This is a genomic window from Microbacterium sp. 77mftsu3.1, from assembly GCF_900100525.1.
GTDB classification, from domain to species: Bacteria; Actinomycetota; Actinomycetes; order Actinomycetales; family Microbacteriaceae; genus Microbacterium; species Microbacterium aquilitoris.
The window spans coordinates 288,068-344,842 of sequence record NZ_FNCR01000004.1 but is presented as its reverse complement, the minus strand read 5'-3'; the positions used below and the strand labels follow the sequence as shown (position 1 = coordinate 344,842).

General features: G+C 68.9%; 52 protein-coding genes and 4 tRNA genes (2 of these 56 only partly in view). 20 read left to right on the top strand and 36 right to left on the bottom strand.

Features of this window, described 5'->3' with window-relative positions; genetic code table 11:
- The 3 genes in view from BLR68_RS12480 to pdxS are tightly spaced (at most 58 nt apart) and all read right to left on the bottom strand, a layout consistent with a single transcriptional unit that may run on beyond the window.
- Positions 1-223 carry the start of a YebC/PmpR family DNA-binding transcriptional regulator gene (locus BLR68_RS12480; RefSeq protein WP_018186718.1) on the bottom strand. 542 nt of this gene lie to the left of the window's left edge, so 223 of the gene's 765 nt are visible here — the first part of the coding sequence; the start codon lies at positions 221-223; its stop codon lies beyond the left edge, outside the window.
- A gap of 58 nt (positions 224-281) precedes the next feature.
- Positions 282-872 carry a pyridoxal 5'-phosphate synthase glutaminase subunit PdxT gene (gene pdxT, locus BLR68_RS12475; protein ID WP_018186717.1) on the bottom strand — a complete coding sequence of 197 codons (591 nt, stop codon included), beginning with the start codon at positions 870-872 and terminating at the stop codon, positions 282-284.
- Positions 869-1,759, bottom strand: a complete 891-nt coding sequence (gene pdxS, locus BLR68_RS12470; RefSeq protein WP_018186716.1) for a pyridoxal 5'-phosphate synthase lyase subunit PdxS — start codon at positions 1,757-1,759, stop codon at positions 869-871. The genes pdxT and pdxS overlap by 4 nt, the downstream gene beginning before the upstream one ends.
- Before the next feature lie 40 nt (positions 1,760-1,799).
- On the opposite strand from pdxS, the gene BLR68_RS12465 reads away from it, so the two are divergent.
- Complete coding sequence (locus tag BLR68_RS12465; RefSeq protein WP_018186715.1) at positions 1,800-3,152, top strand: aminotransferase class I/II-fold pyridoxal phosphate-dependent enzyme; 1,353 nt, start codon at positions 1,800-1,802, stop codon at positions 3,150-3,152.
- Positions 3,149-4,000 (top strand): pyridoxal kinase PdxY, encoded by an 852-nt coding sequence (gene pdxY, locus BLR68_RS12460; protein ID WP_018186714.1) that lies wholly within the window; start codon positions 3,149-3,151, stop codon positions 3,998-4,000. The genes BLR68_RS12465 and pdxY overlap by 4 nt, the downstream gene beginning before the upstream one ends.
- A gap of 21 nt (positions 4,001-4,021) precedes the next feature.
- On the opposite strand, the gene BLR68_RS12455 is transcribed toward pdxY, so the two are convergent.
- Complete coding sequence (locus tag BLR68_RS12455) at positions 4,022-4,573, bottom strand: HIT family protein (RefSeq protein ID WP_018186713.1); 552 nt, start codon at positions 4,571-4,573, stop codon at positions 4,022-4,024.
- A complete protein-coding gene (gene thrS / locus BLR68_RS12450) occupies positions 4,570-6,579 on the bottom strand; it encodes a threonine--tRNA ligase (RefSeq protein WP_018186712.1) in 2,010 nt (669 codons plus the stop codon). Before thrS ends, BLR68_RS12455 begins: the two co-directional genes overlap by 4 nt.
- A gap of 154 nt (positions 6,580-6,733) precedes the next feature.
- Here thrS and BLR68_RS12445 point away from each other — a divergent pair, with 154 nt between their 5' ends.
- Positions 6,734-7,900: an SLC13 family permease gene (locus tag BLR68_RS12445; protein ID WP_018186711.1), complete on the top strand. Its 1,167-nt coding sequence runs from the start codon at positions 6,734-6,736 to the stop codon at positions 7,898-7,900.
- Between the two features lie 23 nt (positions 7,901-7,923).
- Here BLR68_RS12445 and BLR68_RS12440 read toward each other — a convergent pair whose 3' ends face one another.
- Positions 7,924-8,436: a glycine cleavage system transcriptional repressor gene (locus BLR68_RS12440; RefSeq protein ID WP_018186710.1), complete on the bottom strand. Its 513-nt coding sequence runs from the start codon at positions 8,434-8,436 to the stop codon at positions 7,924-7,926.
- 76 nt (positions 8,437-8,512) lie between these two features.
- Here BLR68_RS12440 and BLR68_RS12435 point away from each other — a divergent pair, with 76 nt between their 5' ends.
- Positions 8,513-9,556 (top strand): NAD(P)-dependent alcohol dehydrogenase, encoded by a 1,044-nt coding sequence (locus tag BLR68_RS12435; RefSeq protein ID WP_018186709.1) that lies wholly within the window; start codon positions 8,513-8,515, stop codon positions 9,554-9,556.
- Positions 9,557-9,574: 18 nt separating this feature from the next.
- Here BLR68_RS12435 and BLR68_RS12430 read toward each other — a convergent pair whose 3' ends face one another.
- Positions 9,575-9,925: a YnfA family protein gene (locus tag BLR68_RS12430; protein WP_018186708.1), complete on the bottom strand. Its 351-nt coding sequence runs from the start codon at positions 9,923-9,925 to the stop codon at positions 9,575-9,577.
- Between the two features lie 135 nt (positions 9,926-10,060).
- Between BLR68_RS12430 and BLR68_RS12425 the strand changes: the two genes are divergently transcribed.
- The gene (locus BLR68_RS12425; protein WP_018186707.1) at positions 10,061-10,369 is read left to right on the top strand and encodes a DUF7882 family protein; all 309 of its coding nucleotides are present in this window, start codon (positions 10,061-10,063) and stop codon (positions 10,367-10,369) included.
- A 71-nt stretch (positions 10,370-10,440) separates the two neighbouring features.
- Here the strand turns inward: BLR68_RS12425 and BLR68_RS12420 are convergent.
- The 3 genes from BLR68_RS12420 to BLR68_RS12410 form a co-directional block, all read right to left on the bottom strand.
- Positions 10,441-10,512 (bottom strand) — tRNA-Val (locus BLR68_RS12420).
- A 24-nt stretch (positions 10,513-10,536) separates the two neighbouring features.
- A tRNA-Cys gene (locus tag BLR68_RS12415) sits at positions 10,537-10,610 on the bottom strand.
- A 55-nt stretch (positions 10,611-10,665) separates the two neighbouring features.
- Positions 10,666-10,737, bottom strand: a tRNA-Gly gene (locus tag BLR68_RS12410).
- A gap of 160 nt (positions 10,738-10,897) precedes the next feature.
- Between BLR68_RS12410 and BLR68_RS12405 the strand changes: the two genes are divergently transcribed.
- A tRNA-Val gene (locus tag BLR68_RS12405) sits at positions 10,898-10,970 on the top strand.
- A 46-nt stretch (positions 10,971-11,016) separates the two neighbouring features.
- Here BLR68_RS12405 and BLR68_RS12400 read toward each other — a convergent pair.
- The 6 genes from BLR68_RS12400 to zapE form a co-directional block, all read right to left on the bottom strand.
- Positions 11,017-11,487, bottom strand: coding sequence for a type II toxin-antitoxin system PemK/MazF family toxin (locus tag BLR68_RS12400; protein ID WP_018186706.1), 471 nt, complete (start codon positions 11,485-11,487; stop codon positions 11,017-11,019).
- A gap of 32 nt (positions 11,488-11,519) precedes the next feature.
- Positions 11,520-12,803 carry an ABC transporter substrate-binding protein gene (locus tag BLR68_RS12395; RefSeq protein ID WP_018186705.1) on the bottom strand — a complete coding sequence of 428 codons (1,284 nt, stop codon included), beginning with the start codon at positions 12,801-12,803 and terminating at the stop codon, positions 11,520-11,522.
- A 104-nt stretch (positions 12,804-12,907) separates the two neighbouring features.
- On the bottom strand, positions 12,908-13,660 hold the full coding sequence (locus tag BLR68_RS12390) for an MBL fold metallo-hydrolase (RefSeq protein ID WP_018186704.1): 753 nt from the start codon (positions 13,658-13,660) through the stop codon (positions 12,908-12,910).
- Positions 13,661-13,662: 2 nt separating this feature from the next.
- The gene (locus BLR68_RS12385; protein ID WP_018186703.1) at positions 13,663-14,112 is read right to left on the bottom strand and encodes a DUF6098 family protein; all 450 of its coding nucleotides are present in this window, start codon (positions 14,110-14,112) and stop codon (positions 13,663-13,665) included.
- Between the two features lie 137 nt (positions 14,113-14,249).
- Positions 14,250-15,518 carry an ammonium transporter gene (locus tag BLR68_RS12380; protein ID WP_018186702.1) on the bottom strand — a complete coding sequence of 423 codons (1,269 nt, stop codon included), beginning with the start codon at positions 15,516-15,518 and terminating at the stop codon, positions 14,250-14,252.
- A gap of 165 nt (positions 15,519-15,683) precedes the next feature.
- Positions 15,684-16,715, bottom strand: coding sequence for a cell division protein ZapE (gene zapE, locus BLR68_RS12375; protein WP_026302851.1), 1,032 nt, complete (start codon positions 16,713-16,715; stop codon positions 15,684-15,686).
- 54 nt (positions 16,716-16,769) lie between these two features.
- On the opposite strand from zapE, the gene BLR68_RS12370 reads away from it, so the two are divergent.
- Positions 16,770-17,474, top strand: coding sequence for a dihydrofolate reductase family protein (locus BLR68_RS12370; protein WP_256335388.1), 705 nt, complete (start codon positions 16,770-16,772; stop codon positions 17,472-17,474).
- Here the strand turns inward: BLR68_RS12370 and BLR68_RS12365 are convergent.
- Positions 17,446-18,684 (bottom strand): alpha/beta hydrolase, encoded by a 1,239-nt coding sequence (locus BLR68_RS12365; protein WP_018186699.1) that lies wholly within the window; start codon positions 18,682-18,684, stop codon positions 17,446-17,448. The genes BLR68_RS12370 and BLR68_RS12365 overlap by 29 nt on opposite strands.
- A 25-nt stretch (positions 18,685-18,709) precedes the next feature.
- Between BLR68_RS12365 and BLR68_RS12360 the strand changes: the two genes are divergently transcribed.
- From BLR68_RS12360 to BLR68_RS12345, 4 genes are all read left to right on the top strand, one after another.
- A complete protein-coding gene (locus tag BLR68_RS12360; protein WP_018186698.1) occupies positions 18,710-19,291 on the top strand; it encodes a DUF3000 domain-containing protein in 582 nt (193 codons plus the stop codon).
- The gene (locus tag BLR68_RS12355) at positions 19,284-20,480 is read left to right on the top strand and encodes a ribonuclease D (RefSeq protein ID WP_018186697.1); all 1,197 of its coding nucleotides are present in this window, start codon (positions 19,284-19,286) and stop codon (positions 20,478-20,480) included. The genes BLR68_RS12360 and BLR68_RS12355 overlap by 8 nt, the downstream gene beginning before the upstream one ends.
- A gap of 72 nt (positions 20,481-20,552) precedes the next feature.
- A complete protein-coding gene (locus tag BLR68_RS12350; protein WP_018186696.1) occupies positions 20,553-21,758 on the top strand; it encodes a thiolase family protein in 1,206 nt (401 codons plus the stop codon).
- Between the two features lie 11 nt (positions 21,759-21,769).
- Positions 21,770-23,911: a 3-hydroxyacyl-CoA dehydrogenase NAD-binding domain-containing protein gene (locus BLR68_RS12345; protein WP_018186695.1), complete on the top strand. Its 2,142-nt coding sequence runs from the start codon at positions 21,770-21,772 to the stop codon at positions 23,909-23,911.
- 55 nt (positions 23,912-23,966) lie between these two features.
- On the opposite strand, the gene pepN is transcribed toward BLR68_RS12345, so the two are convergent.
- From pepN to dut, 7 genes are all read right to left on the bottom strand, one after another.
- Positions 23,967-26,483 carry an aminopeptidase N gene (gene pepN / locus BLR68_RS12340; RefSeq protein WP_018186694.1) on the bottom strand — a complete coding sequence of 839 codons (2,517 nt, stop codon included), beginning with the start codon at positions 26,481-26,483 and terminating at the stop codon, positions 23,967-23,969.
- A 20-nt stretch (positions 26,484-26,503) separates the two neighbouring features.
- On the bottom strand, positions 26,504-28,471 hold the full coding sequence (gene dxs / locus BLR68_RS12335) for a 1-deoxy-D-xylulose-5-phosphate synthase (protein WP_018186693.1): 1,968 nt from the start codon (positions 28,469-28,471) through the stop codon (positions 26,504-26,506).
- A 73-nt stretch (positions 28,472-28,544) separates the two neighbouring features.
- Entirely contained in the window at positions 28,545-31,409 is a 2,865-nt protein-coding gene (locus BLR68_RS12330) for an aconitate hydratase (RefSeq protein ID WP_018186692.1), read from the bottom strand.
- A gap of 149 nt (positions 31,410-31,558) precedes the next feature.
- Complete coding sequence (locus BLR68_RS12325; protein ID WP_018186691.1) at positions 31,559-32,203, bottom strand: LON peptidase substrate-binding domain-containing protein; 645 nt, start codon at positions 32,201-32,203, stop codon at positions 31,559-31,561.
- A gap of 28 nt (positions 32,204-32,231) precedes the next feature.
- A complete protein-coding gene (locus BLR68_RS12320) occupies positions 32,232-33,011 on the bottom strand; it encodes a DUF3159 domain-containing protein (protein ID WP_018186690.1) in 780 nt (259 codons plus the stop codon).
- Positions 33,012-33,013: 2 nt separating this feature from the next.
- On the bottom strand, positions 33,014-33,598 hold the full coding sequence (locus BLR68_RS12315) for a DUF3710 domain-containing protein (RefSeq protein WP_018186689.1): 585 nt from the start codon (positions 33,596-33,598) through the stop codon (positions 33,014-33,016).
- Positions 33,595-34,044 carry a dUTP diphosphatase gene (dut, locus tag BLR68_RS12310; protein WP_026302850.1) on the bottom strand — a complete coding sequence of 150 codons (450 nt, stop codon included), beginning with the start codon at positions 34,042-34,044 and terminating at the stop codon, positions 33,595-33,597. The genes BLR68_RS12315 and dut overlap by 4 nt, the downstream gene beginning before the upstream one ends.
- Before the next feature lie 12 nt (positions 34,045-34,056).
- Here dut and BLR68_RS12305 point away from each other — a divergent pair, with 12 nt between their 5' ends.
- Complete coding sequence (locus BLR68_RS12305) at positions 34,057-34,527, top strand: DUF3093 domain-containing protein (protein WP_018186687.1); 471 nt, start codon at positions 34,057-34,059, stop codon at positions 34,525-34,527.
- 36 nt (positions 34,528-34,563) lie between these two features.
- Here BLR68_RS12305 and BLR68_RS12300 read toward each other — a convergent pair whose 3' ends face one another.
- A complete protein-coding gene (locus tag BLR68_RS12300; protein ID WP_018186686.1) occupies positions 34,564-34,857 on the bottom strand; it encodes a DUF4193 domain-containing protein in 294 nt (97 codons plus the stop codon).
- Positions 34,858-35,076: 219 nt separating this feature from the next.
- Here BLR68_RS12300 and sepH point away from each other — a divergent pair, with 219 nt between their 5' ends.
- Positions 35,077-36,099: a septation protein SepH gene (gene sepH, locus BLR68_RS12295; protein WP_018186685.1), complete on the top strand. Its 1,023-nt coding sequence runs from the start codon at positions 35,077-35,079 to the stop codon at positions 36,097-36,099.
- A 2-nt stretch (positions 36,100-36,101) separates the two neighbouring features.
- On the opposite strand, the gene BLR68_RS12290 is transcribed toward sepH, so the two are convergent.
- Positions 36,102-37,214 carry an alkaline phosphatase family protein gene (locus BLR68_RS12290; RefSeq protein WP_018186684.1) on the bottom strand — a complete coding sequence of 371 codons (1,113 nt, stop codon included), beginning with the start codon at positions 37,212-37,214 and terminating at the stop codon, positions 36,102-36,104.
- A gap of 94 nt (positions 37,215-37,308) precedes the next feature.
- Here BLR68_RS12290 and BLR68_RS12285 point away from each other — a divergent pair, with 94 nt between their 5' ends.
- Positions 37,309-39,762, top strand: a complete 2,454-nt coding sequence (locus BLR68_RS12285; RefSeq protein WP_018186683.1) for a DNA gyrase/topoisomerase IV subunit A — start codon at positions 37,309-37,311, stop codon at positions 39,760-39,762.
- Positions 39,763-39,769: 7 nt separating this feature from the next.
- On the opposite strand, the gene BLR68_RS12280 is transcribed toward BLR68_RS12285, so the two are convergent.
- Together BLR68_RS12280 and BLR68_RS12275 are read right to left on the bottom strand one after the other, a co-directional pair.
- Positions 39,770-40,018: a DUF4287 domain-containing protein gene (locus BLR68_RS12280; RefSeq protein WP_018186682.1), complete on the bottom strand. Its 249-nt coding sequence runs from the start codon at positions 40,016-40,018 to the stop codon at positions 39,770-39,772.
- Between the two features lie 25 nt (positions 40,019-40,043).
- Positions 40,044-42,116 carry a DNA gyrase/topoisomerase IV subunit B gene (locus tag BLR68_RS12275; protein ID WP_018186681.1) on the bottom strand — a complete coding sequence of 691 codons (2,073 nt, stop codon included), beginning with the start codon at positions 42,114-42,116 and terminating at the stop codon, positions 40,044-40,046.
- 194 nt (positions 42,117-42,310) lie between these two features.
- On the opposite strand from BLR68_RS12275, the gene BLR68_RS12270 reads away from it, so the two are divergent.
- Entirely contained in the window at positions 42,311-42,532 is a 222-nt protein-coding gene (locus BLR68_RS12270; RefSeq protein WP_018186680.1) for a DUF7455 domain-containing protein, read from the top strand.
- A 68-nt stretch (positions 42,533-42,600) separates the two neighbouring features.
- On the opposite strand, the gene BLR68_RS12265 is transcribed toward BLR68_RS12270, so the two are convergent.
- The 5 genes from BLR68_RS12265 to BLR68_RS12245 all read right to left on the bottom strand — a co-directional run bounded on the left by BLR68_RS12265 (position 42,601) and on the right by BLR68_RS12245 (position 47,851).
- Positions 42,601-43,614 carry a sugar-transfer associated ATP-grasp domain-containing protein gene (locus tag BLR68_RS12265; protein ID WP_018186679.1) on the bottom strand — a complete coding sequence of 338 codons (1,014 nt, stop codon included), beginning with the start codon at positions 43,612-43,614 and terminating at the stop codon, positions 42,601-42,603.
- A 24-nt stretch (positions 43,615-43,638) separates the two neighbouring features.
- The gene (locus BLR68_RS12260; protein ID WP_018186678.1) at positions 43,639-44,661 is read right to left on the bottom strand and encodes a sugar-transfer associated ATP-grasp domain-containing protein; all 1,023 of its coding nucleotides are present in this window, start codon (positions 44,659-44,661) and stop codon (positions 43,639-43,641) included.
- Positions 44,662-44,663: 2 nt separating this feature from the next.
- Positions 44,664-45,368 carry a coenzyme F420-0:L-glutamate ligase gene (locus tag BLR68_RS12255; RefSeq protein ID WP_018186677.1) on the bottom strand — a complete coding sequence of 235 codons (705 nt, stop codon included), beginning with the start codon at positions 45,366-45,368 and terminating at the stop codon, positions 44,664-44,666.
- A complete protein-coding gene (locus BLR68_RS12250) occupies positions 45,365-46,699 on the bottom strand; it encodes an RNA polymerase sigma factor (RefSeq protein WP_018186676.1) in 1,335 nt (444 codons plus the stop codon). The genes BLR68_RS12255 and BLR68_RS12250 overlap by 4 nt, the downstream gene beginning before the upstream one ends.
- A gap of 222 nt (positions 46,700-46,921) precedes the next feature.
- Positions 46,922-47,851, bottom strand: a complete 930-nt coding sequence (locus tag BLR68_RS12245; RefSeq protein ID WP_018186675.1) for a proteasome assembly chaperone family protein — start codon at positions 47,849-47,851, stop codon at positions 46,922-46,924.
- 86 nt (positions 47,852-47,937) lie between these two features.
- Between BLR68_RS12245 and BLR68_RS12240 the strand changes: the two genes are divergently transcribed.
- From BLR68_RS12240 to sucB, 3 genes are all read left to right on the top strand, one after another.
- Positions 47,938-49,410, top strand: a complete 1,473-nt coding sequence (locus tag BLR68_RS12240; protein WP_018186674.1) for a leucyl aminopeptidase — start codon at positions 47,938-47,940, stop codon at positions 49,408-49,410.
- Positions 49,407-50,777 carry a dihydrolipoyl dehydrogenase gene (gene lpdA / locus BLR68_RS12235; protein WP_018186673.1) on the top strand — a complete coding sequence of 457 codons (1,371 nt, stop codon included), beginning with the start codon at positions 49,407-49,409 and terminating at the stop codon, positions 50,775-50,777. The genes BLR68_RS12240 and lpdA overlap by 4 nt, the downstream gene beginning before the upstream one ends.
- A 63-nt stretch (positions 50,778-50,840) precedes the next feature.
- Entirely contained in the window at positions 50,841-52,565 is a 1,725-nt protein-coding gene (gene sucB / locus BLR68_RS12230) for a 2-oxoglutarate dehydrogenase, E2 component, dihydrolipoamide succinyltransferase (RefSeq protein ID WP_018186672.1), read from the top strand.
- Between the two features lie 20 nt (positions 52,566-52,585).
- On the opposite strand, the gene BLR68_RS18005 is transcribed toward sucB, so the two are convergent.
- Complete coding sequence (locus BLR68_RS18005) at positions 52,586-53,848, bottom strand: hypothetical protein (protein ID WP_051082779.1); 1,263 nt, start codon at positions 53,846-53,848, stop codon at positions 52,586-52,588.
- Positions 53,849-53,965: 117 nt separating this feature from the next.
- On the opposite strand from BLR68_RS18005, the gene BLR68_RS12220 reads away from it, so the two are divergent.
- Positions 53,966-54,676, top strand: a complete 711-nt coding sequence (locus tag BLR68_RS12220) for a DUF4191 domain-containing protein (RefSeq protein ID WP_018186669.1) — start codon at positions 53,966-53,968, stop codon at positions 54,674-54,676.
- A 6-nt stretch (positions 54,677-54,682) separates the two neighbouring features.
- Here the strand turns inward: BLR68_RS12220 and BLR68_RS12215 are convergent, their stop codons facing one another.
- Entirely contained in the window at positions 54,683-55,111 is a 429-nt protein-coding gene (locus BLR68_RS12215; protein WP_018186668.1) for an RDD family protein, read from the bottom strand.
- A 131-nt stretch (positions 55,112-55,242) separates the two neighbouring features.
- On the opposite strand from BLR68_RS12215, the gene glnA reads away from it, so the two are divergent.
- A complete protein-coding gene (glnA, locus tag BLR68_RS12210) occupies positions 55,243-56,667 on the top strand; it encodes a type I glutamate--ammonia ligase (RefSeq protein ID WP_018186667.1) in 1,425 nt (474 codons plus the stop codon).
- 75 nt (positions 56,668-56,742) lie between these two features.
- Here the strand turns inward: glnA and BLR68_RS12205 are convergent, their stop codons facing one another.
- Positions 56,743-56,775, bottom strand: the end of a protein-coding gene (locus tag BLR68_RS12205) for a hypothetical protein (protein WP_256335387.1). 195 nt of this gene lie beyond the right edge of the window; the window shows 33 of its 228 coding nt (coding positions 196-228); its start codon lies beyond the right edge, outside the window; the stop codon is at positions 56,743-56,745.

Below are 56,775 nucleotides of genomic sequence, written 5' to 3'. Positions count from 1 at the left end.
CTGCGCCACGCTTGATGGCGCGATCGATGTTGTCTTTGGGGACCGACGTCTTCTTGGCCTTCAGGACGGCGTCGAACAGCGTCGGGTTGCCCTGCAGATCGGCGCCGCCGAGCTTGGCGGCGACCTCGATGTTCTTGATGAGCTTCGCCCACGACTTCGCGCGACGCGAGTCGATGACGGCCTTCTTGTGCTTGGTGGTCGCCCACTTGGAATGTCCGCTCATGGGACTCCTCTCGGAAAAAGCGCAGGGTCCAGTCTAGGACCGAGGCCGAGCCCCTTCGCTACGCGTCACGCGCGGCATCCAGGAGGAGCTCGTGGAAGCGCCTCTCGCCGTCGAGCTCGGGGTGGAACGAGAGCCCCATCACGCCCCCCTGCCGGACTCCAACGACGCCGCCGTCGGGGAGACGCGCGATCACCTCGGCCGACGGACCGACCTCGCTCACGATCGGCGCACGGATGAACGTGGCCTTCACGCGCGGGTCCCCCACCGCCGGAACCTCGAGATCGGTCTCGAACGACTCGGTCTGCGAGCCGAACGCGTTGCGTCGCACGGTCACGTCGAGCCCGCCGAACGTCTGCTGGCCCACGATGCCGTCCTCGAGCCGGTCCGCGAGGAGGATGAGGCCGGCGCACGTGCCGAGGACCGGCATCCCGCCCGCGATCGCCGCACGCAGGGGCTCGCGCGTCCCGAAGGCGCGGGAGAGCTTGTCGATCACGCTCGACTCGCCACCGGGCAGGACGAGCGCGGACACCGCGGCGAGATCGCCGGGACGCCGGACCGAGACGACATCGGCACCCAGGTCCGTGAGCACCCGGGAGTGCTCACGGACATCGCCCTGGAGGGCGAGGACGCCGATGCGAGGTCTCGTCACCAGCCCCGGTCCGCCAGCCGGTGCGGAGCGGGGAGATCGGACACGTTGATACCGACCATGGCCTCGCCGAGCCCCCGGGACACGTCCGCGACGACCTTCGGGTCGTCGAAGAAGGTCGTCGCCTTCACGATCGCGGCGGCGCGCTCGGCGGGGTTGCCGCTCTTGAAGATGCCGGACCCGACGAACACCCCGTCGGCCCCGAGCTGCATCATCATCGCCGCATCCGCGGGCGTCGCGACGCCACCGGCGACGAAGAGGACGACGGGGAGCGTGCCGGTCTCGGCGATCTCGGCAACGAGCTCGTACGGCGCCTGCAGGTCCTTCGCGGCGACGTAGAGCTGATCCTTCGACAGCGCCGACAGGGCGGCGATCTCACCGCGGATCTTGCGGATGTGCTTCATGGCCTCCGACACGTCGCCCGTGCCGGCCTCCCCCTTGGAGCGGATCATTGCCGCTCCCTCGGTGATCCGCCGCAGTGCCTCGCCGAGGTTCGTCGCACCGCAAACGAAAGGCACGGTGTAGCCCCACTTGTCGATGTGGTTCACGTAGTCGGCGGGTGAGAGGACCTCGGACTCGTCGATGTAGTCGACGCCGAGCTCCTGCAGCACCTGAGCCTCGACGAAGTGTCCGATACGCGCCTTGGCCATCACGGGGATCGAGACGGACGCGATGATGTCGTCGATGAGATCGGGGTCGCTCATGCGTGCGACGCCGCCCTGGGCGCGGATGTCGGCCGGTACGCGCTCGAGCGCCATGACGGCGACGGCGCCGGCGTCCTCGGCGATCTTGGCCTGGTCGGCGGTGACGACGTCCATGATGACGCCGCCCTTGAGCATCTCGGCGAGGCCGCGCTTGACGCGCGCCGTTCCGGTCGAATTCGTTGGCATAGGCCAAAAGTTAGCATGACCCGGACATAGACTCGACGGCATGACGAACGATGTCCTGGCGATCAGCGGCGACACCGCTGCGGAGATCGCGGACAGCATCCGTTCCCTCATCGACCGCGGCGATCTCGCCCCGGGCGCTGCGCTGCCGCCGGTTCGCGCGCTCGCCGACACGATCGGCGTCAACCGGAACACGGTCGTCGCGGCGTACCGCCACCTCGCCGCCGCGGGCGCCGTCGAGACGGCCGGCCGAGCCGGAACCCGCGTGGCGCCGCGCTCGGACCCCGCCCAAGAAGGCTTCGCCGCCGACACGGTCCTCCGCGACATCGCGACGGGGAACCCCGATCCGACCCTCATCCCCGACCCTTCCCTCGCCCTGTCGAGCCTCGCCGGTCGCCCCGTCCTCTACGGAGAGCCGACGATCGACCCGGACCTCGAAGCGTGGGCCGCCCGGTGGATCGAGAACGACCTGCCGGGCCGCGACGACCTCCGGTTGACGATCACCGGCGGTGCCGTCGACGCGCTCGAGCGGCTGTTCGCCGACGCCCTCACCCGCGACGACGGAGTCGGACTCGAAGACCCTTGTTTCCTGTCGGCACTGCGGACCGTGAAGATCGGCGGCTACCGGCCCGTCGCCATCCCCGTCGACGACCACGGGATGACGGTGGTCGGCCTCCAGGCCGCGCTCGACGCGGGCGTCCGCGCCATCGTCTGCACGCCTCGGGCGCAGAACCCCACGGGCGCGAGCCTGACCGCCGAGCGGGCGGCGGAGCTCCGCGCCGTGCTGGCGCGGCATCCGTACGTCCTGGTCATCGAGGACGACCACTTCTCGATGCTCTCGCGGGAGCCGTACCACTCGATCATCGGCCCAGACCATCGTCGGTGGGCCCTGATCCGGTCGGTCTCGAAGTTCCTCGGGCCGGACATGTGCCTGGCCGTGACCGCGAGCGACCGCGACACGGCGGAGCGACTGGCTCGGCGGCTCAGCCCCGGGTCGACGTGGGTGAGCCATCTCCTGCAGCGCCTCGCCGTCACCCTGGTGTCCGACGACGAGGTCATGGCAGGGGTCGAACGCGCGGCTCAGCACTACCGATCGCGCAACGAGGCGTTCGCCGACCAACTGACGCGCCAGGGTGTCCCCACGACGGCGGGCGACGGCCTCAGCCTGTGGGTGCGCGTCCCGGCTCCCGCCCGCGCCGTCGCCGAGCAGCTGATGCGACGCGGCTGGCTCGCTCGACCCGGCGACGAATTCGTCCTCGCCGACGACGACGCCCGTCGCCGCCTGCGCCTCACCGTCCACGACCTGTCCGACACCGACCTCGCGCGGCTCGCCGCCGACGTCGCCGCCTCGGCGCGAGCGATCGCGCCCTCACCGGAAGCGAGTACCGCCCCGTGAAGATCCTCTCCATCCAGTCCGCCGTCGCGTACGGCCACGTCGGAAACTCCGCCGCCGTGTTCCCGCTGCAGCGCATCGGCGTCGAGGTCTACCCGGTCTACACCGTCAACTTCTCGAACCACACCGGGTACGGCGCCTGGCGCGGCCCGCTCATCAGCCCGCAGGACGTCGCCGACGTCATCACCGGCATCGAGGAACGCGGCGCCTTCGGCGAGATCGACGCGGTCCTCTCGGGCTACCAGGGCGGCGAGGGAATCGGCGACGTCATCCTCGACGCCGTCGCGCGCGTCAAGGCCGCCAATCCGAACGCGATCTACGCCTGCGACCCCGTCATGGGCAACGCGAAGAGCGGATGCTTCGTGGCCCCCGCCATCCCGGTCCTCCTGCGCGAGCGGGTCGTCCCCGCCGCCGACCTGATCACGCCGAACCAGTTCGAGCTCGGCTTCCTCACCGGGACCGACCCGGCCGATCTCGAGTCGACCCTCGCCTCCGTCGACGCGGCGCGTGCCCTGGGACCGTCGACCGTGCTCGTGACGAGCGTCGAGCGGCCCGAGCGCCCCGAGGGGACCATCGAGATGCTCGCCGTGACGGATGACGGCGCCTGGATCGTCCGCACCCCGCACATCCCGATGAAGGCGAACGGCTCCGGCGACGTGACCGCCGCCCTGTTCACCGCCCACTTCCGCGAGAGCGGGAACGCCGCCGACGCGCTCGCGAGGACCACCTCGAGCGTGTTCGACCTTCTGCAGAACACCTACGACGCCGGCACGCGCGAACTGCAGCTGGTCGAGTCGCAGGAGGCGTACGCGCACCCGCGGATGCAGTTCGAGGTCACACAGGTCCGGTGATCACCGCGGGCGGCGGGCTCGTCAGAGGACGGGCCAGCCGTCCGCCACCGACTGGCGGACCTCGCCGAGCAGCTGGGGCAGCGCCTTCGTCTTCGCGATGATCGGGAAGAAGTTCGCGTCCGTCGCCCAGCGGGGGACGACGTGCTGGTGCAGGTGCGCCGCGACGCCCGCACCGGCGACCTCGCCCTGGTTCATCCCGAGGTTGAAGCCGTCGCAGTTCGCGACCTTCCGCAGCACCCGCATGGCCACCTGGGTGAGCGCGCCGATCTCGGCGACCTCCTCGGGCGTCGCCTCGTCGTACGTGCCGAAGTGGCGGTACGGGCACACGAGCAGGTGACCGGAGTTGTACGGGAACAGGTTCAGCAGGACGTACGCCGTCTCGCCGCGGGCGACGATGAGCCCCTCCTCGTCCGACTTGCCGGGTGCGGCGCAGAACGGACAGTCGTACTTGAGGGGTTCCGGTCCCGCCTGGATGTAGGCCATCCGGTGCGGGGTCCAGAGTCGCTGGAACTCGTCCGGCACGCCCGCGAGAGCGGATGCCGGTTCCGCACGACCCTCGTCGGGGTCGCTCATACGAGGTCCTCGGCCGTGTTCACGAGAAGACGACCCGAGATCGCCGCGACGATCTTGTCGATCGCCTCGTCCACCGGGATGCCGTTGGTCTGCGACCCGTCGCGGAACCGGAACGAGACCGTGCCCCCGGAACGGTCCTGCTCGCCCGCGATGAGCTGCAGGGGGACCTTCTGGGTCGTGTGGGTGCGGATCTTCTTCGGCATGCGGTCGTCGGAGTGGTCGACTTCGGCGCGGACGCCCACCGCGCGCAGGCGCGCGACGATCTCGTCGAGGTACGGACCGTACTCCTCGGCGACGGGGATGCCGACGACCTGGACGGGAGCGAGCCACACCGGGAAGGCCCCGGCGTAGTGCTCGAGGAGGATCGCGAAGAAGCGCTCGATCGAGCCGAACAGCGCACGATGGATCATGACCGGACGGTGCTTCTCACCGTCGGGGCCGGTGTACTCGAGCTCGAACCGCTCGGGCTGGTTGAAGTCGAGCTGGATCGTCGACATCTGCCAGGTGCGCCCGATCGCGTCACGCGCCTGGACCGAGATCTTCGGACCGTAGAACGCCGCCCCGCCCGGGTCGGGCACGAGCTCCAGACCGGAGCCCTCGGCGACCTCGCGGAGGGTCTGCGTCGCCTCATCCCACAGGCGGTCGTCGCCGATGAACTTGGGGTTCCCCTCCTCCTTCGTCGACAGTTCGAGGTAGAAGTCGTTCAGGCCGTAGTCGCGCAGGGTCTGCAGCACGAAGGCGAGGCTGTGCTCGAGTTCGCCCTTGACCTGGTCGGCGGTCACGTAGATGTGGGTGTCGTCCTGCGTCATCCCCCGCACCCGGGTGAGTCCTGCGAGCGTGCCGCTCTTCTCATACCGGTAGACCGAGCCGAACTCGCTGAGCCGCAGCGGCAGCTCGCGGTAGCTGCGTCCGCGCGAGCGGAAGATCAGGTTGTGGAACGGGCAGTTCATGGGCTTGAGGTAGTACTCCTGGCCCTCGCGTGAGACGTGGCCGTCGGCATCCACCACCTCGTCGAGCACCATCGGGGGGTACATGCCGTCGGCGTACCACTGCAGGTGGCCGCTCGTCATGAACAGATCACCCTTGGTGATGTGGGGCGTGTTCACGACCTGGTATCCGTTGGCGAGGAGGCTCTCGCGCATGTAGCGCTCGATCTCGTACCGGATGATGCCGCCCTTGGGGTGGAAGACCGACAGGCCGGGCCCGATCTCCTCGGGGAACGAGAAGAGGTCCAGGTCTTTGCCGAGCTTGCGGTGATCGCGCTTGGCGGCCTCCTCGAGACGGTGCTGGTAGGCGCGCAGCTCGTCCTTCGTGGGCCACGCGGTGCCGTAGATGCGCTGCAGCTGCGGGTTCTTCTCGCTGCCGCGCCAGTAGGCGCCGGCGACGCGGGTGAGGTCCCAGCCGTTGCCGGCGACACGGGTGCTCGGCACGTGGGGCCCGCGGCAGAGGTCCTTCCACGCGGTCTCGCCGTCGCGGGTGACGTTGTCGTAGATGGTCAGCTCGCCGGCGCCGACCTCGACCGAGGCGCCCTCGGCGGCTTCCTGCGATCCGCCCTTGAGCCCGATGAGCTCGAGCTTGAACGGCTCGTCGGCGAGTTCGGCGCGGGCCTCGTCATCGGTCACCACACGGCGGACGAAGCGCTGCCCTTCGCGGACGATGCGCTCCATCTCCTTCTTGATGGCCTTCAGGTCTTCGGGCGTGAACGGCTCGTCGACGCCGAAGTCATAGTAGAAGCCGTCCGTGATCGGCGGACCGATCCCGAGGTTCGCCTGCGGGCGGACGCGCTGCACCGCCTGCGCGAGGATGTGGGCGGTCGAGTGGCGCAGGATGTTCAGCCCATCGGGGCTCGACACCGTCACGGGCTCGACGCCGTCCAGAGAGTCGACGACCGTCGCGAGGTCCTTCAGCTCGCCGCGGACACGGAGGGCGACGACGGAGCGGTCGGGGAACAGGGCGAAACCGTCGGCAGGAAGGTCGACATCCGCCGGGGCGATCAGATCAGACAAGGGAGGATCTCCAGGAAGTGGCTCGGATGAGAGTAGTCAGCTTCGAGCGCACGACGCGCTCCGCCCGCTCAGGCCCGCGGCGTTCGCGTACCGGCGAGGTGGGATGACCGGCCGTTCTGCATCCTGCGAGTCTACTGGGCGGCGGACAGGGGCGATGATGGATGCCGTGAAGCTCGCTCTCGCGGGACTCGTCCTGCTCCTGGGGGCGATCGCCGCCCTCGTCACCGGGGTCCTCCCCCTCGCCGACCTCGGCGACGTCGCCGAACGCGTCCTGCCGATCCTCGCGTTCGTCGTGGCGGTCACGATCGTCGCAGAGCTCGCCGCGAAGGCCGGCGTCTTCGACGTCACGGCGTCGTGGCTCGCTCGCCTGTCGCGGGGACGCACCGCGCTCCTCTGGGTGCTCGTCGTCGTGCTCGCCGTCGTGACCACGGCGTTCCTCTCCCTCGACACGACAGCCGTGCTGCTGACGCCCGTCGTCATCGCCGTCGCCCGCGCGAACGGTCTGCCCCCACTGCCGTTCGCGCTCACCACCGTCTGGCTCGCCAACACCGCCTCCCTCGTGCTCCCGGTGTCGAACCTGACGAACCTCCTCGCCCTGGCTCGGATGCCGGGGGCCGCCGACCCTGCCTCGTTCGTCCTCCTTCTGGGGCCGTCCGCCGCGGTCGCGATCCTCGTGACCGTCGGATTGCTCTGGGCGTTCCACCGCCGGTCGCTGGTCGGAACCTTCACGGTGGCGGCGCCGCCGCGGGTGAGCGACAGGGTGCAGCTGGTCGCGGCATCCATCGTCGTCCTGGCACTGCTCCCCCTGCTGGTCAGCGGTATCGAGCCATGGATCCCGGCGACGGGCGCAGCCGTCGCGCTGCTCGTCCTTTTCGCCTGGCGTTCGCCGCGGGCCCTCGGCATCCGCTTGGTGCCGTGGTCGCTGCTGGTCTTCGCCGCCGGCCTCTTCTCCGCCGTCGCGGCGCTCGAGGCGTGGGGTTCCGGCCAGCTCGCCACGGCGCTCGCCGGCTCGGGGTCGGAGCCCCTCGACCTCCTGCGCATGTCGGGAACCGCGCTCGTCACGGCGAACGGGCTCGACAACCTGCCCGCGTATCTGCTCCTCGAGACGACGGCAGACACGCCGGAACGTCTTGCGGCGCTGCTGATCGGAGTGAACGCGGGCCCCCTGATCACCCCGTGGGCCTCGCTCGCGACACTTCTGTGGCATCAACGGCTCGTCGCCGCAGACGTCCACCTGCCGTGGCGTCGGTTCGTCCTCTGGGGCCTCGTCGCCGCGCCGCTCGTCGTGGCCGCAGCCACGGTGCCGCTCCTGTTCCGCTGACCCCGCGCCGCGGGCGCCCGGGGTCAGGCGACGGTGAGGTCGACCTGGATCTCGCCCGCGAGCTCCTCGAGCGCGGTGGTCACCGGGGCGGCGTCCGCTCCAGCCGGGAGACGGAACGCGACAGTCGCCTCGAAGAGCGTCCCACCGGCCATCGGCGCGTCGAGCGTGCGGCTGCGGAACGTGTCGATGCTGAGAGTGTGAGCGGCGATCGCGGCGGTGACGTCGCGGACGATGCCGGGACGGTCATTGCCGAGGACCGTCACCTCGAGGGAGCGCTCGACGGCGTCAGCGGACGCGATGGCCCGGCCGCCGTGGACGGTGACGCGCAGCATCCCGTCGAGCCCCTCGAGAGCCGCGACCAGGTCGGCTTCGCGGTCATCGTCGATCGTGACGAGGACGATGCCGGCGAACGCGCCGGCGAGTTCGGCGAGCTCGCTGCGCTCCCAGTTGCCGCCGACGGCGGACACCTGCTCGGCGAGGGCGTTGACGAGTCCGGGACGGTCGTCGCCGACCACAGTGAGCACGAGGTGGGCCATGGCCGGATCCTATCGTCCCGGCTGCGCGGGCGCAGGGCCGTGCGCGCGGGGGATCCGCAGGCGTAGCGTGCGGAGCATGAAGGCACTCCAGTACACGCGCATCGGTTCCCACCCTGAAGTCGTCGAGATCGAGAAGCCCTCTCCCGGACCCGGTCAGGTCCTCCTGAAGGTCACCGCCGCGGGCGTCTGCCACTCGGACGAGTTCGTCATGAGTCTGAGCGAGGAGGAGTACACCGCCGCCGGGTATCCGCTCCCGCTCACCCTCGGGCATGAGGGCGCGGGCATCGTCGAGGAGCTCGGCGAGGGCGTCGAACACCTGCAGGTCGGCGACGCGGTCGCCGTATACGGGCCCTGGGGTTGCGGTCGTTGCCGCAATTGCGCTCAGGGCAAGGAGAACTACTGCACGAACGCGCAGGCCGAAGGGATCATGCCTCCGGGTCTCGGCGCGCCCGGTTCGATGGCGGAGTACATGATCGTCGACAGCGCACGTCACCTCGTGCCGCTGGGCGACCTCGATCCCGTGCAGAACGTGTCACTGACGGATGCCGGTCTGACGCCCTACCACGCGATCAAGACGTCCCTGCCGAAGCTCGGCGCCGGGACGACCGCGGTCGTCATCGGAACGGGCGGGCTGGGCCACGTCGCGATCCAGATCCTCCGTGCCGTCTCGGCGGCGACGGTGATCGCGCTGGACGTCACCGACGAGAAACTCGTGCTGGCACGGGAGGTGGGCGCGCACCACACCGTGATCAGCGACGAGAACGCGGTCGATCGGATCCGCGAACTCACCGACGGCCTGGGAGCGAACGCCGTCTTCGACTTCGTTGGCGCCGAGCCCACGATCGCGACCGCCGTCGCGGCGGCGGCGCTCGACGCGGACGTCACGATCGTCGGGATCGGCGGCGGAACAGCGCACGTCGGCTTCGGTTCCATCGCCTACGACGCGGCTCTCCGCATCCCCTACTGGGGGTCGCGCAGCGAGCTGATCGAGGTGCTCGACCTCGCTCGTTCCGGGCAGGTCGGCGTCGAGATCCAGCGGTACTCGCTCGACGACGGACCGAAGGCATACGAGGCCCTCGCCGCGGGAACGGTCCGCGGCCGCGCGGTCATCGTCCCCTGAGGCGACCCGGGGTCGCGGTCACGCCTCTCCTGCGTCGACGACGACGGGAGCCAGGATGATGATCGCGGCCCCCACGAGGGCGATCGCCGACCCGACGTAGTCCCAGAGCGTCGGACGGAACCCGTCGACGACGATCCCCCAGGCGAGTGAACCTGCGATGAAGACGCCGCCGTAGGCCGCGAGGACTCGACCGAAGTTCGCATCCGGCTGGAACGCGGCGACGAACCCATACGCCCCGAGTGCGACGATGCCCAGGAGCGCGAACCACCAGCCGCGGTTCTCGCGTACGGCCTGCCAGATCAGCCAGGCTCCGCCGATCTCGGCGAGGGCGGCGACGACGAAGAGGGTGACGATCCGGGCGGTGGTCATGGGGCCAGTCTGTCAGCGAGGGATCCCCCGGGGTGCCACGGCCGCGCCGGACACGGGAACGGCTGATCGGATGGCACAATGGCAGAGGAGACCGCAGCTCCGCCCTCTCTGTACGCCTAGACCTGGGTCGGTTCCATGGGACTCCTCTCTTACAACGCCACCACTCGATTCGACATCGACGACCGCACCCTCGTGCACCTCGAAGCCGTGATCTACGCGAAGCTTCGCCGAGGTGAGGCGTTCCTGTTCACGTGGTCGCGAGCAGCAGGAGAAGGCACCGGGCGCACGACCGTCTGGATGAACCGCGCGGCGCGTCTCGCGTTCCGGCGTCGCCACGACACCCGCATCCCGCTGAATCAGGACTGGGTCGCGCGGCTGATGACCCTGGCGAACTCGCCTGCCGGCCTGCACGAGTTGCCGGAGTCCAACGAGACCGCCGGCTGACGGCGCAGGGCGCGCGATCGCGCGCTCCGTCGGCGCAACAAAAAACCCCCGGATAACCGGGGGTTTGTCTGTGCGCGATACTGGGATCGAACCAGTGACCTCTTCCGTGTCAGGGAAGCGCGCTACCGCTGCGCCAATCGCGCCTGTGAAGGCTGTTGAGTTGTGAGTGGAGGTGGCGACGGGATTCGAACCCGTGTGGACGGCTTTGCAGGCCGCTGCCTAGCCACTCGGCCACGCCACCGTGTGTGGTTTGACCCACGTGACGTGATCTCCCCGGAGGAAGATCCCCACACTCGAGCGGATGACGAGATTCGAACTCGCGACCCTCACCTTGGCAAGGTGATGCGCTACCACTGCGCTACATCCGCATTTCGTTCCGGATCGCTCCGGCACTCGTTAAACATTAGACGATTCCCGCGCCAGCGCAAAACCGGCGCCGCCCCGCGCGTGTCTCGCCGTCACGGCGCGGGCCGGTTCGGTCGGGGCCGCGGCATCCGGTATGCTCGGTCATCGGCCCGAGTGTCATTCGGGCGATTGGCGCAGTTGGTAGCGCGCTTCCTTCACACGGAAGAGGTCGTCGGTTCGAGTCCGGCATCGCCCACCGAGAAGCCCCCGGATTTCCGGGGGCTTTCGTTTGTTCTCAGGCCTCAGACGGACCAGCCGTACCGGGCCTTCAGCGCTGCGGCGACCTGATCGAAGCGGCGACGGTCCAGGGCGGCTCCCTCGCGTCGCATCGCATCCGGCGGGACGCTGTAGAGGTGGCCGAGGTCCACCCATGACGGGCGGCCGGACGCATCCCACTCCCCCGAACCGAGCGCAAGATGCTCTCCGTCGCGGTCGTGGGGTTTGCTCGTCAGGCGAACCGCGTACAGCCGGTCGCGACCGTGCTGCCCGATCACGAGGACCGGACGATCCTTGCCACGCCCGTCGGCTTCGTCGAACGGAACCCAGGTCCAGACGATCTCACCCGCGTCGGGATCCCCGTCCGACTCCGGGCGATAGCTGATGCGGAGGTCCCGCACGTCTCCGGGCATCACACGCACGGTTCCGGCGGGCCGTGCCGTGTCAGGTGAGGACCGGAACAAGCGGACGAGGGCGGAGATCAGACGGGATGCCACGCCGTCACCCTAGCCCTCGTCCGCGGGTCCGGTCAGTTGTTGAGGATCACGTCCGCCTCGGCGAAGAACTCGTCCACCGCGGCATCCACCGACTTCGTTCCGAGCCCGAGTTCCTTGCCCAGATCCCAGAACTTCTGCTCGAGCGAGCCGTATCCCACGACCGCCGGCGGCGGGGCGTCGCCGATCCGGTCGGAGACCGACTCGATGTAGTCCGCGACCTGCTGATCGGGCCCTTCGAGCTTCGTGCCCTCCAGCTTGCTGCTGGATGCCGGGAAGCCGAGGGTCGTGCCGAAGATCTCCCCCGCCTCCGGGCTGTTGACGACGTAGTCGAGGAAGATCGCGGCGGCCTCGGGGTGCTTCGTCCGCGAGGAGATCGCGACCTGCAGACCGCCCTGGCGGTAGAGGTCCTTCGCCCCGGCATCCGTCGTCGGCGGAGCCACGATCGCGATCGACGACGCACCGGAATCGGCCAGGTACCCGCCGAGGAAGTTGCTCCAGCTCATCTCACTGACCGTCCGGGTCGAGCCGAAGCCTGAGCTGGGACTGATCTCCTCGAGCTGCTGCTGGGGAATGGTGATCCCGTCGCGCAGCGTCGCTCCGGACTCCCAGAACGTCGCCAACTCGTCCTTCGTGAAGCCGAGCTCACCCTCGTCGGTGTACAGCGCCTTCCCCGCGGCGCGAAGCTGCAGCTCGAACACCTGGATGCGCTGCGTGTAGTCGGTCCCGCCGAAAGGGTCGCCGCCGGTCTTCTCGGTCACCTCGGCGAGCCAGTCATCGAACTCCTCGAACGACGAACCCGCCGCCGGGAGCTCGAGACCCGCCTTCTTCAGCAGGTCCTCGTTCACGAAGTTCGCCCAGAGGCTGTAGCCGGTCGGGAGGGAGTACTGCGTGCCGTCCAATCGGCCCGTGCCGAGCAGGCTGTCGTCGAACGTCGTGACATCGATCTGATCGGCCACCTCGTTCAGATCGAGGATCGCACCACTCTCGCCGTACTGGCGCAGGTAGCTGTCCGAGAACTGGAAGACGTCGGGGAGACTGCCGCTCGCTGCCTCGACCTGCCGCTGCTCCCAGTAGCTCGGGAAGTCCGTAAACGTCGTCTTAATCGTGATGTTCGGGTGCTCCTCGTTGAACGCATCGATGAGCTTCGCGTAGCGCGCTGCGCGGTCGTCGTTTCCCCACCAGGCGAAATCGAGGGAGACCTTCTCATCGGGGTCGAACGAACCGCCCGACTGAGACGCGGCAGGAGTGCAGCCGACCAGCGAGACGGCGAAGACGGCTGCGGCCGCCCAAGCGGCGGTCGTGCGGATGCGGGACATCGTTGTCCTTTCTCGTCCAACGCTGGACGGAGACAGAGGGGAAAGCGCTTCCCGCTCACCGTAGGGCAGCATCCCGAAACCGCACAAGCACGAAATGAAACGAATCAGTGACGTCCGACGATACGGGCTCGCTGTGCCGCCGCCCCGACTCCCCTCGTCCACGGCTCGCCGTGTCCGGGAAGGACAACCGCGGCATCCGTCTGCTGGAGAACCTCCAACGACCGGAGGGATGCCGCAGCGTCCGCGGTTGCCGCATCCGCAACGATCTGCGGGCCGCTGACACCGGTGTAGGGGTCCAGCGTCACCAGGGCATCGCCCGATACCAGGATGTTGTGCGACGCGAACAGGAACGCGCAGTGGCCGTCGGTATGCCCCGGCGTGTGGAGCACCGTCGGACGGCCGGGGACATCGATGACCTCTCGGTCGCGCATCGTTGCATCGGCGTCGACGCCGCGGACCGCGAGCGCCCCGGCTGCGGCCATCCGTCCGATAAAGGGAAGACCGCCAGGGTGGCCGAGCAGGTAGGGCACCCGGGCGGCCGCAGGGCGGTAGCTGTACGGATGCCGGGCCAACCGACGGTCGTCAGCATGGACGTGAACCGGCACCCCCTCGGCCCTCAGCGCGCGTGCGAGTCCCGCGTGGTCGAAATGTCCGTGAGTGAGGATGAGCGCATCGATGTTGCGACGTGCGAGCCCGAGGTACCGGAGAAGCTCATCCAACAGGCCCCCTGAGGCCGGGAGGCCTCCGTCGATGAGCGTGACGCCTTCTACGGTCTTCACGAGGTAGCAGTTGGTCGCCGCGACGGTGAGTCGGAAGAACCCGGGTCGGTCTTCGACCCAACGGGAGGCCGCGGCCACGATCAGTCCTCCGGCCCGCGACCTGCGTCGAACTCGGCCTCATATCGACGAGCCGCTTCATCGAGTAGGGCCGCGTCGAGGACGGCGACCGGCTCCGCGTCGGCGATCAGCGGCTCGCAGTCGGGACCGCGTCCGACGTGCTCCCCCCGAAGGACCCACGCGATCCGCTCCGGGTTGTCCGCCGCCAGGTGCCGGTACTGCGACAACTGGCGTGCCAACCAGTCCTCCAAGGGCCGAGTCCACCATGCCTCCGCATCGAGCGGATTCACCGAGAGTCCGGGCAGGCGAAGACCGCTCTCAGTGTCGACGCTCGAGCAGGCGGCATCCCTCTCGGGCCCTTCGGACCACCGGACGTGCAGGCCCGGAGCTGCGTGCACAAGGGCCGCCAGCTCCGCGAGCCGGACGATGACGGGCAGATCGGTGTCGGGCGGTGAGGTATCGATCTCGATCATGCCCCGGACGGTACGAATCGCGACCGCGCGGCCGGAGGGCCTTGACACCGCCCCGCGGCACCGTCAGACGCGACGCAGGACACGACGACGGAGGGCGCCGCAGGTTTCCCGCGACGCCCTCCGTGCGATCGAACGGATCAGGCCTTGGCGTCCTCCAGGACGTAGCCGGCCTCACCGTGCACGATCGTGTCGATACCGGCGATCTCGTCCTCGTTCTTGACGCGGAAGCCGATCGTCTTCTCGATCGCGAAGCCGATGATGAAGGCGAGCACGAAGGAGTAGATCAGCACGGCGAAGGCCGCGATCGCCTGGACGATCAGCTGCGAGGCGTCTCCGCCCATGAAGAGCCCCGTGCCGCGGGCGAAGAACCCGAGGTACAGCGTTCCGATCAGACCACCGACGAGGTGGATGCCGACCACGTCGAGCGAGTCGTCGAAACCGAGCTTGAACTTCAGCTCGATCGCGAGGGCGCAGACGGCACCGGTGATGATGCCGAGGACGATGGCCCAGATGGGGTCCAGCGAACCGCAGGCGGGGGTGATGGCAACCAGACCTGCGACGGCACCCGAGGCGGCACCGACTGACGTCGGCTTGCCGTCCTTGATCTTCTCGACGACGAGCCACCCGAGCAGCGCCGCGGCCGGAGCGGCGATCGTGTTCACGAAGGCGAGCGCAGCGGTGTTGTCGGCCGCGAGCTCGGACCCGGCGTTGAAGCCGAACCAACCGAACCACAGGAGGCCGGCGCCGAGGAGGACGAACGGCGGGTTGTGGGGGACGTGGACGCCCTTCTGGAAGCCGACGCGCTTGCCGAGGACGAGCGCGAGGGCGAGAGCCGCCGCACCGGCGTTGATGTGGACCGCGGTGCCGCCGGCGAAGTCGATGACGCCGACGCCGAAGACGTCCTGGAGACCGTGGGTGATCCAGCCGCCGTATTCGAACGATCCGTCGTCAGCGAGACCGAAGTTGAAGACCCAGCTGGCAACCGGGAAGTAGACGACGGTCGCCCAGACACCCGCGAAGATCATCCACGCACCGAACTTGGCCCGATCGGCGATCGCGCCAGAGACCAGAGCGACGGTGATGATGGCGAACGTCGCCTGGAAGGCGATGAATGCCAGCTCGGGGTAGCTTGCCCCGTCAGCGAGCTCCAGTGCGTTGCTCAGGCCTATCGCTCCGCCATCGATGGCCCACGGGAAGACCGTTCCCGACTCGCCCGGGAACGCGATGGCGTAGCCGTAGAGCACCCACAGGACGCCGATGAGGCCGAGTGCGCCGAAGGACATCATCATCATGCTGATGACGCTCTTCGCCTTGACGAGGCCGCCGTAGAAGAACGCGAGACCTGGGGTCATCAGCAGGACTAGTGCGGCCGCGATGAGTATGAATGCGGTGTTGCCTTGATCCATCTCGAAGGGAACCTCTCTGCAGGGACGCAGGTGTAGCGTCGGGTGCCCCCAGTGTCGAGGTCCGCGGTTTCGCCCGGAGGCGCGTCCGTGTTTCGCGCCGGTTACGAGGGTGGCGACGAGGTAAACATCAGGTTTCCCGGCACTCCGAGAGGAACGTGACCCGGCTTACGAGTGGGTGAGAGCGACCAGTCGCGAGACGGCGCGGAGGTACTTCTTGCGGTACCCGCCCGCGAGCATGTCCTCGCGGAACACCGAGTCCAGGGCCACGCCTGTCGCGCGGATCGGGATCTGCGCGTCGTAGGCCCGGTCGACGAACGCCACGAACCGGAGCGCGGCAGCCTGATCATCGAAACCGACCACGTTCCGCAGACCGATCGCTCCGATGCCCTCGATGAGGCGGATGTAGCGCGACGGGTGCACCGACGCCAGGTGACCGATGAACGCGCTGAAGTCGTCATCGGAGACGAGGGCGGATGCCGCGGCATCCGTCATCGCGCTCTCGTAGGCGGCGTCGTCGAGGACCACGGCGTGACCGTCGACGGCACGCTGCCGGTAGTCGGTGCCGTCGATGCGGATCGTCTGGAAGTGCTCGGACATCGCCTGGATCTCGCGGAGGAAGTCCTGCGCGGCGAAACGCCCCTCACCGAGGGCGTTCGGCGGGGTGTTCGAGGTCGCGGCGAGCTTCGTGCCGGTCGGCACCAGCTCGGCGATCAGTCGGGTCATCACCATCGTGTCGCCCGGGTCGTCGAGCTCGAACTCGTCGATGCAGAGGAGGTCGGCGCCGCGGAACAGCTCGACCGTCTTCTGATACCCCAGCGCGCCGACGAGGGCGGTGTACTCGATGAACGAGCCGAAGTACTTCCGACGGGCCGGCGTCGCGTGGTAGATCGCGGCGAGGAGGTGGGTCTTGCCGACGCCGAACCCACCGTCGAGGTAGACGCCGGGCTTCATCGGAGCCTCGCGCTTGGCCCGGCGGAAGAACCCCCCGCGTGCCGCGGGGGCCCCGCGGCCCGAGCTGAACACCTCGAGCAGGTCCTTCGCCCCCTGCTGAGACGGGTAGGACTCGTCGGCACGGTAGGTCGCGAAGGTCGCGTGATCGAACTGCGGAGGCGGTACGAGTGCGGCGACCATCTCGGCTCCGCTCACCTTCGGATCGCGTTCGCTCAGATGAGTGGTTCCGGAGGAGGCGACAGGCACCTGTCAAGCCTAGTCACCCGGGCAGGCGCCCTCGCCGCGTGCGAGGATGGCCGGGTGTGGGTCACAGAGGTGTTGCCGTCATCCGGGGAGCGAGTGGATGCCGCGAGTCCGGACGGCCGTCGCTGGATCGCCGATCGGTACGCGCCCGCTCAGGAGAACTGGGTCCGGCTCAACATGATCACGTCCCTGACGGGATCCGCGGTCGGGCCCGACGGCACGAGCGACACGCTCACCAACCGCGCTGACCGGGCGATCCTGGGCGTCATCCGCGCCAGCGCCGATGCGATCATCGTCGGCGCCGAGACCGTGCGGGCAGAGGGCTACCTGCTCCCCCGTCGCTCGCGACTGGCGGTGATCACCGGCTCCGGAGACCTCGCCGGCCACCGCCTCGACCCGGATCCGGACGGCCCCGACGACCAGGTGCTGCTCGTCATGCCCGAGGGCGCGGAGCCACCCCCGGCTGCCCACGGTGTCACCGTGGTGCCCGTCGCGGCGAGCGAGGGGCGGATGTCGGCCACCGGCATCCTGTCATCGCTCATCGAGCGAGGGCTGCGGCACATCGTGTGCGAGGGCGGCCCCACCCTGGCGGCCCAGTTCGCAGCGGACGACCTGATCGACGAGTACTGCGTCACCGCCGCGCCGCATCTGGTTCCCACGGCCGGGCCGTTCCTGCCCCTTCGTCGACCGATCGATACGTGGCCGGCCGGCGTCCTCGTCGACGACGACGGCTTCAGCTACCTGCGGCTCCGGCGACGCTGAGCCCTCGCGCGTCGAGCCATTCGCGGATGCGGCTCGTCCAGCGCTCCTCGTCGTAGTTCCACAGCTTCGTGTGGCGGGCACCCTCGAACTCCTCGAGCTCGATGAGGTCGGGGCGCAGGTCGCGGAGATCCCGCGAAGCCTGCGCGGGGACGAAGTCGTCTCCGTCGCTGTGCAGGATCAGCGTCGGCGTCACGAGATCACGGGCCTGGGCGAGAACGTCGAGACGGTCCCAGGAGATCGGGTCGGCGGCGCCGGTCAGCGGGGACGCCCACCGACGAGTCAGAGCATCGAGGGCCACTCGGGTCAGCGGACGAGGGATGCCGCTGAGGGCCGCGTGGTGGCTGAGCACTTGACGCCAGTCCACGACGGGGGAATCGAGGACGACCCCGCCGATCAGGTCGCGATGAGCAGAGTGGACAGCGAGCTGCATCGCGATGGCGCCGCCCATGGACCACCCGACCAACACGATGCGTCGGGCTCCGGCCCGACGGGCGTAGCCGATCGCGCGATCGACGTCGCGCCACTCCGTCGCCCCGAGGGCCGACGTGCCCCCTCTGCTCCGGGGAGCGTCGGGGTCGTTCCGGTAGGAGGCCAGGATCGATGTGATCCCCGCCGCATGGAACAGCGGCACGCCACGCAGCGTCTCGGCGCGCGTCGTGCCTCGACCGTGGATGTGGACCGCCCACACGTCTTCGGTTGGGGCGGCATCCTCGGACGCGGCGCCCGGGAACACCCACGCAGGACAGACGCCGAGCGCTGTTCCGACGTCCACGCGCTCGAAGGGGAGGTGGAGCTCGGCCGGGTCGGAGAAGTACCACCCGCTGAAGGCGGCGGCCGATGCCAGACTGTCGGACTCGTCGATCTGGGTCAGCAGCTTGCGCGTCACCGTCTCGCCGCGCGCGGAGAGCACCGTGCCGAGCTTGATGTAGCTCTGCGTCCCGGTTGTGAAGAGGCCGTAGCGGCCCGGGAGGACCGTGTCGTCCGAGCGCGAGAGGGTGATCGTCTGCGCCGCGGTGTCGACGTCGATGATCGTCGTGTCGGGGACGCGTGCCGACGGGGTCACCACTCTCCGGGCGACGCCTCCGGCGAGGAGCGCCAGAAGCCCCGTCGCACTCACGAACGCGGTCGCGAGTGCGACCACCGTGCCTCGGAGGGCGATGACGGTTCCTTGCCGGGCGACGTCGGGAGCGGCGCGCCTGGAAGCCATCATGGTGCCCTCACTCTAGTCTGTCGCCGTGACCGAACCTCCGTCCGCGACGCCGGATTTCCCCGCCGTCAGCGACGAGCTCCGCGCGCTGGGCTTCCGCGACGACTTCGTGGTGCGCGAGATCGCCGCCCCCTCCTCGCTGGCTCCCGATGCCATCGCGTTCGCCGGTGACGTGCGTCCCGACGACGACGGCGAATCCCCTTACGGCACCGGACGCATCGTGATCCTCCACGACGCGTCCGAACCGGATGCCTGGGGCGGACCGTGGCGGATCGTCTGCTTCGCGCAGGCACCGCTCGAACCCGAGATCGGCACCGACCCCCTTCTGGCCGACGTAGCCTGGTCTTGGCTGGTCGACGCCCTCGCCGCACGTGGAGCGACGTTCCACGCGGCATCCGGCACAGCGACGAAGACCCTCTCGAAGGGATTCGGAACGCTGGCCGCGGAGGGCGACGGCGCGCAGATCGAGCTCCGCGCTTCGTGGTCCCCCGAGGGGGACGTCGCCAGTCATATGGATGCCTGGGGTGAGTTGGTCTGCATGTTGGCAGGCCTTCCCCCGGGCTCGGAGAACATCGCCGTGTTCGGCGGGCAGCGGAGTACACGTGGCTGAATACGAGGTCATCGCCGATCAGGAGACGGCGGCGGCCGCAGCGTCGCGCCTGGCGGCCGGGCACGGTCCGGTCGCGGTCGACGTGGAGCGGGCGTCCGGGTTCCGGTACTCGCAGCGCGCCTATCTCATCCAGGTCTACCGTCGCGGGAGCGAGGTCTATCTCTTCGATCCGCCCGCGATCGGCGACCTGTCGGCGCTGCAGGCAGCGATCGGCGACGAAGAGTGGGTGCTCCACGCCGCGAGCCAGGATCTGCCGTCCCTCCGCGAGGCAGGTCTCGAGCCGCCCCGGATCTTCGACACGGAGCTCGCCGCCCGGCTTCTCGGCCATGAACGCGTCGGCCTCGGCGCCGTGGTGGAGCAGACGCTCGGGATCACCCTCGCCAAGGCGCACTCCGCTGCGGACTGGTCGACGCGCCCTCTGCCCCAGGGATGGCTGGAGTACGCGGCCCTCGACGTGCTGCACCTCATCGATGTGCGCGATGCCCTCGCAGCTGAGCTCGACGAGCAGGAGAAGACCGGATTCGCCCAGGAGGAGTTCGAGGCCGTCCGCACGCGCGCACCCAAGCCCGCACGCGAGGAGCCGTGGCGTCGTCTCAGCGGACTGCACACCGTCCGCGGTCGTCGCGCCCTGGCGGTAGCCCGTGCCCTCTGGACGGCGCGCGAGGAGTATGCGCGGGAGGAGGATGTATCTCCGGGCCGTTTGGTTCCCGACCGCTCCCTCGTCGCCGCCGTCATCGCCGACCCCGCGACGAAACAGGACCTCGCACGGGTCAAGGAGTTCACGGGTCGCGCGAGCCGCAATCAGCTGGATCGCTGGTGGGCGGCCATCGAGGCGGGACGGGCCGACCCCGCGCTCCCCTCCGAGCGCGGCCCGGGTGACGGGATGCCCCCGCCGCGCGCGTGGGCGGACCGCAACCCCGCCGCGGACGCACGTCTGAAGGCCGCCAAACCTGTCGTCGAGGCGCGCGCCGAAGAGCTGCACATGCCGACCGAGAACCTCCTGACGCCCGATCTCCTGCGTCGGGTCGCGTGGAATCCTCCCGCGGAGATCACCGCGGAATCAGTAGGTGAGGCCCTCCTCACCCTCGGCGCCCGGACCTGGCAGATTGAACAGACCGCACAGGTGATCGCCGCCGCCTTTGTGGATTCCGTGCAGAGCCCCGACGAACCGTCCGAACCCGCTTCGTAGGTTCGAACCAACCGATTTTCACGGTCGGAGCGCCTCTCTAGGCTGGGTGGGAACCCAATCTTTGGAGGCAATGTGGCCGAGCTTTCGGACGTCTATTTCGTCGACGGAATGCGCACCCCGTTCGGGCGTGCCGGCGAGAAGGGCATGTATTGGAACACCCGCGCCGATGACCTCGCCGTCAAGGCGACGATCGGTCTGATGGAGCGGAACCCCGGCGTTCCCGCCGAGCGCGTCGACGATGTCGCGATCGCCGCCACCAGCCAGACCGGCGAGCAGGGGCTGACGCTCGGCCGATCGGTCGCGATCCTCGCAGGCCTCCCCCAGACGGTCCCCGGCTTCGCCATCGACCGCATGTGCGCCGGCGCCATGACGAGCGTGACCACCATGGCGGCATCCATCGGTGTCGGGATGTACGACGTCGCCCTCGCCGGCGGCGTCGAGCACATGGGGCACTACCCGATCGGCGGCAACGCCGACCCGAACCCGCGCTTCGTCGCAGAGAAGATGGTCGACCCCGGCGCGCTGAACATGGGCGTCACGGCCGAGCGCATCTTCGACCGCTACCCGCAGCTCACCAAGGAGCGCTCCGACCGCTTCGGCATGCTCAGCCAGCACAAGGCGCAGGCCGCCTACGAGGCCGGCAAGTTCCAGCCCGATCTGGTCTCCGTCGCGGTGAAGGATGCCGCAGGCGCGTGGGGACTCGCGACCGAGGACGAGGGGCGTCGTCCGCAGACGACGATGGCTGACCTCGCCGCGCTGAAGACGCCGTTCCGTCCGCACGGACGGGTCACGGCCGGCACCTCGTCGCCGCTCACCGACGGGGCGACGATGTCGCTGCTCGCCGGCGGCGGTGCCGTCAAGGAGCTAGGGCTCGCCCCCAAGATGCGGCTCGTCTCGTTCGCGTTCGCAGGCGTGCAGCCCGAGATCATGGGCATCGGCCCCATCCCCTCCACGGAGAAGGCCCTGAAGAAGGCGGGCCTGACGATCGACGACATCGGCCTGTTCGAACTGAACGAGGCGTTCGCCGTCCAGGTCATCTCGCTCCTCGACCACTTCGGCATCGCCGACGACGACCCGCGGGTCAACCCGTGGGGCGGGGCCATCGCGCTCGGGCACCCGCTCGCGGCATCCGGCGTCCGCCTCATGATCCAGCTGGCGGCCCACTTCGCCGAGCGCCCCGACGTGCGTTACGGTCTCACGGCCATGTGCGTGGGACTCGGCCAGGGCGGCTCCGTCATCTGGGAGAACCCGCACTACAACGGCAAGAAGAAGAAGTGAGGCCGCCGACGATGACCACCTACGACCAGATCGACTTCTCGCCCCTGCTCGCCCTCTCCGACACCGAGGTCGTGACGAACTCGCCCGTGCGCGACGTGATCCTCGCCAGCGGCAAGGTGCTCGCCCTGATCACGCTGGACAACGGCCGCGATCACACCCGTCCCAACACGCTGGGGCCTGCGACGTTGACCGCCCTGGGCGCCACCCTCGACACGCTCGCCGCTCGGGCGCGCGCCGGCGAGATCCAGGCCGTCGGCATCACGGGCAAGCAGTACATCCTCGCCGCCGGCGCCGACCTCAGCGAGGTCAGCAACGTCGGCTCCGTCGAGAACGCGCGACTGATCGCCCAGCTCGGCCACCACGTCCTCGGCAAGCTGTCGGATCTCGGCGTGCCGTCGTTCGCCTTCGTGAACGGGCTCGCCCTGGGCGGCGGGCTCGAGATCGCACTGAACTCGACGTACCGGACGGTGGATGCCTCCGCCGCCGCGATCGCGCTGCCGGAGGTCTTCCTCGGAATCATCCCCGGCTGGGGCGGCGCGTACCTCCTGCCGAACCTGATCGGCATCGAGAACGCGCTCGAGGTCGTCGTCTCCAACCCGCTGAAGCAGAACCGCGTCCTGAAGCCGCAGCAGGCCTTCGACCTCGGGATCATGGACGCGATCTTCCCGGCGTCGAGCTACCTCGAGTCGTCACTGCGGTGGGCCGACGGCGTCCTCGGCGGCACGATCAAGGTCGAGCGCAAGAACGCCCCCGGCAAGATCGAGCGGCTCACCAAGTGGCCCATCGCGATCAAGATGGCCCGCGGCATGCTCGAGTCGAAGATCGGCACGGTCCCGCGCTCCCCCTACGTCGCGCTCGACCTGCTCGACAAGGCCAAGAGCGGCACGAAGGCCGAAGGGTTCGCGCGTGAGGACGACGCGCTCGCCTCGCTCGTCACGGGCGACCAGTTCGCGGCATCCATGTACGCGTTCGATCTGGTGCAGAAGCGGGCGAAGCGTCCCGTCGGCGCGCCCGACAAGGCGCTCGCGAAGAAGGTCACGAAGGTCGGCGTCATCGGCGCGGGGCTCATGGCCAGCCAGTTCGCCCTTCTGTTCGTGCGCAAGCTCCAGGTGCCCGTGCTGATCACGGACCTCGATCAGGCGCGCGTCGACAAGGGCGTCGCCTACATCCACGACGAGATCGGCAAGCTCGAGGCGAAGGGCCGGCTCGACGGCGACACCGCCAACAAGCTGCGCGCCCTCGTGACCGGGACGACCGACAAGTCGGCCTATGCCGACTGCGACTTCGTCATCGAGGCGGTCTTCGAAGAGGTCGGCGTCAAGCAGTCGGTGTTCGCCGAGATCGAGGCCGTCGTTGCCGAGGATGCGATCCTCGCGACCAACACGTCGTCGCTCTCGGTCGAGGAGATCGGCGCCAAGCTCGCTCACCCCGAGCGCCTGGTCGGCTTCCACTTCTTCAACCCGGTCGCGGTCATGCCGCTCATCGAGGTCGTGAAGACTCCGCAGACGTCGGATGCCGCCCTCTCGACGGCATTCGTCGTCGCCCGGGGTCTGGGCAAGAACGCGGTCCTCACCGCCGATGCGCCCGGATTCGTCGTGAACCGTCTGCTCGCCAAGGTCATGGGCGAGGCCGCGCGTGCCGTCTACGAGGGCACACCCGTCGCGGACGTCGAGAAGGCGTTCGCGCCGCTCGGCCTGCCGATGGGACCGTTCCAGCTCATCGACCTCGTCGGCTGGAAGGTCGCCGCCCACGTGCAGGACACGATGGTCCGCGCCTTCCCCGACCGGTTCTATGCGAACGAGAACTTCCACGAGCTCGCCGCGCTGGACGAGGTCGTCGAGAAGGACAGGGGCGGCCGCGTGACCGGATTCACGAAGGCCGCCGAGAAGGTCGCGAAGAAGGCGACGGGATCGACACCGGCATCCGCCGAAGAGATCCTCCGCCGTGTGCAGGACGGCCTCGCGCAGGAGATCAAGCTCATGCTGGACGAGGGCGTCGTGCCCGAGGTCGAGGACATCGACCTGTGCCTGATCCTCGGAGCAGGATGGCCCTTCATCGACGGCGGTGCGACGCCGTACCTCGACCGAGAGGGCGCGAGCGACCGGGTGTTCGGCGACACGTTCCACCGCCCGCCGATCCGCGGCATCGCCTGACGGACCCAGGAACGCGTACGGCCCCTGGGGTGTTCCCGGGGGCCGTTCGCGTCCGTCAGTGCCGAGTGAGCTGCGCCTGGGCCGCGCGGACCCGGAGATCGCGCGCGAGGTGATCACGCTGCTCGATCACGATGCGCCGGAGCGAGCCGGGTGCGTCGGCGTGGGCGTCGAGCCATGCGTCCACCGCCGCGGTGTCGTCCGTGGCCGGGAAGAGGCCCCGCACGAGACGCGCGGCGATCTCGATGCTGCGAGTGCGCCATGCAGGGAGGATCCGCTCGAAGTACGGGGCGTCGAACTCTGCGACGAGATCACGGCTCTCCCCCGCCCGCGCACCACGGATGGTGGCATCGAGGTGGTCGTTGGTCAGCGTCTCGTCCTCCCAGGCCGCCCGCCACGCGTCGCGACGGACGGATGCCTCCGGCCGTGCCGTGAGCGCCGCCAGACGCGCCGTGCGGCCCGAGGCGGTCGCATCCCGCTCCGCTTCAGCGTCGATGCGCGCGGCGTCCGCGTGGCCGGACGCAGCGAGACCGAAGAGCCATCCCCACCGGAGGTCGGGGTCGAGCGGGAGACCCGCCGGTGCCGGTGCCTCTCCTGCCAGGATCGCCGACATCTCGGCCGCGCGGTCCCCGGACAGTTCGGCGGCCACACCCACTGCTCGTGCCCAGATGAGCTGCGCGTCGGACCCGGGGTCCGCCGCCGCCATGGCGCGCCATGCTCCCTCCAACCACGCGGCCGACGCCCGCTCGACGTCCGACACGTAATGACGGATCGCGAAGGCGGCGTGGGCGAGGACGTCGCTCAGGAGCGCCGGGTGCGATTCGCGGGGAGCGTGATCCGCCGCGATCGCCAGATAGACGGATGCCGCGAGTTCCCCGTCACGCACCGCGTTCCACAACGCCGCCCAGACGACGCCGCGCGCGACCGCGTCGGGCATCGATGACAGGCCCGCCGTGACGGCTGCGAGCGACCGGTCGTCGAGCCGCACCTTCGCATAGGAGCGGTCGTCGACGTTGGCGATCACGAGGGCGGTGTCAGGGAGGACGGGCGCGTCGACGAGGGTGCGCTCACCGAACAGGTCGACGGTGACATCGCCGCGCGCGACGAGACGTCCCGCCTCGTCGTCCCACAGACCGACGCGAACCGCGTGCGGTCGTGCGACGTCCTGCACGACGGCCAGAGGGCCGCGATCGACGGTGAGGGTCGGCAGGCCGGTCGTCTCGAGCCACGCCGTGCTCCACGATCGCAGGTCGCGCCCCGACGCCTCCTCCAGCGCGACGAGGAGATCCTCGAGCGTCGTGTTGCCGTAGGCGTGGGCGGCGAAGTACCGCTGCGCGCCGCGGAAGAAGGCCTCCTCGCCGACGAACCCGACGAGCTGCTTCAGAACCGACGCACCCTTTGCGTAGGTGATGCCGTCGAAGTTCAGCTTGGCCGCCTCGAGATCGGGGATGTCGGCGACGATCGGATGCGTCGTGGGGAGCTGGTCCTGGACGTACGCCCACCCCTTCCGCCGGCTCGCGAACGTGACCCAGGCATCCGGGTGCAGTCCTGTCGCGACGTTCGCGTGCGTCCCCATGAAGTCGGCGAACGACTCCTTGAGCCACAGATCGTCCCACCACCGCATCGTGACGAGGTCGCCGAACCACATGTGCGCCATCTCGTGGAGGATCGTGTTGGAGCGCGCTTCGCGCTGCGCGGCCGTCGCCGCGCCGCGGAAGACGTAGGCCTCGGTGAAGGTGACGAGACCCGGGTTCTCCATCGCCCCCAGGTTGTACTCGGGGACGAAGATCTGGTCGTACTTACCCCACGGGTAGTCCTGGTCGAAGGCCGCTGTGAAGAAGTCGAGTCCTCGGCGGGTGATGTCGAGGATCTCGTCCGCGTCGAGGTGCTCCGCGAGCGAGGCGCGGCAGAGGACGCCGAGGTCCACGCTCTGCCGCTCCCCCGTCCAGGCCCCGTCGACGCGGTGGTACGGCCCGACGGCGACCGCGGTGACGTAGCTCGACAGCAGGGGCGTCTCGGCGAAGGACACGCGGACCCCGCCGGCGACGTCGACGCGAGAGGTCTCGGCGCCGCCCGACAGGACGACGCCGTCACCCGACGCCGTGATGTGGAAGGTCCACCGCGCCTTCAGGTCGGGCTGCTCGAAGCACGGGTAGACGCGGCGGCTGTCGGCAGGCTCGTACTGCGTGTACAGATACACGGCCCCGTCCACGGGATCCGTGAAGCGGTGAAGACCCTCACCCGACCGGCTGTACCGACCACGGGCGCGGATGCGGACCGTGTTGTCCTCGGCGAGTCCCGAGAGGCGGATCCGGGCACCGTCCCACTCGACCGGTTGCGGCGCACCGTTGAGCTCCACCTCGTCGACGGCGACGCCGAGGAAGTCGACCCACGTCTCGGCGGCCGACGCGCGGAATCGCAGAGTGCTCTGCGTCGCGAAGTCATCGCGGGAGGCGTCGGACGCCGACCGGACGTCCAGGTCGACCTCGATCGTGTCGAGATCGATGACGGATGCCCGGGCCGCGGCATCCTCTCGACTCAGGTTCTCATCGCCGGAATGCTGCCGTGTCTGCATCTCTCCATGCTGTCACGCGGTCAGTCGGAAGCCGCGTCGGTCGGGCCGCGGAGTTCGACCTCCTGCGAGCTCCACACGGCGTCGTCGCTCGACTGGCGGGCGACGGGTACGCGCGTGCCGAGCACCTGCGACACGACGTCCTGCGCGATCTTCGAGGCCGTCAGGCCTGCATCGGCGAGGATCTGCTCGCGGGTCGCGTGGTCGATGAACTCGTCCGGAAGGCCGAGCTCGTCGACGGCCGTCGAGACGCCCGCCTCGCGCAGCACTTGACGCACGCGCGTCCCGACACCGCCGACGCGGATGCCGTCCTCGATCGTGATCACCAGGCGATGGGATGCCGCGAGCTCGACGACGGCAGGGCGGATGGGAACAGCCCAGCGAGGGTCGATGACCGTCGAACCGATGCCCTGGGCGCGGAGCCGCTCGGCGACCTCGACGGCCATGTGCGCCATCGGGCCGATGCCGACGATGAGGACGTCCTCGGCGCCGCTGCGGTACAGCACGTCCGTGCCGTCCGCCAGACGCTCGATCGCATCGAGGGCATCCGGCACGGACCCCTTCGGAAAACGCACCACGGTGGGCGCGTCCTCGACGGTGACCGCCTCGTCGAAGAGTTCGCGAAGCCGCTCCGCGTCGCGGGGCGCGGCGATCCGGATGCCGGGCACGAGCTGCAGCATGGCGAGGTCCCAGATGCCGTGGTGGCTCGGACCGTCGGGCCCGGTCACGCCCGACCGGTCGAGGACGAAGGTGACGCCCGCCTTGTGCAGCGCGACATCCATCATGACTTGGTCGAACGCCCGGTTCATGAACGTCGCATAGATCGCCACGACCGGGTGGACACCGCCGAACGCGAGCCCTGCGGCCGAGGCGACCGCGTGCTGCTCGGCGATGCCGACGTCGTAGACGCGCTTCGGGAACCTCTGTGCGAACTCCTGCAGGCCGGTCGGTCGCAGCATCGCGGCGGTCATCGCGATGATGTCGTCGCGCCGCTCCCCGGCCGCCACGAGCGCCTCGGAGAAGACGTCGGTCCAGGCCACGGCATCCGATGACCCGATCGGCTCCCCCGTGATGGGATCGATCTTCCCGACGGCGTGGAACTGGTCGGCCTCGTCGCGTCGCGCCGGCTCGAACCCGCGCCCCTTGTCGGTGATGGCGTGCACGATGACGGGAGCGCCGTACTGCTTCGCGAGACGGAGCGTCTCCTCCATGGCATCGAGGTCGTGCCCGTCGACGGGACCGAGGTACTTGATGTCGAGGTTGGAGTACAGCGCCACGTTGTTGGTGAAGCGCGACAGGAAGCCGTGCGTTCCGCCGCGGACGCCGCGGTAGACCGCGCGGCCGATGGGTCCCAGCAGCCGGGAGACATGGGCGGAGCTCTGACGCAGGGTCTTGTAGCTGTCGGCCGTGCGAACGCGGTTGAGGTAGCGGGCCATGCCCCCGATGGTCGGCGCGTACGAGCGGCCGTTGTCGTTGACGACGATGACGAGGTTGCGATCGTTGTCGTCGGAGATGTTGTTGAGTGCCTCCCACGTCATGCCGCCCGTGAGCGAGCCGTCACCCACGACGGCGACGACGTGACGATCCTTGCGCCCGGTCACGGTCAGGGCGCGCGAGACGCCGTCCGCCCAGCTCAACGAGCTCGACGCGTGCGAGGACTCGACGACATCGTGCGGGCTCTCGGAGCGCTGCGGGTAGCCGGCGAGACCGCCGCGCGAGCGCAGCTTCGAGAAGTCCTGACGACCGGTGAGCAGCTTGTGGACGTAGGACTGGTGTCCGGTGTCGAAGATGATCGGGTCGTTCGGGGAGTCGAAGACGCGGTGCAGTGCGATCGTCAACTCGACGACACCGAGGTTCGGGCCGAGGTGGCCACCGGTGCGCGAGACGTTCTCGACGAGGAAGGTCCGGATCTCATCGGCGAGGATGTGAAGCTCCTCGCTCGAGAACCGATCGAGGTCACGCGGACCGGAAATTCCCTCGAGAAGACTCATGACAGGAGTCTACGTGCCCGCATGCGAGAGGACCCCGACTCCACGCGGAGCCGGGGTCCTCTTGACACGCGGGTCAGACCAGCGAACGCAGCACGTACTGCAGGATGCCGCCGTTGCGGTAGTAGTCAGCCTCACCGGGGGTGTCGATGCGGACGACCGCGTCGAACTCGACCGTCTGCTTGCCCTCCGGCGAGAACTCGCTCGGCTCGGCGACGACCTTCACGGTCTTGGGCGTGACGCCCTCGTTCAGCTGCTCGAGGCCCGTGATCGAGACGATCTCGGTGCCGTCGAGGCCGAGCGAGCTCCAGCTCTCCCCGGCGGGGAACTGCAGCGGGACGACGCCCATGCCGATGAGGTTCGAGCGGTGGATGCGCTCGAAGCTCTCGGTGATGACCGCCTTGACGCCCAGCAGGCTCGTGCCCTTGGCCGCCCAGTCACGCGACGAACCGGAGCCGTACTCCTTGCCGCCGAAGACGACGAGCGGGGTGCCCTGCGCCTGGTAGTTCTGGCTCGCGTCGTAAATGTACGACTGCGGTCCGCCGGGCTGGGTGAAGTCGCGGGTGAAACCGCCCTCGACGACCTTGCCGTCGTTGACCGCGGCGACGATCTCGTTCTTCAGGCGGATGTTCGCGAACGTGCCGCGGATCATGACCTCGTGGTTTCCGCGACGCGAGCCGTAGGAGTTGAAGTCCTTCTGTGCCACACCGTGCTCGGTGAGGTACTGAGCCGCCGGGGTGCCGGCCTTGATGTTGCCGGCCGGGCTGATGTGGTCGGTCGTGACCGAGTCGCCCAGGGTCGCCATGACGCGCGCACCGGAGATGTCGGTGACGGGTGCCGGCGTGCTCTCCATGCCGTCGAAGTACGGTGCCTTGCGGACGTACGTCGAATCCTCGTCCCATTCGAAGATGGGGCCGGTGGGCGTGGGCAGGTTCTGCCAGCGCTCGTCGCCGTCGAAGACGGTCGAGTACTGCTTGATGAACTGCTCGCGCGAGATGGAGTGGTCGATGACCTCCTGGACCTCGTCGGGCGAGGGCCAGATGTCCTTCAGGAACACGTCGTTGCCGTCCGCGTCCTTGCCGAGCGCATCGGTCTCGAAATCGAAGTTCATCGACCCGGCGAGAGCGTAGGCGACGACCAGCGGCGGCGAGGCCAGGTAGTTCATCTTCACATCGGGGCTGATGCGGCCCTCGAAGTTGCGGTTGCCCGACAGGACGGCGGTGACGGCGAGGTCGTTCTCGTTGATCGCCGCCGACACCTCCTCGATGAGCGGACCCGAGTTGCCGATGCAGATCGTGCAGCCGTAGCCGACGGTGTAGAAGTCGAGGCCCTCGAGCGCCTTGTCGAGACCGGACTTCTCGTAGTAGTCGGTGACGACCTTCGAGCCGGGTCCGAGCGTCGTCTTGACCCACGGCTTGCGCTTCAGGCCCTTGTCGACGGCCTTCTTGGCGAGCAGGCCCGCCGCGATCATGACCGACGGGTTCGACGTGTTGGTGCACGAGGTGATGGCCGCGAGGGTGACCGCACCGTTGTCGAGGAGGTAGGACTGCCCGTCGGGAGTCGTGACCTTGACCGGCTTGGATGCCGCGTGGCGGGCACCGCTCGAGATCATCGAGGGGACGTGCTCGTGCTCGTGCTGGTGCGAGACGCCCTCGGCCGAGACGGTCTCGTGCTCGACGCCCGGAGCGGAACCCGGGTCGGACGCGGGGAAGGTGCCTTCGATCTCGACGGAGTCCTCAGCGGCGGCATCCGCGTAGTTGAGGATGTCCTTCTCGAACTGGTTCTTCGCCTCGGAGAGGAGGATGCGGTCCTGCGGACGCTTCGGGCCGGCGATGGAGGGGACGACCGTCGACAGGTCGAGCTCCATGAACTCGCTGAAGCTGAGCTCGCGGGAGGCGTCGTGCCACAGCGACTGAGCCTTGGCGTACGCCTCGACGAGGGCGACGGTCTGCTCGTCGCGTCCCGTGAGGCGCAGGTAGTCGAGGGTCACGTCGTCGACCGGGAACATCGCGGCGGTCGAACCGAACTCGGGGCTCATGTTGCCGATGGTGGCGCGGTTGGCCAGCGGCACCTGGGCGACACCTTCGCCGTAGAACTCGACGAACTTGCCGACCACGCCGTGCTTGCGGAGCATGTCGGTGATCGTGAGGACGACGTCCGTCGCGGTCACGCCGGCGGGGATCTCACCGGTGAGCTTGAAGCCGACGACGCGTGGGATGAGCATGGAGACCGGCTGGCCGAGCATGGCGGCCTCGGCCTCGATGCCGCCGACGCCCCAGCCGAGCACGCCCAGGCCGTTGACCATCGTGGTGTGCGAGTCGGTGCCGACGCAGGTGTCGGGGTAGGCGCGCAGGACGCCGTCGACCGGACGGTCGTAGATGACCTTGGCGAGGTGCTCGATGTTCACCTGGTGGACGATGCCGGTCCCCGGGGGGACGACCTTGAAGTCGTCGAAGGCGGTCTGACCCCAGCGCAGGAACTGGTAGCGCTCACCGTTGCGCTCGTACTCGATCTCGACGTTGCGCTCGAGGGCGTTCTCGGATCCGAAGAGGTCGGCGATGACCGAGTGATCGATGACCATCTCGGCCGGCGACAGCGGGTTGATCTTGCTCGGATCGCCGCCGAGGGCGGTGACGGCCTCGCGCATGGTGGCGAGGTCGACGATGCAGGGGACACCGGTGAAGTCCTGCATGACCACGCGCGCCGGCGTGAACTGGATCTCGGTGTTGGGCTCGGCATCGGGGTTCCAGTTACCGAGGGCCTCGATCTGCTCCTTGGTGACGTTCGCGCCGTCCTCGGTGCGAAGCAGGTTCTCGAGGAGGATCTTGAGGCTGTATGGAAGCTTCTCGAAACCGGGAACGGTGTCGATGCGGAAGATCTCGTAGTCGGTGTCGCCGACTGTGAGTGTGCTCTTGGCACCGAAGCTGTCAACTGTGGACACGTGTGCTCTCCTTCGTCGGCGGGCGCGGCGTGAGCCGGCCCTCCCATCTTCGCCCTGCCTGGTCCCGGTGACTAGTGAGGTCCGCCTTACTCAGGCGGGCGAAATTTATCTTGATATCAAGATACTCTACGCGGGCGGATGCCGCTGCCTCAGGCGCCGCTCTCCTCGTCCGGATCGACCTCGTCCGCAGCGCGCGCGACGAGCACCGGCTCCTCGTCGAGACACAGCCTGACCAGCAACGTGAGGAGATCGCGCAGGCTCGTGGCGCCGAGCAGACGGAACTGGTCGTACTCGCCGAGGGGTGCGATCGCGGCGAGCTGCCAGCTCGACTCGACGGGGTCGTCCGACACCTCCGTATCGGGATCCCACCGCGCTTCCCCGAGCACCGAAGCGAGCGTGGCGACACGGCGGACCACCCGCTCCGCTTCGCGCCGCAGCGGTGCCAGCTCCTCGTCCCAGGCCAGCGGCTCCAGGGGCGTCACGTCGGCGATCGGATGCGGGTCGTCGAGACCCCAGCGGTCTACCGTGATGCGATCTCCGCCGACGGCGATCACGAAGAGGTCGGCGCTTCCCGCTTCGACCTGGACGATCCTGGCCATCGTGCCGAGGGAGGAGCGTTCCTCTCCCCCGCCGGCTTCTCGTCCGCGCTCGATCAGGACGACGCCGAACTCCGGGTCCTCGTGCTCGAGCAGTCTCCCGAGCATCGTCAGGTAGCGCGGTTCGAAGATCCGAAGGACGAGCGGCGCGTGCGGGAACAGCACACTTCCGAGCGGGAACATCGGGACGGCGTCCATACGGCCAGTCAACCAGCCGTCGGACCGGTCAGGGGCGTTCTGCTGCGACTTCCTCGGTCGACGCGGCGCGCGGCGGATAGAGCGCACGGACGGCGAGCCAGGTCACCGCGACCATCGGCGCGAACAGCGGCAGGCCCATGATGAGCTTCAGAGTGCCGAGTGCCGCCGTCTGGTCCGTGAGGTACAGCGGCAGCTGCACTGCGAGGCGCGCGAAGAACAGCGCGGCCCACGCGATCGTCAGCCAGAAGAACACCCGGCGCTTGCGGCGGTCTGCCCGCCACGCGGTGCCCTCGTTCATGAGGAACCCCGCAGCGACGCCGATGAGCGACCACCCGATCAGCGCCGAGACGAGAAGCCCTGTCCCGTACGCCGCGTTCGTGATCAGCCCGGGGACGAAATTATCGACGCCCCGACCCGTGAACAGCGCGAGCGCTGCGGCGGCGCCCGTCGCGACCAGGCCGCCGAAGGCCGCCGCAACGGGAGACCGCTGAACCAGGCGGATGATCGTGAAGACGGCCGCCAACCCCACCGATGCCACGAGTGAGAGCACGAGGTCCTGACCGGTGACCGTGTAGAGGACGACGAACACGAGCCCCGGGAGGACGGACTCGCCGATCCCCCGCCATCCGCCCATCGCCCGCCACACGACGTGTCCGGTCGTGGCGTCGTCGGTCGGATCGAGTCCGGCACGTTTCGCGGCGCCTCCGAGGGCCTGACCGATGAGGTCGGATGCCGTCGGTTCGCCCGCTGACGGCGGGACGAGGTCCGGTCGATCGGCCGACGGCTCGCCGGGTCGGTCCTGGGCCATGCTCACGCGCTGCCGGGCGTCGCGGGCATCTTGAGAGGGATGAGGTCCCGCGGAGGCATCGGCGTCGTCCCGCGCACCACGACGATCGATCGGAAGAGGTCTTCGACCTGCTCGGCAGCCGTGATATCACCGGCGGCGGCTCCGCCGATCACACCGCGCAGAAACCACCGGGGGCCGTCGACGCCCACGAACCGTGCGAGCCGCTTACCGGCCGCGCCGTCCGCGCCGGCGACGGGGACCTCGGCGAGCAGCTCGGGTCCCAGAGGACCTTCGCGCTCCTCGACGCGTCCGCCCTGCTGACGGACCTGCTGACGGATCTGCTCTCGCGTCTCCTCCCACAGGCCGCTCGAGCGCGGTGCGGCGAACGGCTGCACCTGGAGGGTGGAGCCGGCGTAGTCCAAGCCCACTGCGACGATGCGCTTCGTCTGCTCCTCGACCTCGAGCCGGAGGTTCAGCCCCTCCCGGGGCAGGACCTTCACGCCGCCGAGATCGATGTAGGGGCGGACGGGATTGGCTTCCGCCTCGTCGAAGGGGCCGTTGGCGGCACGATCGCTCGGTGCCGACTTGGGGGCGAGCTCGTCGCTCATGCGGTTGTTCCTGTCGTGTAGCCGGTGGATCCGAATCCCCCGTCACCGCGCACACTGTCGGGAAGCGCGTCGACGGGGAGGAAAGTCGCCCGCGAGACGGGCATCACGATGAGTTGGGCGATCCGATCGCCGGGTGCGATGTCGAACGCCTCGGCGGCATCCGTGTTCAGCAGCGTCACCTTGATCTCACCCCGGTATCCGGCGTCGACCGTGCCCGGGGAGTTGACGACGGTGATGCCGTGTTTGGCGGCCAGACCGCTGCGGGGGACGACGAAGGCGACGTAGCCGTCGGGAAGCGCGATGCGCACTCCGGTGCCGATGAGGGCGCGCTGGCCGGGAGCCAGCCGCACCTGCTCGGTCGAGACGAGGTCGGCGCCTGCATCCCCGGGGTGCGCGTAGACGGGCACATGAGCCGAGATAATGGGAACGTCCACGGTATCCATCACCCCCCGAGGCTAATGCACAACACCGACCGCACCGTCCCCGCTTCCTACCGCGAGCGGTTGAGCCCGTCCCTGTGGCTCCTGGTGAGCGCAGCGGTGTGCGCCCCGATGGCAGCCGTGGTGTTCTCGCCGATCGACACGACGCTCGCCCTCGTCATCGGGCTGGCCGTCGGAGTCGTCCTCGTCTCGGCGCTCATCCTCGCCGCGCCCGTGATCGCCGTCCGTGACGGGGTCCTGTACGTGGGGCGCGCCCACATCGCGGTGTCCGATCTGGGCGAAGCCGAGTTCCTCACCGGGGACGACGCCCGCACGGCGCGAGGCGGCGGCCTGCGCGGGGACGATTGGCACGTCCTCCGCGGCGGTATCGACGGCGTCGTCCGCGTTCCCGTCTCAGACGACGACGACCCCGCGGCACGCTGGGTGTTCTCGTCGCGCACACCCGATCGGGTGGCGGCGATCATCACCCGCGCGCAGCGGGGTCGCTAGGTCTCCGCGGCTGACGCCGAGGAAGGTCGGCGCTGCTTACGCGGCGCACTCGGTGCAGATGGCACCGATCGAGGTCTGGTGGTCGATCTGGGTCCGGTGCTTCACGAGGAAGCACTCGACGCAGGTGAATTCATCCTCCTGAGGAGGGAGGACGACGACGTCGAGGTCGACGTCGGAGAGGTCTGCGCCGGGGAGCTCGAACCCGCTCGGGTTGTCAGAGTCCTCGACGTCGACCGAGCCGGACATCTTGTCCGGGACGCGTTCCTTGAGAGCCTCGATCGACTCGCTGTCGTCTTCGGTCTTGCGGGGGGCGTCGTAATCCGTGGCCATTCGAGAACGTCTCAACTTTCGGGGTGGTGCTGTGGGGTGCGGCCCGTTCGGGCGGCCATAGTTTGCATCACCTCACGGTGAATCGCAAATGAGCCGCCGGGCCGTAGCTGCCTTTCGGGGGTGCCACACCGCAAACTCGCGGCGCGCCCCGGATATTCCCGCCGCCGGGCCTGCTCCGTGACAGCATGAACGCACACGCTGGATCTGGAGGACGTCCGCATGGAACAGCTCAAAGTGATCGGCACCGAGGACGGTCGCCTCATGCTCGCGACCGACGCCGGCGACCGCTTCTCGCTCGCCGTCGACGAGGCGCTGCGCACCCACCTGCGCCGCCTGCAGCGGGACGCCGAGCCCCGCACCACCCGCCCGAACCCCCGCGACATCCAGGCTCACATCCGTGCCGGCATGACGGCCGAGGATGTGGCTCAGCTGCTCGGTGTGCGCGTCGAAGACGTTCAACGCTTCGAAGGACCGGTCTTGGCCGAACGCGAGCACATCGTGGGTCAGGCGCTGGCCGTGACCGTGCTGATCGGGGGCGAGCTCGACCCCGGGGCGCAGCCGACCTTCGGCAATGCCGTCCGCGCGAAGCTCACCGAAGCCGGCGCCACGGGCGAGCGCTGGACGAGCTGGAAGGACCAGAACGGCTGGACCGTGAAGCTCGAGTTCACCGTCGGGGAAGTCGAGCACGACGCCCGCTGGTCGTTCGATCCGCGCCGATCGTCCCTCGCGCCGCAGAACTCCGACGCGACCCAGCTGTCGCGTCAGGGCTCGTTGCCCGAAGGTCTCATCCCCCGCTTGCGTGCTCTCGACTCCGCGCCGCAGAAGGATGCCTCCCGCTTCGACAGTGGTGCATTCGGTCCTCGTGCACTCTCCGAACCTGACGCCGACCTCGAATCCCCCGAGCCGCGTCCCTCCTCGTCCGCCGCTGTGCAGCAGGCCGCCATCAAGCGTGCGCCCGACGCACCCGTGACGTCTGCGGAGACGGCAGACCTCCTCGAAGCGCTGCGCCGCCGCCGCGGCCAGCGCGAGCCGATGCCGGGTGAGCACGGGGAGGAGCGCACCTCCACCCCCGTCGCCCTCTTCGACGCACCCGAGCCCGACGACGAGCCGGCGCCCGCCGAGCCGGAGAGTTCCCAGCCCGAAGCCACGGAGCCGGCCGCCGAGCAGACGCGTCGGCGGGGTCGCACGTCGATGCCCTCGTGGGACGAGATCGTCTTCGGCGCACGCACCGAGGACGGCTGACCTCAGCCGAAGGCCCCAAGCCGCACGAGCGGGACGACCCGCTCCTGATCGGTGAGCGAGCCGTGCTGCCCGATCATGTTCTGCGGCTTCTTGTCGGCCTCCCGGTCGTCGTAGTACGCGACGGCGGACCGGGCGGCGACGAGGACATCGCCGATCCGCGGCAGGACCTCGGGATCGGGCGAGGCGCCGAACAGTCCGGCGCCGACCGCCTCGTCGCGTGACATCACCCAGGCGCGGGGGGACTCGGCATCCCGCCACCGCTCCAGGACCTCGTCCGCGCGTCCGTCCTCCGTGTAGAGGTGGAGCATGCGCGGCTCGCCCGCGACGATGGTCACGTTCTCGACGAGCGGGTCGCCGTCACGCAGGAGGACCTGGCGATGGCGGGGGACGTCGACGATGCCGTGATCGGCGGTCAGGACCGCCGCGGCGTGGGAGCCGATGGCGGCATCCAGATCGCGGGCCGCACCGTCCACTCGCTCGAGAGCCGCGGCCCACTCGTCGCTCTCCCATCCGCGGGCGTGGGCGATGGTGTCCAATTCCGGGACGTACGCGTAGACGAGGGCTCCGGGATGCCGGAGCGCCAGGTCCGCGGCACGTTCCACACGCTCGGCGATCGAGGCCGCACCCACGAACTCGGCCCCCCGCTGCAGGGCGGCGGTGAACCCGGTCCCGGCGTAGCGCGGCTGCGAGACGACGAAGCACGGCCGCCCCGCCTCTGCCTCGCGCTGGAGCAGCGGGACCGAGCGCTGCCAGGTCAACGGGTCGAGTCCGTCCGTCTCCCAGCCCTTGAGCTGGTTGGGCGCGAGATCCGTGCCGGGGATGCGCGCGCGGTAGCCGACCAATCCATGCGTGCCGGGTGTCTCCCCCGTGAGCAGGCTCGCGAGCGCGACCGCCGTGGTCGAGGGGAAGACGGTGCGGGCGGCATCCTTCTTGGTCATCCGCCCGGTGAGGAAGCGCGCGTATCCGGCGCGGGCGGTCAGGTTCGCACGGCCGAGACCGTCGACCAGCAGCACGATCGCCGACCGGGCGGGCGGGAACCACTCGCCCCGCCCCTCGAGAGAGGCCAGGATCTGCGGCACGACACCGGTGAGGCTCCGGGCTGACGGCGGGTCCACGGGTAGGCTGAGAGACACCCGGGTCAGTCTTCCACACGGTGCTCCGCTGCCGTTTCTGGCCCCTCGCAGCATCTCCCGAAGACCGATCGAGGCCATGGCATCGCGCACTCCCCCTCCCCCGCCCGCTGTTGAACGCATCGAGGACGTCGACCTCGCTGACGAGATGCAGGGCTCATTCCTGGAGTACGCCTACTCGGTCATCTACTCGCGCGCCCTTCCGGATGCCCGCGACGGCCTGAAGCCGGTGCAGCGCCGCATCCTCTTCCAGATGTCCGAGATGGGCCTGCGCCCGGACCGCGGCCACGTGAAGAGTGCGCGTGTCGTCGGTGACGTGATGGGCAAGCTCCACCCCCACGGCGACTCCGCGATCTACGACGCGCTCGTCCGCCTCGCGCAGGACTTCGCCCTCCGCGTGCCCCTGGTGGACGGGCACGGCAACTTCGGTTCGCTCGACGACGGGCCGGCTGCCGCGCGATACACCGAAGCCCGACTCGCGGCATCCGCTCTGGCTCTCACGGAGAACCTCGACGAGGACGTCGTGGACTTCATCCCGAACTACGACGGCCAGTTCCAGCAGCCGGAGGTGCTCTCCGCCGCGTTCCCGAACCTGCTCGTCAACGGTGCGACCGGTATCGCCGTCGGCATGGCGACGAACATGGCGCCGCACAACCTCATCGAGGTCGTGTCGGCCGCCATCCACCTGCTCGAGAACCCCGGGGCGACCCTCGAGGAGCTCATGGAGTTCGTGCCGGGACCGGATCTCCCCGGCGGCGGCGTCATCGTGGGCCTCGACGGCATCAAGGAGGCCTACCAGACCGGCCGCGGCACGTTCCGCACCCGCGCGAAGACGTCGATCGAATCGCTCGGCCCGCGCCGCACCGGCATCGTCGTCACAGAGCTCCCCTACATGGTGGGGCCGGAGCGCGTCATGGAGAAGATCCGCGACGCCGTCTCGTCGAAGAAGCTCACCGGCATCTCGGACCTCACCGACCTCACCGACCGCAACAACGGCCTGCGGCTCGTCATCGGGATCAAGACCGGCTTCGACCCGAACGCGGTCCTCGAACAGCTCTACCGGCTCACGCCGCTCGAGGACTCCTTCGGCATCAACAACGTCGCCCTCGTCGGCGGACAGCCGCAGACGCTCGGCCTCAAAGAGCTGTTGCGCGTGTACCTGGATCACCGCATCCAGGTCGTCACCCGCCGCAGCCGTTACCGGCTCGCGCGCAAGCAGGAGCGCCTGCACCTCGTCGAGGGCCTCCTCATCGCGATCCTCGACATCGACGAGGTCATCCAGGTCATCCGCACGTCAGATGACAGCGAGCAGGCCCGTACGCGCCTCATGGACGTGTTCGACCTGTCTCAGCTGCAGGCCGAGTACATCCTCGAGCTGCGGCTGCGCCGACTCACGAAGTTCTCGCGCGTCGAACTCGAGGCCGAGCAGAACACGCTGAAGGCCGACATCGCCGCCCTCGAGGAGCTCCTCGGCAGCGAGGTGCTCTTGCGGCGCCAGGTCGCGACCGAATTGGATGCCGCATCCGACGCCTTCGGCACGCCCCGCCGGACGCTCCTCATGAACGGTGGTCCCGTCGCTCCCCGCGGCCGCGCCGCAGCGCCGGCGGACCTTCAGATCGCCGACGCCCCGTGCCGCGTCTATCTCTCGGCGACCGGACGCATGGTGCGCGCAGAGCTCGTCGCCGACGCGCCCGGCGGGGGCGTGGTCACACCCGCTCGCCGGTCGAAGCACGACGCGATCCGCTCCTGGGTGAACGGCACGACGCGCGGCGACCTCGGCGCGGTCACGACCCGGGGTCGACTGGTCCGCTTCACGCCCGTCGACCTGCCGTCCGTGCCGGCGAACTCGGTGCAGCTCGCCGCGGGAACCCGCGCGGACCAGTACCTGGGACTCGCCCCGACCGAGCACGTCGTCGCGATCGTCCCGCTGACGGATGCCGCCCCGATCGCGCTCGGTACGGCGCAGGGCGTCGTCAAGCGCGTCGCGGCGACCGAGCTGCCGCCGGGAAAGCCGGACGTCGAGATCATCTCGCTCAAGCCGGGCGACACCGTCGTCGGTGCTGCCCTCGCCGACGACGCGAGTGAGCTCGTCTTCGTCTCGAGCGACGCGCAGCTCCTGCGGTTCGAGGCCTCGGCGGTCCGCCCTCAGGGTCGGTCGGCCGGCGGGATGGCCGGCATCCGGCTCTCGGACGGCGCCCGCGTCATCGCCTTCACCGCCGTGACCGCAACGGACGAGACCATCGTGGCGACGGTCGCGGGAGCGAGTGCCGCCTTGCCGGGGACCGATCCGGGGTCGGCGAAGGTCTCGCTGTTCTCCGAGTTCCCCGCCAAGGGTCGGGCGACCGGCGGCGTCCGCGCGCAGCGTTTCCTCCGGTGGGAGGACGCGTTGCTCGTCGCGTGGGTCGGCGACCAACCGCGCGCCGTCGGCATCGACGGCGCGGTCCGATCGCTGCCCGAGACGGGCGCGAAGCGGGATGCCTCCGGCCAGGCGCTCGACGCCGCGGTCGGCGCCATCGGCACGACGGTGGCCTGAGCAGGGTTCAGCCTGCGAGCTTCGCCTTCACGTAGGCGACGATCGCGTTCGCGTGTCCGTGCCCGAGCCCGTGCTCGTCCTTGAGGACAGCCACGGTCTCCATGTGCGTCCGGGTGTCCAGGCTGTCGGCGGCGACGTCGAGCCAGTGCTGCACCGGTTGACCGTAGGTCTTCTCGATGCTCGGGAAGTACGAGGCGGGACCCTTGGGCTTCTCCCCCTGGGCGATGACGGGCGCGACGACGCGGTGGGCTTCCATACCCGTCACGCTAGCGCCGCAGGGGTCAGGCGTCGATGCGCTCGCGATCGAGCCGTTCGCTCGAGGTCACGATGAAGTCACGGCGGGGAGCGACCTCGGACCCCATCAGCAGCTCGAACACCGTCGAGGCGACCTCGGCGTCCTGCACGCGCACGCGTCGCAGTGTGCGCCCGGCCCGGTCCATCGTCGTCGTGGCGAGCTGATCGGCATCCATCTCACCGAGACCCTTGTAGCGCTGGACCGGTTCCTGCCACCGCTTGCCCGACTTCGTCAGCTTCGCCAGGAGGGTGTGCAACTCCTGCTCGCTGTACGTGTAGATCGTCTCGTTCGGCTTGGTGCCGGGGTTCATGACGACGACGCGGTGCAGCGGCGGGACGGCAGCGTACACGCGGCCCTCCTCGATCAGCGGACGCATGTAGCGGAAGAACAGGGTCAACAGCAGCGTGCGGATGTGCGCCCCGTCGACGTCGGCGTCGCTCATCAAGATGATCTTGCCGTAGCGGGCGGCTTCGAAGTCGAAGGACCGTCCGGACCCCGCGCCGATCACCTGGATGATCGCGGCGCACTCGGCGTTCGACAGCATGTCGCTGACCGACGCCTTCTGGACGTTGAGGATCTTGCCTCGGATCGGCAGCAGGGCCTGGTACTCGCTGTTGCGGGCGAGCTTCGCGGTGCCGAGCGCGGAGTCGCCCTCGACGATGAACAGTTCGGACTCGGCCACGTCGTTCGTGCGGCAGTCCGCGAGCTTCGTCGGCAGAGACGACGATTCGAGCGCATTCTTGCGTCGCTGGGTCTCTTTGTGCGTGCGCGCAGAGATGCGCGCCTTCATCTCCGAGACGACCTTCTCGAGGAGGAGCGCCGTCTGCGCCTTGTCGTCCCGCTTCGACGATGCGAACTTCGCAGCCAGCTCCTTCGAGACGACGGATGCAACGATGTTGCGGACCGCGGGCGTGCCGAGGATCTCCTTGGTCTGCCCCTCGAACTGCGGCTCGGGCAGACGCACCGTGAGGACGGTCGAAAGCCCCGCGAGGATGTCGTCCTTCTCGATCTTCTCGTTCGCGCCGACCTTGAGCTTGCGCGCGTTCGACTCGATCTGACCGCGGAGGGTCTTCATGAGCCCCTGCTCGAAGCCCTGCTGGTGCGTGCCCCCCTTGGGGGTCGCGATGATGTTGACGAACGAGCGGGCGACGGTCTCGTACCCGGTGCCCCAGCGCAGCGCGATGTCGACCTCGCACTCGCGTTCCACCTCGGTCGGGACCATGGCCCCCGACGCCTGCAGGACCGGCACCGTCTCGGTGAACGTGCCGGTGCCCGAGAGGCGCCAGGTGTCGGTGATCGGCGCGTCCGGCGCCAGGAACTCCGCGAACTCGGAGATGCCGCCGTCGTAGCGGAAGCTCGTCTCGATCTCCTCGTCGGTCCGCCGATCGACGATGACGATCTCGAGCCCCGGGACGAGGAACGCCGTCTGCCGCGCACGCTGCTCGAGCTCTCCGAGGTCGAAGGCAGCGTCCTTCGTGAAGATCTGCCGGTCCGCCCAGTACCGGATGCGACTGCCGGTGACGCCGCGGGGCGCCTTGCCGACGACGCGGAGTTCGCTGGACTTCTCGAAGGGACGGAAGGTGGACGAGGGACCGTCTCCGTCGAACGATCCGGGCTCGCCGCGGTGGAACGACATCGCGTACGTCTTGCCGCCGCGGTCGACCTCGACGTCCAGGCGCTCCGACAGGGCGTTGACGACCGACGCTCCGACACCGTGCAGACCGCCCGAGGCGGCGTACGAGCCGCCGCCGAACTTGCCGCCCGCGTGCAGCTTCGTGAAGACCACCTCGACACCGGAAAGACCCGTCCGGGGCTCGATGTCGACGGGGATGCCGCGGGCGCGGTCGCGCACTTCGACGCTGCCGTCGGCGTAGAGAAGGATCTCGATCCGGTCGCCGTGCCCGCCGAGGGCCTCGTCGACGGAGTTGTCGATGATCTCCCAGAGGCAGTGCATGAGACCGCGGGAGTCGGTCGAGCCGATGTACATGCCGGGCCGCTTGCGGACCGCTTCGAGCCCTTCCAGGACCTGGAGATGATGGGCGGAATACTCGGCTGTCACGATCTCCCATCGTATTCGCCGCGGCTGACACCGAGCCGACCGACACACACGCCGACGCGAGCTCGTCATGCACAGCGCGCGCATACCGTACGCGCACAGCGAAATGTCATGCAATGGCGGCATACGTGCAACATCCCCGTGGTTGTATGACATGACAGTTCACCCGTCATGAGCAGTACGAGGAGGCACCTGACATGAGCACGTCGACCACCACCGAGCCTGGAGCCGTCCTCGAGCACCGCCTCACGGCGATGGATCGCTGCGATTCCTGCGGCGCCCAGGCCTACATCGCCGCCGAGGTCAACGGCAGCGAGCTCCTCTTCTGCGCCCACCACGGGCGCAAGTACGAAGAGAAGCTCCGCGCCGTCGCCACGTCATGGCACGACGAGACCGCACGCCTGACCGAATCGGTCTGAGCCGCGGCATCCCGAGTACGACGAAGGCCCCTGCTGAGGCAGGGGGCCTTCGCGTATGCGGAACCGACTCAGAAGCCGACGGCCGCCTGATACACGGGCAGCAGTCCCGTGCGGACGCCGGAGGCCGAGGGCTTGGGCTGGAAGACACTCGAGTTGTGGTTGCCCTCGATCACGACGGGACCGTTCGCCGTGATCGCGATGTCCCAGCCGACGTAGGGCGCTTCCGGGGTCCGCCGGGCGAGCGAGGCGACCAGGTCGAGCACGCGGTCGTACTGCGGCACCTGGAACCCGACGATCGGGGTCCCCGTGGCAGGGTGCTCCCGATACACGTTGCTGTTCTTGTCGACGCCCGGGTAGAGCGCGACGCCCTCGTCGTCGAGCATCGTGAACATCCCGCCAGACGCGAAGTTGTCGATGACGTCCCCGTTGCCGATGCGCAGGACGGCGGCCAGCAGGTGCACCCGGCCCTCGCCGTCGAGGAACGTGATGAGCCGGACGGTGTTGACGGCATCCGGATAGAGCGCCGACATCTCGGGGTGCTGGACGATGAACTCGTCGAGGACCGTCTGCCCCTTCGCGATGACCTCCGCGCGGAACGCGGCGACGTCGACGTCCGGACCCACCTCGTGCAGGTCGATGCCGCCGCCGCCGTGTCCCTCGTTCGGCTTTGCCAGGACGCGCGGGTGGCGCGCGAGGAAAGCCGTCAGCGCGGCATCGTCGACATCACGCAGATCGATCGTCTCGCGACCGAGCAGGTCGGCGTACTCGCGGGCGAACCGGCGCTTGTCCTCGAGCTTCGACCGCCCCTCGGGCGTGTTGTACATCTTCGTGATGCGGAACGACTTGGGGTGCGTCATCCACGTCTTCCGCTCCCGCGCGTTCAGCAGACGGATGTCCCACACGGCGTAGTCGCGGAAGGCCATGTCGTAGCGCACCGAGCACCACAGCATGTCGGCGATGATGACGGGCAGCGGGGCCCTGGAGACCTGCTGCACGGTCCGCGCGAACTCGACGAGGTTGCCCGGCCGGAGCTTGCGCGCGCGTCGGATCAGGTACTGCAGGCGAACGCGGATGCGGCGCATGGCGGTCCCTTCGGTTCGGGTCGGTCAGAAACGCATCGCGGCGCGATACCGCGGGAGGAGGCCGCGACGGATGCCGGAGACCGAAGGCTTCGACTGGAACACACCGGAGTTGTGGTTGCCCTCGATGACGACGGGTCCCTCCGGAGTGATCGCGATGTCCCACCCGATGTACGGGAACGCGGGCACGCGCCGCGCCAGGCGGTCCACGAGCTCGAGGACCTCGTCGTAGAGCGGGACCTGGAACCCCGTGATGGGCGTTCCCGTCGCAGGGTGCTCGGCGAAGGGACGACCCTCTTCATCGCTCGCCGCGTGCAGTGCACGGCCGCGCTCGTCGAGCATCGTGTACATGCCGCCGTTGCTGAAGTTGTCGATGACGCCGCCGTTGCCGATCTTCAGCACACCAGCGAGCACGTGCACCTCGCCGTCGGGATCGAGGTACGACACCATCCGCAGGGAGTTGACGCTGCCGGGGTACAGCTTCGCCATGTCGGGATGCTGCACGAGCACCTGTTCGACGAGGGTCTGACGATCGGCGAGCAGCCGATCCCGGAAGGCGGCCGGGTCGTCGATGTCGACGGAGTCGACCAGCGTGATGCCGTTGCCGCCCACGCCGCCGGGGTTCTTGGCGATGATGCGCGGATGCCGGCTCAGGAAATCGGCGAAGGCCGCGGCATCCGTCTGGTCGAGATCGATCCACTCACGGCCGAGCTCGGGTCCGAACCGCGTCGCGAACTGCAGCTTGTCGTCGAAGATCGCTCGCTGCGCGTCGTCGTTGAGTCGGCGCGACAGATGGAACGACTTGGGGTCGGTCATGTAGGTCTTGCGCTCGCGCGCCTTCAGGATGCGGAAGTCCCACTCCGAGTAGTTCTCGAAGGTGGTCTCGTAGCGCACCGAGCACCATGCCATGTCAGCGATGACCCACCACAGCGGCGCCTTCGACAGCCGCGCCGACTGCCGCGCGAACTGCAGGACCCGGTCCGTGTCGAAATTGACCACGCGTCGCACGAAGAACCGAGCGCGACGGTAGAGCCTGTTCACGGCACCCACGGTCAGGCCTTCGACGGACGGATGATGCCGAGCGGGGTGGACTGGTGTCCCTGTCCGAGCGGGTTGTCCGAAAGGATGCGGACGAGCCGCTGCTCCCCCGCCTTGTCGAGCGTCGACCCGAGGATGTTGCCCCCGATGTCGTTGATGTCGACGACGGCGACGTCGTTCCCCCCGCCGAGCTGCGCCTTCAGACGCCGGGCGACCGTCGCCGGTTCCTTCGGTCCGAGCACGACCGCCTTGTTGTACGGCGGGATCGTGTGCGGCGTGGGACCGTCGATGGAGCGTGCCTTGTCGCCGGCGATCCGGTAGAAGTCGCCGCGGCGTCCGAACAGCTTGGTCACGGCCGCGACGCCCGCCGCGAAGACGATGCGGGGCGTTCCGCATTCACGGAGCGCCATCTCCATCGTCTCGGGCATGCCGAGGCCGATGCCGTACTTCGTCTTCACGACGTAGCGCGACAGGAACCGCGCGAGCGGCCTGGGCGTGATGTCCTCGACGAGGTACGAGCGCCCCTGCGTGATCGCCACGATCTTCTCGGTCACGAAGAGCAGGTCACCGGGCTGGAGCTCCGGAGCGGCGTAGGTCGCGACGATCTCGTCGATGTCCTCGCCCGGCATGACGACGTGCGTCCGGATGGGGATCCGGGCGTAGGTCGCGCCGTCGACCGCTCGCGTGAGCTCCTTGCCCTCGTTCGCGGCGTCGCTCATTCGAGGTAGTCCCGGAGCGACTGCGACCGCGACGGGTGCCGCAGCTTCGCCATCGTCTTGGACTCGATCTGGCGGATCCGCTCGCGGGTCACGCCGAACGTGTCGCCGATCTGGTCGAGCGTCTTGGGCTGACCGTCGCCGAGACCGAAGCGCATGCGGATCACGCCCGCCTCGCGCTCGCTCAGCGAATCGAGGAGCGACTCGAGCTGACGCTGCAGCATCGTGAAGCCGACGGCGTCGGCAGGAACGACCGCCTCGGTGTCCTCGATGAGGTCGCCGAACTCGCTGTCGCCGTCCTCACCCAGGGGGGTGTGGAGCGAAATGGGCTCGCGGCCGTACTTCTGGACCTCGATGACCTTCTCGGGCGTCATGTCGAGCTCGCGGCTGAGCTCTTCCGGCGTAGGCTCGCGGCCCAGATCCTGGAGCATCTGACGCTGCACGCGGGCGAGCTTGTTGATGACCTCGACCATGTGGACCGGGATGCGGATGGTGCGCGCCTGGTCGGCCATCGCGCGCGTGATGGCCTGACGGATCCACCACGTTGCGTAGGTCGAGAACTTGAAGCCCTTGGTGTAGTCGAACTTCTCGACGGCGCGGATGAGGCCGAGGTTGCCCTCCTGGATGAGGTCCAGGAACTGCATGCCGCGGCCCGTGTAGCGCTTGGCCAGCGAGACCACGAGACGGAGGTTGGCGCCGAGCAGGTGGCTCTTCGCGCGCTGTCCGTCACGGGCGACCCACTGCAGGTCGAGGCCCAGCTGCGACGACTTCTCCGCCGCCGTCATGTGCGACAGCTTCTCTTCGGCGAACAGACCCGCCTCGATACGCATCGCCAGCTCGACCTCTTCGGCCGCGTTGAGGAGCGGGACCTTACCGATCTGCTTCAGGTAGTCCTTGACCGGGTCGGCCGTCGCGCCGGTGATCTGCGTCGAGTAGACCGGAACCTCGTCGTCGTCCGACGACGAGATGACGATCGCGCCCGTCGGAAGGGGCTCGGTGAACGCCGGCTTGGCGGGCTCGTCCTCGTCGTCGCCGTCCGCCTTGTCGGCATCCTTCTTTGCGTCGTCGTCGGAAGCGTCGTCCGTGGCCTCGGCGTCGAGCTCGACCTCGTCCGACTCAGCGTCCTCGTCGTCCTCATCTGCGGACTTCTTGGCACGGGACTTCGCCGGGGACGCCTTCGTCGCAGCGGGCTTCTTCGCGGGAGCTTTCTTCGCCAAAGCCTTCTTGGCCGGAGCCTTCTTGGCGGGCGCCTCGGTCTCGGCAGGCTCGACGACGTCAGCTTCGTCGACCGCTTCTGCCGCTCGTGTACGGGTGGTCCTCGTGCTCGAAGTCACGTCTCGCCTTTCACCGACGGCATTCCGCCGGGTTTCGGACACTAGTAAGACCCTTGTCAAGTCCCGCGGACACGCACAACGACGTTCCTTCGGACCGGACAACGGGTCATTTCGTCCATTCTCTCATACGTGTCGGATGCATGAAGGACGTACCGGTGTCAACACCGAAAACCGTATGCGCATTCCCCCAACAGAGGGATGAATACGGGCGAGGCGAGCCTGTCAGCCGAGGCCCGGCCGCCGATCGTCGTCACCCGACGGGCGATTCGCGAGGAACCGCTCCAGTTCGGCGGCGAGTTCGTCGGCCGACGGGAGGTCTCCCGTGTGGATGATCGGCTGAGCCTGCGTGGAGCCCGCCATGTAGGCGTCATAGCGCGCCTCGAGGTTGTGGAGCATCGTCGTCAGCTCGTCGCTCGCCGAGACCTGATCGTCGACTTTCTCGAGGTACTCGCGGTTCTCGTCGCGCAGGGTGTCGCTGTCGAAGACGAGTCCCGTCGCGATCGACACGCTGTCGAGTGCGGCGATCGCCGCCGCGGGGAAGTCGGTCTCCGCGAGGTAGTGCGGGATCAAGAGGGCGAAACCCGACACCGAGACACCCGCATCCGACAGGCGGTACTCGAGGAGATGGCCCGCCGTCGAGGGCACCTGCGTGCGCGGCTTCCAGACGGAGTGGGCTTCGGTGAGGTCGGACCTGTTGCCGCTGACCGTCGTTCCGAGGGGTCGTGTGTGCGGGACGGGCATGGGGATCGCGTGGACCCACGTCACAGATCGCACCTGCAGCCCCTCGGCCAACCCGACGACGGTGTCGACGAACGCCTCCCACGCGAAGTCCGGCTCGTAGCCCGACAGGAGGACGAACGGCTGACCGAGCGCGTCGTGAACGAGCGCGAGGTCGAGGCGGGGCGGGCGGTAGTCCGTGAGGTGATCGCCGTCGAAGGTGATCAGCGGGCGCCGAGCCCGGTAATCGAAGAGCACGTCGGGGTTGAACGTCACGACCGGCTGCGGGTCGTGCTCGGTGTGCAGATGGTCGACGACGCGCGTGACCGCGGACCCGGCATCCGTGAAGCCGGTCAGCGCGACGACCAGGGGCAGGCCCGCCGGAACAGGGGGCGCGGTCGTGATGCGCTCGTAGAGGGGACCAGACAGGGGCATGCTTCCACTGTAGAAGCAGGCTCGAAGGGGTCGGCGCGCGAGCCGTCCCGCTCTGAGCGAACGCCACTCTCCATAGGATGGAGACCATGCCGTACCCCGAGCTGACCGTGTCCACCTCTCCTGCACGCGACGGCGGCGCCGACGCGATCGTCCTGGCCCTTCCGCCGCTCGAGGAGGCGGCGGCGGTCCTGTCCGAGTGGCCCGGCGTGGAGGACGTCCTCCGCGGCGTCGGGTACACGGGCGCGGCGGGAACCACCGTGCGGGTCTTCGCCCCGGCATCCACCGATCTCCCCCTGTTCGTCGTCGGAACCGGCGCAGCGCCGTCGAGCGACGCGATCCGGGATGCCGTCGGTGCTGCGATCCGCACCACCACGGGCTTCGCGCACGTGGCCGTCGCCCTTCCGCATGCACAGGAGCACTGGCGGGCGGCTGCCGAGGGCGCCGTCCTGGGCGGCTACCGGTTCGAGGGGTACAAGTCGGGTGAGCCCGCCAAGACCCGGGCGGCCCACGTGAGCCTTCACCTGGCAGCGGACGTCGATTCCGCAGAACTCCGCGCCGTCGAAGTGACGGGTTCGGCCGTCGCCCTCGTCAAGGATCTCGTCAACATCCCCGCCGAATGGCTCAGCCCGGCCGATCTCGCCGAGCGCGCGATCGAGGCCGTCGCGGGCCTGCCCGTCGACGTCGAGGTCCTCGACGAGACGGAGCTCGCCGCGCAGGGGTTCGGCGGCATCCTCGGTGTCGGCCAGGGTTCGGACCGCCCGCCGCGCCTCGTCCGTCTGACCTACTCCCCCGCGGGCGCCGACCGCCACGTCGCCATCGTCGGCAAGGGCATCACGTTCGACACCGGCGGCCTGTCGCTGAAGCCGCCGGCATCCATGGTCGGGATGAAGTTCGACATGGCCGGTGCGGCTACGGCGCTCGCCGTCGTCCGCGCCGCAGCGCAGCGCGAACTCTCCGTCGGTGTCACCGCGTGGCTCTGCATCGCCGACAACATGCCCTCCGGACGCGCGACCCGCCCGGGCGACGTGCTCCGGATGCTCGACGGCACGACCGTCGAGGTCCTGAACACGGATGCCGAGGGCCGCCTCGTCATGGCGGATGGTCTCGTCGCGGCGAGCCGCACGCAGCCCGACGTGATCGTCGACGTCGCGACCCTGACGGGAGCCGTCATCGTCGCCCTCGGCAACCGCCACACGGGCGTCATGGGCGATAACGCCACCGTCGCCCGCTACCTCGAGGCGGCGGCATCCGTCGGAGAAGCCGCGTGGCAGTTGCCGCTCCCCGACCACATGGAGGACGAGCTCGACTCCCCCATCGCCGACATGCGCAACGCGAAGGTGGGCGATCCTGCTGGCGGGACGATGTTCGCGGGCCTGTTCCTGCGCCGATTCGTCGGACGGACGTCGGAGGATGCCGATGCCCCCCGCATCCCGTGGGTGCACCTCGACATCGCCGGCAGCGGCGAGAACAAGGCATCGCCGTTCGGCCCGACGGACAAGGGCCCGACGGCCGCGACGGTGCGATCGCTCCTCGCCTTCCTCGAAACGGAGTCGCGATGACCCGTCACGAATTCGACCTCGTCGTCCTCGGCGGCGGCAGCGGCGGGTACGCGGCCGCGATCCGGGCGAGCGAGCTCGGCAAGACCGTCGCGCTGATCGAGAAGGACAAGGTCGGCGGGACGTGCCTGCACCGCGGCTGCGTCCCCACCAAGGCTCTGCTTCACACCGCTGAGATCGCCGATCACGTCCGCGAGGCCGCGGCCGTCGGCGTCGACGCCACGTTGACGGGCTTCGACCCGGCACGCATGACCGCGTACCGGGAGGGCATCGTCGCGAAGAAGTACCGCGGCCTGCAGAGCCTGCTCTCGACTCGCGGGATCACCGTCGTCGCCGGCGCCGGACGACTGACCGCAGAACGGACCATCCTCGTCGGCGACGACGAGTACGCCGGCACCGACGTCATCCTCGCCACCGGTTCGCAGACGCGCTCCCTCCCGGGGATCGAACCGGGGGGTCGCATCCTCACGAGCGAGACCGCCCTCACCCTCGACGAGGTGCCGGCCTCCGTCGTCATCCTCGGGGGTGGCGTGATCGGCGTCGAGTTCGCCAGTGCGTGGCGTTCACTGGGCACCGAGGTCCTGGTCGTCGAAGCACTGGATCGCCTGCTGCCCGCGGAGGAAGCCGTGTCGAGCAAGGCGCTCGAGCGTGCGTACCGCAAGCGCGGCATCCAGACCGCCCTGTCGACCCGGTGCGAAGGCGTGACCGCACGAGAGGACGGCGTCGCGGTGACCCTCTCGGACGGTCGCGTCGTCGATGCCGACTACGTTCTGGTCGCCGTCGGCCGTGAGCCGGTCACAGACGGACTCGGCCTGGCGGAAGCCGGTGTCGCGCTCGATCGCGGCTTCGTGACCGTCGACGCCGACCTCCGGACGACGGTTCCGCACGTCTGGGCCGTCGGCGACATCGTCCCCGGCCTGCAGCTCGCGCATCGCAGCTTCCAGCAGGGCATCTTCGTCGCCGAGCGGATCGCGGGGCTCTCGCCCGTTCCGGTGCCGGAATCGACGATCCCGCGTGTCTCGTACTCGCACCCCGAGGTCGCCTCGGTCGGGCTGACCGAGGAGCAGGCGCGGGCTGCGCACGGCGACCGGATCACGGCGTTCGAGTTCAACCTCGCCGGCAACGCGAAGAGCGAGATCCTCGGAACAGCGGGGTTCGCCAAGGTCGTCCGGATCACGGACGGACCCGTCGTGGGCGTCCACCTCGTGGGCGACCGCGTGGGCGAGCTCATCACCGAGGGACAGCTCGCGATCGGATGGGAAGCGCACCCCGAGGACATTGCGCCCTTCATCCACGCGCACCCCACTCAGAGCGAAGCCCTCGGCGAGGCCTTCCTCGCTCTCGCGGGCAAGCCCCTCCATACCATCTGACCCCGTCGCACTCGCGACACTAAGCTAGACAGCACATCGCTTTTTCTTGAAGGAGACACAGTCATGAGCACATCCGTGGTCCTCCCCGCGCTCGGTGAGAGCGTCACTGAGGGAACGGTCACCCGCTGGCTCAAGAAGGTCGGTGATTCGGTCCAGGCCGACGAAGGTCTCCTCGAGATCTCGACCGACAAGGTCGACACCGAAATCCCCTCGCCCGTCAGCGGCGTGATCGAGGAGATCCTCGTGGACGAGGACGAGACGGTCGAGATCGGAGCCGTCCTCGCGAAGATCGGCGACGGCTCGTCGACCCCCGCAGAGTCGGCCCCTGAGGAGCCCGCTGCCGAGGAGCCCGCTGCCGAGGAGCCCGCCGCCGAGGAACCCGCGAAGGAAGAGGCACCGGCTCAGTCCGCGCCGGCATCCGCGCCCGCGTCCTCCGGCGACGCGAAGGACGTCGTCCTTCCCGAGCTGGGCGAGAGCGTCACCGAGGGCACCGTCACCCGCTGGCTGAAGCAGGTCGGCGATGACGTCGCCGTCGACGAGCCGCTTCTCGAGATCTCCACCGACAAGGTCGACACGGAAATTCCGTCCCCGATCGCCGGCACGCTCACCGAGATCCTCGTCCAGGAGGACGAGACGGTCGAGGTCGGCGCTGTGCTCGCCCGCGTCGGCTCCGGCGCCGCCGCTGCACCGGCCGAGCCGGCCCCCGCGGCGCCCGCCGAGGAGAAGGCCCCCGAAGCACCCCAGGCCCAGGAGTCGACGCAGGACGCTCCCGCGGCTGAGGCGCCGAAGGCTGACGCACCCGCGGCCGAGGCCCCCAAGGCTGAGGCACCCAAGGCTGAGGCACCTCAGGCTGAAGCGCCTCAGGCCGCACCTGCCGAGGACGGCGTGACCTACGTCACGCCTCTCGTGCGCAAGCTCGCACAGCAGCACGGTGTCGATCTGTCGACGATCACGGGCAGCGGTGTCGGTGGACGCATCCGCAAGGAGGACGTCCTGAAGGCTGCCGAGGCCCCGAAGGCTGACGCAGCTCCGGCCGCCGCAGCGCCGGCCCCCGCCGCCGTGGAAGTGTCGCCGCTGCGCGGCACGACGCAGCCCATGTCGCGTCTGCGCAAGGTCCTCGCCAGCCGCGCCGTCGAGTCGATGCAGCAGACCGCTCAGCTGACGACGGTCGTCGAGGTCGATGTCACGAAGCTCGCGAACTACCGCGACTCCGTCAAGGCGTCGTTCCTCGAGAAGACCGGCGACAAGCTGTCGTTCCTGCCGTTCTTCGCTCTGACCGCCGCCGAAGCGCTGAAGTCGTACCCCGTCATCAACTCCACCGTCGACGGCGACCAGATCGTCTACCCGGCGAGCGAGAACCTCTCGATCGCGGTCGACACCGAGCGCGGCCTGCTCACGCCGGTCCTGCGCGACGCGGGCGATAAGAACATCGCTCAGATCGCGCACGAGATCGCCGATCTCGCTGGCCGCACGCGCAACAACAAGCTGAAGCCCGACGAGCTCGCGGGCGGCACGTTCACGCTGACCAACACGGGTTCGCGCGGCGCGCTGTTCGACACGCCCGTCGTGTTCCTGCCGCAGTCGGCGATCCTCGGCACCGGTGTGGTCGTCAAGCGCCCAGGAGTGGTGACGGTCGACGGAAAGGACGCGATCAGCGTCCGTTCCTACGTCTACCTCGCCCTGTCGTACGACCACCGCGTCGTCGACGGTGCGGACGCGGCTCGCTTCCTCAGTGCGATGAAGGCCCGGCTCGAGGCTGCGCAGTTCGAGGGTCAGCTCGGCGTCTGACGCCGTTCGGGCGAAATCCGTCATGGCTGGTCCGCGAGGTCGTACACCTCGCGGACCAGCCATTTCTCTTCCACCCGCACCATGACCAGGACCTGCGTCAGCTCGTCTCCGACGATCTTCACCGCGGCAGCCCCGCCGTACTCATCCACGACGTCCACTCCGTAGCCGCCGGCGGCCGCAGGGATGTTCCCGGGGTCGACCGACTCCTCCCCCCACCGCTCGCGGCACGGCGCGTCCGAACACTCGCTCACCGCGTCGACCAGCCGGCGCGCGGCCGCGACGAGCTCCGCGGGCCCCGTGTCCTCCTGTGCAGCTGGAGCAGCCGGAGCAGAAGACGCCGCCGTCGGGGATGCCGAGGCGGACCTCGGCGGGGCAGTCGAAACGGACCCCACAGCGGCCGCCGGTCGGTCCTTCTCGTCGGTCGGCCACAGGGCTCCCGCCAGGATCACAGCGGTCGCCGCTGCCGCCGCGACGAGAACCACTTTCCGCCTGCCCGCCGGGTGTGTCCTCCTCCGACCCCGGACGGCAGAGGTCCGCGTGAACACGGCACGAGTGCGGGCGATGGCGCGACCGACGCGATCGGCGACACCGCGGTCGACGAGTCGGGTGACGAGGTCGCGCACTGCACTCGTCACCCCGGTCCCGGCGGCGTGCTCGCCGGTGGTCCGCAGCCGCGTGGGCGGCGCCGTATCGGCGTCGCGGAGCGAGGTCGGAAGCGGCTCAGGATCGGCCGCCGCGAACAGCAGGTCCTCGACCTCGTCCGATTCGCGGCGCAGCCGGCGTGGATCGTCGATCGCCTCCACCGCGCGATCCAGCGCCGCACGGAGCGGCGGGTTCGCGGGCTCCAGACCTTTGAGAAGTGCGAGCGTGTCGCGCCGCCAGTCCAGTGTCCCCGTGAGCGCGAGGACGGGCCGCCCCTCCGTCGTCACCCACCACCGGCCGCAACTCGCACCCAGCCGGTCCGCCTCTGCCGCACCGCGAAGAGCACTGACGGCGACGGTGACGAGCGCTCCCGGCGACAGGGCGGCATCCCGCACCACATCGTCGAGCTGCACGGGACAGTGAGCCAGGAGGACGCGCGGCCCGTCCGTCGTCGCGGCGGCGTCGATGGGAGCGAGGATGTGCTCCGTGTTCAGCGCCGCCCACGCCGGTGAGGCCGCGACGTCGACCGCGTCCACCCAGACGGTGAGAGGTTCTCCGGCTCGGAGGACGCCGGCGAACGGTGCCTCCGCGAGTGTGAGATCGCGGAGGGCTGCGGGCGTCTCGAGAGTGACGGGGTCCATCCCTCCAGCCTGGGAAGCCGGTCAGGGTGCGGACGGCCCAGCCTGGCGGCCGGTGGACAGCCGGCATCCGCTCGACAGTGTGAAGAAGTCTGCGGGGCGCGAAGGTAGGCTGAGCACATGGCATCCCGCAGTACCGCACCTGAGAAACGCCCCGGATTCTTCTCGCAGATCCGCTCGCTCTACACGTTCACGCAGAGCGAGTTCCGCTGGCTGCCGTGGGCGCTCATCGGCGCGGTCCTCATCGGGATCGGAGTGGGCATCGGGATCGGTTTCCTCGTGCCGCCGGTGGAGATCTGGAGCGTCATCCTCTGGGGCGTGAGCGGCCTTCTCATGGGTGTCTTGCTGGCGATGGTCCTCTTGACCCGCCTGTCGACGCGCGTCATGTACCGCAAGCTCGACGGGATGCCCGGAGCCGTGGGACACGTCCTGTCGACGGGCCTCGGCCGCAGCTGGGTGACCTCGGAGATGCCGGTCGGCGTGAACCCCCGAACGCAGGATGCCGTCTACCGCGCCGTCGGGCGCGGCGGTGTGGTCATCATCGGCGAGGGAGCCCGTGGACGCCTGACGCGGCTCATCAACGACGAGCGCAAGAAGGTCTCGCGGGTGGCATCCGGGATCCACGTCGAGGTCCTCTACGTCGGCGACGGCGAGGGCGACATCCACATCTCCAAACTCGCCAAGACGATCAAGTCGCTGCCCAAGAACGTCGACCGTGCGACACTCGCCGCCGTCGTCAAGCGCATCGAATCGGTCTCCCAGTCGGTGACCTCGCTTCCGATCCCCAAGGGGATCGATCCGGCGCGCGCCCGGGCGCAGCGGCCTCGCTGACCCGGTTCAGCCTCTGACGAGGACGGTGCCGACGGCTTTGTCGTGGAGTCCGCGCTGATCGGCGTCCCAGATGACCGCCGGCAGAACGACGACGAGCAAGGCCGTGCGGACGATCGGGCGCCACAGGCCCGGCCATCCACCGCGGGCCAATTCGACGCGCATCCCCAGGATGCGATGCCCCGGGCTTCCCCCGATCGTGGGGATGAAGACGACCTGCAGAACGGCGAAGACGATCATCGGCGCGAACAGTGTCCACCCGGCCTTCTCGGGCAGAGCGAACTGGTCGTATCCGAAGAACGCAGTCGCCAGGATGGTCGCTGCCGCGTAGTCGATGAAGAGCGCGCCGATACGACGACCGGGGCGACCGATACTGCCGCGGCCGGTGGCGGGACGGCCCAACCGTTCTCCGGGATGATCGGGCGAGGACGAGGTCACCGCTTCAGACTAATCGCGCCCACGTAACATCCTCGAAACATCGGGGACACTGCCGAGCAACTGCTTCCCGATAGGTTCGAGGAGCGCCTGATCCGACGGGCGTCGACATCGCACCCGATCTTGGAGACTCCATGTTCAAAGATTCTTCCGAGGTGCTTGCTTTCATCAAGGACGAGGACGTCAAGTTCCTCGACATCCGTTTCACGGATTTGCCTGGTGTCCAGCAGCACTTCAACATCCCGGCCTCGACCGTTGACGAGGAGTTCTTCACGGTCGGCCAGCTCTTCGACGGCTCCTCGATCCGCGGCTTCGCGAACATCCACGAGTCCGACATGCAGCTGATCCCGGATGTCACGACGGCCTACCTGGACCAGTTCCGCGAGGCGAAGACGCTCGTCATGATCTTCGACATCTACAACCCGCGCACCGGCGAGATCTACCACAAGGACCCGCGCCAGGTCGCCAAGAAGGCGGAGAAGTACCTCGCCTCCACCGGCATCGCCGACACCGCGTTCTTCGCGCCCGAGGCGGAGTTCTACATCTTCGATGACGTTCGCTACGAGGTGAAGCAGAACTCGAGCTTCTACTCCGTCGACTCCGAGGAAGGCGCGTGGAACACCGGTCGCGTCGAAGAAGGCGGAAACCTCGCCAACAAGACGCCGTACAAGGGTGGGTACTTCCCGGTCAGCCCGGTCGATAAGACGGCCGACCTCCGCGACGACATCACCCTCAAGCTGATCGAGTCCGGCTTCGTGCTCGAGCGCTCGCACCACGAGGTGGGCACGGGTGGCCAGCAGGAGATCAACTACCGCTTCGACACCATGGTGCACTCGGCGGACGACATCCTGAAGTTCAAGTACATCGTCAAGAACACCTGCGAGGAGTGGGGCAAGGTCGCGACCTTCATGCCCAAGCCCCTCTTCGGCGACAACGGCTCCGGCATGCACACGCACCAGTCGCTGTGGCTCGACGGCAAGCCGCTGTTCTACGACGAGAAGGGCTACGGCGGGCTTTCGGACACCGCTCGCTGGTACATCGGCGGCCTGCTCGCACACGCCCCCGCGGTCCTCGCCTTCACGAACCCGACGATCAACTCGTACAAGCGACTGGTCAAGGGCTACGAGGCTCCCGTCAACCTGGTCTACTCGGCGGGCAACCGTTCGGCTGCGATCCGCATCCCGATCACCGGCTCGAACCCGAAGGCCAAGCGCATCGAGTTCCGCGCTCCGGATGCCTCCGGTAACCCGTACCTCGCCTTCGCGGCGCAGATGATGGCCGGCCTGGACGGCATCATCAACCGCATCGAGCCGCACGAGCCGGTCGACAAGGACCTGTACGAGCTGCCGCCCGAGGAAGCGAAGAACATCCCGCAGGTCCCGAACTCGCTCCTCGACTCGCTCGAGGCTCTGCGGGCCGACCACGAGTTCCTCACCCGCGGCAACGTGTTCACGCCCGAGCTCATCGAGACGTGGATCGAGTACAAGATCGAGAACGAGATCAAGCCGATCGCGGCACGCCCGCACCCCTTCGAGTACGAGCTGTACTTCGGGGTCTGATCCCACGATCGAGAAGAGCCCGCCGGCAGGACGCCGGCGGGCTCTTCTGCGTCGCCCGGGAGGTGACGACGTGCGTCAGAGACCCTCGTTGTCGTTGGTCGTCAGCCA

Coding starts and splice junctions, on each gene's coding strand:
- pdxS (WP_018186716.1), bottom strand. CDS start 1,759: ATGCCAACGAATTCGACCGGAACGGCGCGCGTCAAGCGCGGCCTCGCC.
- BLR68_RS12465 (WP_018186715.1), top strand. CDS start 1,800: ATGACGAACGATGTCCTGGCGATCAGCGGCGACACCGCTGCGGAGATC.
- BLR68_RS12455 (WP_018186713.1), bottom strand. CDS start 4,573: ATGAGCGACCCCGACGAGGGTCGTGCGGAACCGGCATCCGCTCTCGCG.
- BLR68_RS12445 (WP_018186711.1), top strand. CDS start 6,734: ATGATGGATGCCGTGAAGCTCGCTCTCGCGGGACTCGTCCTGCTCCTG.
- BLR68_RS12440 (WP_018186710.1), bottom strand. CDS start 8,436: ATGGCCCACCTCGTGCTCACTGTGGTCGGCGACGACCGTCCCGGACTC.
- BLR68_RS12435 (WP_018186709.1), top strand. CDS start 8,513: ATGAAGGCACTCCAGTACACGCGCATCGGTTCCCACCCTGAAGTCGTC.
- BLR68_RS12430 (WP_018186708.1), bottom strand. CDS start 9,925: ATGACCACCGCCCGGATCGTCACCCTCTTCGTCGTCGCCGCCCTCGCC.
- BLR68_RS12425 (WP_018186707.1), top strand. CDS start 10,061: ATGGGACTCCTCTCTTACAACGCCACCACTCGATTCGACATCGACGAC.
- BLR68_RS12395 (WP_018186705.1), bottom strand. CDS start 12,803: ATGTCCCGCATCCGCACGACCGCCGCTTGGGCGGCCGCAGCCGTCTTC.
- BLR68_RS12385 (WP_018186703.1), bottom strand. CDS start 14,112: ATGATCGAGATCGATACCTCACCGCCCGACACCGATCTGCCCGTCATC.
- BLR68_RS12380 (WP_018186702.1), bottom strand. CDS start 15,518: ATGGATCAAGGCAACACCGCATTCATACTCATCGCGGCCGCACTAGTC.
- BLR68_RS12365 (WP_018186699.1), bottom strand. CDS start 18,684: ATGATGGCTTCCAGGCGCGCCGCTCCCGACGTCGCCCGGCAAGGAACC.
- BLR68_RS12345 (WP_018186695.1), top strand. CDS start 21,770: ATGACCACCTACGACCAGATCGACTTCTCGCCCCTGCTCGCCCTCTCC.
- pepN (WP_018186694.1), bottom strand. CDS start 26,483: ATGCAGACACGGCAGCATTCCGGCGATGAGAACCTGAGTCGAGAGGAT.
- dxs (WP_018186693.1), bottom strand. CDS start 28,471: ATGAGTCTTCTCGAGGGAATTTCCGGTCCGCGTGACCTCGATCGGTTC.
- BLR68_RS12325 (WP_018186691.1), bottom strand. CDS start 32,203: ATGGACGCCGTCCCGATGTTCCCGCTCGGAAGTGTGCTGTTCCCGCAC.
- BLR68_RS12320 (WP_018186690.1), bottom strand. CDS start 33,011: ATGGCCCAGGACCGACCCGGCGAGCCGTCGGCCGATCGACCGGACCTC.
- BLR68_RS12315 (WP_018186689.1), bottom strand. CDS start 33,598: ATGAGCGACGAGCTCGCCCCCAAGTCGGCACCGAGCGATCGTGCCGCC.
- BLR68_RS12305 (WP_018186687.1), top strand. CDS start 34,057: ATGCACAACACCGACCGCACCGTCCCCGCTTCCTACCGCGAGCGGTTG.
- BLR68_RS12300 (WP_018186686.1), bottom strand. CDS start 34,857: ATGGCCACGGATTACGACGCCCCCCGCAAGACCGAAGACGACAGCGAG.
- sepH (WP_018186685.1), top strand. CDS start 35,077: ATGGAACAGCTCAAAGTGATCGGCACCGAGGACGGTCGCCTCATGCTC.
- BLR68_RS12285 (WP_018186683.1), top strand. CDS start 37,309: ATGGCATCGCGCACTCCCCCTCCCCCGCCCGCTGTTGAACGCATCGAG.
- BLR68_RS12280 (WP_018186682.1), bottom strand. CDS start 40,018: ATGGAAGCCCACCGCGTCGTCGCGCCCGTCATCGCCCAGGGGGAGAAG.
- BLR68_RS12270 (WP_018186680.1), top strand. CDS start 42,311: ATGAGCACGTCGACCACCACCGAGCCTGGAGCCGTCCTCGAGCACCGC.
- BLR68_RS12265 (WP_018186679.1), bottom strand. CDS start 43,614: ATGCGCCGCATCCGCGTTCGCCTGCAGTACCTGATCCGACGCGCGCGC.
- BLR68_RS12255 (WP_018186677.1), bottom strand. CDS start 45,368: ATGAGCGACGCCGCGAACGAGGGCAAGGAGCTCACGCGAGCGGTCGAC.
- BLR68_RS12245 (WP_018186675.1), bottom strand. CDS start 47,851: ATGCCCCTGTCTGGTCCCCTCTACGAGCGCATCACGACCGCGCCCCCT.
- BLR68_RS12240 (WP_018186674.1), top strand. CDS start 47,938: ATGCCGTACCCCGAGCTGACCGTGTCCACCTCTCCTGCACGCGACGGC.
- lpdA (WP_018186673.1), top strand. CDS start 49,407: ATGACCCGTCACGAATTCGACCTCGTCGTCCTCGGCGGCGGCAGCGGC.
- sucB (WP_018186672.1), top strand. CDS start 50,841: ATGAGCACATCCGTGGTCCTCCCCGCGCTCGGTGAGAGCGTCACTGAG.
- BLR68_RS18005 (WP_051082779.1), bottom strand. CDS start 53,848: ATGGACCCCGTCACTCTCGAGACGCCCGCAGCCCTCCGCGATCTCACA.
- BLR68_RS12220 (WP_018186669.1), top strand. CDS start 53,966: ATGGCATCCCGCAGTACCGCACCTGAGAAACGCCCCGGATTCTTCTCG.
- glnA (WP_018186667.1), top strand. CDS start 55,243: ATGTTCAAAGATTCTTCCGAGGTGCTTGCTTTCATCAAGGACGAGGAC.